This window comes from Goodfellowiella coeruleoviolacea, assembly GCF_024171785.1.
Taxonomy (GTDB): Bacteria; Actinomycetota; Actinomycetes; order Mycobacteriales; family Pseudonocardiaceae; genus Goodfellowiella; species Goodfellowiella coeruleoviolacea.
The window spans coordinates 56,054-113,724 of sequence record NZ_JAMTCK010000016.1 but is presented as its reverse complement, the minus strand read 5'-3'; the positions used below and the strand labels follow the sequence as shown (position 1 = coordinate 113,724).

48 protein-coding genes (2 of these 48 running past the window's edge) are annotated in these 57,671 nt (G+C 71.2%); 25 read left to right on the top strand and 23 right to left on the bottom strand.

From position 1 onward, the window contains the following. The 5 genes from LX83_RS29645 to dnaA all read right to left on the bottom strand — a co-directional run. Positions 1-5, bottom strand: partial view of a DUF721 domain-containing protein gene (locus LX83_RS29645; RefSeq protein ID WP_253777303.1) — the beginning only. It extends 523 nt beyond the left edge of the window; the window shows 5 of its 528 coding nt (coding positions 1-5); it begins with the start codon at positions 3-5; its stop codon lies off the left edge, out of view. A gap of 154 nt (positions 6-159) precedes the next feature. Continuing rightward, on the bottom strand, positions 160-1,314 hold the full coding sequence (recF, locus tag LX83_RS29640; RefSeq protein ID WP_253777302.1) for a DNA replication/repair protein RecF: 1,155 nt from the start codon (positions 1,312-1,314) through the stop codon (positions 160-162). 13 nt (positions 1,315-1,327) lie between these two features. After that, positions 1,328-2,365 (bottom strand): phosphogluconate dehydrogenase (NAD(+)-dependent, decarboxylating), encoded by a 1,038-nt coding sequence (gene gnd, locus LX83_RS29635; RefSeq protein ID WP_301329157.1) that lies wholly within the window; start codon positions 2,363-2,365, stop codon positions 1,328-1,330. Further along, positions 2,358-3,491, bottom strand: a complete 1,134-nt coding sequence (gene dnaN, locus LX83_RS29630) for a DNA polymerase III subunit beta (RefSeq protein WP_253777300.1) — start codon at positions 3,489-3,491, stop codon at positions 2,358-2,360. Before dnaN ends, gnd begins: the two co-directional genes overlap by 8 nt. A gap of 984 nt (positions 3,492-4,475) precedes the next feature. Beyond that, on the bottom strand, positions 4,476-6,209 hold the full coding sequence (dnaA, locus tag LX83_RS29625; RefSeq protein ID WP_253777297.1) for a chromosomal replication initiator protein DnaA: 1,734 nt from the start codon (positions 6,207-6,209) through the stop codon (positions 4,476-4,478). 498 nt (positions 6,210-6,707) lie between these two features. Here dnaA and rpmH point away from each other — a divergent pair, with 498 nt between their 5' ends. The 8 genes from rpmH to LX83_RS29585 all read left to right on the top strand — a co-directional run bounded on the left by rpmH (position 6,708) and on the right by LX83_RS29585 (position 13,729). Further along, positions 6,708-6,851 carry a 50S ribosomal protein L34 gene (rpmH, locus tag LX83_RS29620; RefSeq protein WP_253777295.1) on the top strand — a complete coding sequence of 48 codons (144 nt, stop codon included), beginning with the start codon at positions 6,708-6,710 and terminating at the stop codon, positions 6,849-6,851. 13 nt (positions 6,852-6,864) lie between these two features. Continuing rightward, complete coding sequence (gene rnpA / locus LX83_RS29615) at positions 6,865-7,326, top strand: ribonuclease P protein component (RefSeq protein WP_253777293.1); 462 nt, start codon at positions 6,865-6,867, stop codon at positions 7,324-7,326. After that, positions 7,323-7,637: a membrane protein insertion efficiency factor YidD gene (gene yidD, locus LX83_RS29610; protein ID WP_253777291.1), complete on the top strand. Its 315-nt coding sequence runs from the start codon at positions 7,323-7,325 to the stop codon at positions 7,635-7,637. Before rnpA ends, yidD begins: the two co-directional genes overlap by 4 nt. A 4-nt stretch (positions 7,638-7,641) precedes the next feature. After that, positions 7,642-8,772 carry a membrane protein insertase YidC gene (gene yidC / locus LX83_RS29605; protein WP_253777289.1) on the top strand — a complete coding sequence of 377 codons (1,131 nt, stop codon included), beginning with the start codon at positions 7,642-7,644 and terminating at the stop codon, positions 8,770-8,772. Between the two features lie 28 nt (positions 8,773-8,800). Next, on the top strand, positions 8,801-9,346 hold the full coding sequence (locus tag LX83_RS29600; RefSeq protein ID WP_253777287.1) for a Jag family protein: 546 nt from the start codon (positions 8,801-8,803) through the stop codon (positions 9,344-9,346). Between the two features lie 1,610 nt (positions 9,347-10,956). Continuing rightward, a complete protein-coding gene (rsmG, locus tag LX83_RS29595) occupies positions 10,957-11,667 on the top strand; it encodes a 16S rRNA (guanine(527)-N(7))-methyltransferase RsmG (RefSeq protein WP_253777285.1) in 711 nt (236 codons plus the stop codon). Beyond that, entirely contained in the window at positions 11,664-12,737 is a 1,074-nt protein-coding gene (locus tag LX83_RS29590; RefSeq protein WP_301329127.1) for a ParA family protein, read from the top strand. Before rsmG ends, LX83_RS29590 begins: the two co-directional genes overlap by 4 nt. Then, the gene (locus tag LX83_RS29585; RefSeq protein WP_253777283.1) at positions 12,734-13,729 is read left to right on the top strand and encodes a ParB/RepB/Spo0J family partition protein; all 996 of its coding nucleotides are present in this window, start codon (positions 12,734-12,736) and stop codon (positions 13,727-13,729) included. The genes LX83_RS29590 and LX83_RS29585 overlap by 4 nt, the downstream gene beginning before the upstream one ends. A 192-nt stretch (positions 13,730-13,921) precedes the next feature. Here the strand turns inward: LX83_RS29585 and LX83_RS29580 are convergent, their stop codons facing one another. Together LX83_RS29580 and LX83_RS29575 are read right to left on the bottom strand one after the other, a co-directional pair. Beyond that, a complete protein-coding gene (locus LX83_RS29580) occupies positions 13,922-14,872 on the bottom strand; it encodes a D-alanine--D-alanine ligase family protein (RefSeq protein ID WP_253777281.1) in 951 nt (316 codons plus the stop codon). Between the two features lie 202 nt (positions 14,873-15,074). Further along, positions 15,075-16,376: an aminotransferase-like domain-containing protein gene (locus LX83_RS29575; RefSeq protein WP_253777494.1), complete on the bottom strand. Its 1,302-nt coding sequence runs from the start codon at positions 16,374-16,376 to the stop codon at positions 15,075-15,077. Between the two features lie 609 nt (positions 16,377-16,985). On the opposite strand from LX83_RS29575, the gene LX83_RS29570 reads away from it, so the two are divergent. Continuing rightward, positions 16,986-17,615, top strand: coding sequence for a GNAT family N-acetyltransferase (locus LX83_RS29570; protein ID WP_253777279.1), 630 nt, complete (start codon positions 16,986-16,988; stop codon positions 17,613-17,615). Between the two features lie 273 nt (positions 17,616-17,888). Here LX83_RS29570 and LX83_RS29565 read toward each other — a convergent pair whose 3' ends face one another. From LX83_RS29565 to LX83_RS29525, 9 genes are all read right to left on the bottom strand, one after another. Then, positions 17,889-19,034 (bottom strand): N-acetylmuramoyl-L-alanine amidase, encoded by a 1,146-nt coding sequence (locus LX83_RS29565; protein WP_253777277.1) that lies wholly within the window; start codon positions 19,032-19,034, stop codon positions 17,889-17,891. A 259-nt stretch (positions 19,035-19,293) separates the two neighbouring features. Further along, positions 19,294-19,623 carry a thioredoxin gene (gene trxA / locus LX83_RS29560; protein WP_253777275.1) on the bottom strand — a complete coding sequence of 110 codons (330 nt, stop codon included), beginning with the start codon at positions 19,621-19,623 and terminating at the stop codon, positions 19,294-19,296. A gap of 116 nt (positions 19,624-19,739) precedes the next feature. Then, positions 19,740-20,753, bottom strand: coding sequence for a thioredoxin-disulfide reductase (trxB, locus tag LX83_RS29555; protein WP_407649693.1), 1,014 nt, complete (start codon positions 20,751-20,753; stop codon positions 19,740-19,742). Positions 20,754-20,924: 171 nt separating this feature from the next. Beyond that, positions 20,925-21,815: a hypothetical protein gene (locus LX83_RS29550; RefSeq protein WP_253777271.1), complete on the bottom strand. Its 891-nt coding sequence runs from the start codon at positions 21,813-21,815 to the stop codon at positions 20,925-20,927. Then, the gene (sigM, locus tag LX83_RS29545) at positions 21,812-22,435 is read right to left on the bottom strand and encodes an RNA polymerase sigma factor SigM (protein ID WP_253777269.1); all 624 of its coding nucleotides are present in this window, start codon (positions 22,433-22,435) and stop codon (positions 21,812-21,814) included. The genes LX83_RS29550 and sigM overlap by 4 nt, the downstream gene beginning before the upstream one ends. A 246-nt stretch (positions 22,436-22,681) precedes the next feature. Beyond that, complete coding sequence (locus LX83_RS29540) at positions 22,682-24,199, bottom strand: protein kinase family protein (RefSeq protein ID WP_253777268.1); 1,518 nt, start codon at positions 24,197-24,199, stop codon at positions 22,682-22,684. Positions 24,200-24,380: 181 nt separating this feature from the next. Then, complete coding sequence (gene murJ, locus LX83_RS29535) at positions 24,381-26,048, bottom strand: murein biosynthesis integral membrane protein MurJ (protein ID WP_253777266.1); 1,668 nt, start codon at positions 26,046-26,048, stop codon at positions 24,381-24,383. Further along, positions 26,045-28,675 (bottom strand): DUF6049 family protein, encoded by a 2,631-nt coding sequence (locus tag LX83_RS29530; protein ID WP_253777264.1) that lies wholly within the window; start codon positions 28,673-28,675, stop codon positions 26,045-26,047. The genes murJ and LX83_RS29530 overlap by 4 nt, the downstream gene beginning before the upstream one ends. Positions 28,676-28,677: 2 nt before the next feature. Beyond that, positions 28,678-29,280 carry an NUDIX hydrolase gene (locus tag LX83_RS29525; RefSeq protein ID WP_253777262.1) on the bottom strand — a complete coding sequence of 201 codons (603 nt, stop codon included), beginning with the start codon at positions 29,278-29,280 and terminating at the stop codon, positions 28,678-28,680. Between the two features lie 91 nt (positions 29,281-29,371). Here LX83_RS29525 and LX83_RS29520 point away from each other — a divergent pair, with 91 nt between their 5' ends. The 3 genes from LX83_RS29520 to LX83_RS29510 all read left to right on the top strand — a co-directional run bounded on the left by LX83_RS29520 (position 29,372) and on the right by LX83_RS29510 (position 32,178). Then, the gene (locus LX83_RS29520) at positions 29,372-30,829 is read left to right on the top strand and encodes a CCA tRNA nucleotidyltransferase (protein ID WP_253777260.1); all 1,458 of its coding nucleotides are present in this window, start codon (positions 29,372-29,374) and stop codon (positions 30,827-30,829) included. Positions 30,830-31,012: 183 nt separating this feature from the next. Continuing rightward, positions 31,013-31,276: a response regulator transcription factor gene (locus tag LX83_RS29515; protein ID WP_253777258.1), complete on the top strand. Its 264-nt coding sequence runs from the start codon at positions 31,013-31,015 to the stop codon at positions 31,274-31,276. Between the two features lie 320 nt (positions 31,277-31,596). Further along, positions 31,597-32,178 carry a YqgE/AlgH family protein gene (locus LX83_RS29510; protein WP_253777257.1) on the top strand — a complete coding sequence of 194 codons (582 nt, stop codon included), beginning with the start codon at positions 31,597-31,599 and terminating at the stop codon, positions 32,176-32,178. A 347-nt stretch (positions 32,179-32,525) separates the two neighbouring features. Here the strand turns inward: LX83_RS29510 and LX83_RS29505 are convergent, their stop codons facing one another. Further along, a complete protein-coding gene (locus tag LX83_RS29505; protein ID WP_253777255.1) occupies positions 32,526-32,996 on the bottom strand; it encodes an SdpI family protein in 471 nt (156 codons plus the stop codon). Between the two features lie 164 nt (positions 32,997-33,160). On the opposite strand from LX83_RS29505, the gene LX83_RS29500 reads away from it, so the two are divergent. Together LX83_RS29500 and leuS are read left to right on the top strand one after the other, a co-directional pair. Continuing rightward, a complete protein-coding gene (locus LX83_RS29500) occupies positions 33,161-34,777 on the top strand; it encodes an esterase-like activity of phytase family protein (RefSeq protein WP_253777253.1) in 1,617 nt (538 codons plus the stop codon). Positions 34,778-34,981: 204 nt separating this feature from the next. Continuing rightward, entirely contained in the window at positions 34,982-37,828 is a 2,847-nt protein-coding gene (gene leuS, locus LX83_RS29495; RefSeq protein WP_253777251.1) for a leucine--tRNA ligase, read from the top strand. A 307-nt stretch (positions 37,829-38,135) separates the two neighbouring features. Here the strand turns inward: leuS and LX83_RS29490 are convergent, their stop codons facing one another. Then, complete coding sequence (locus LX83_RS29490) at positions 38,136-38,873, bottom strand: TetR/AcrR family transcriptional regulator (protein ID WP_253777248.1); 738 nt, start codon at positions 38,871-38,873, stop codon at positions 38,136-38,138. A 142-nt stretch (positions 38,874-39,015) separates the two neighbouring features. Between LX83_RS29490 and LX83_RS29485 the strand changes: the two genes are divergently transcribed. From LX83_RS29485 to rbsD, 8 genes are all read left to right on the top strand, one after another. Further along, on the top strand, positions 39,016-41,199 hold the full coding sequence (locus LX83_RS29485; RefSeq protein ID WP_253777246.1) for an MMPL family transporter: 2,184 nt from the start codon (positions 39,016-39,018) through the stop codon (positions 41,197-41,199). 1,179 nt (positions 41,200-42,378) lie between these two features. Continuing rightward, on the top strand, positions 42,379-42,639 hold the full coding sequence (locus LX83_RS29480; RefSeq protein ID WP_253777244.1) for a lasso peptide biosynthesis PqqD family chaperone: 261 nt from the start codon (positions 42,379-42,381) through the stop codon (positions 42,637-42,639). Positions 42,640-43,360: 721 nt separating this feature from the next. Next, entirely contained in the window at positions 43,361-44,365 is a 1,005-nt protein-coding gene (locus tag LX83_RS29475; protein WP_253777242.1) for a LacI family DNA-binding transcriptional regulator, read from the top strand. Beyond that, entirely contained in the window at positions 44,362-45,957 is a 1,596-nt protein-coding gene (locus LX83_RS29470) for a sugar ABC transporter ATP-binding protein (protein WP_253777240.1), read from the top strand. The genes LX83_RS29475 and LX83_RS29470 overlap by 4 nt, the downstream gene beginning before the upstream one ends. Before the next feature lie 125 nt (positions 45,958-46,082). Continuing rightward, positions 46,083-47,060 (top strand): ABC transporter permease, encoded by a 978-nt coding sequence (locus tag LX83_RS29465; RefSeq protein ID WP_253777238.1) that lies wholly within the window; start codon positions 46,083-46,085, stop codon positions 47,058-47,060. A gap of 59 nt (positions 47,061-47,119) precedes the next feature. Continuing rightward, the gene (locus tag LX83_RS29460; protein ID WP_253777236.1) at positions 47,120-48,061 is read left to right on the top strand and encodes a substrate-binding domain-containing protein; all 942 of its coding nucleotides are present in this window, start codon (positions 47,120-47,122) and stop codon (positions 48,059-48,061) included. Next, positions 48,058-49,011 carry a ribokinase gene (locus tag LX83_RS29455; protein WP_253777234.1) on the top strand — a complete coding sequence of 318 codons (954 nt, stop codon included), beginning with the start codon at positions 48,058-48,060 and terminating at the stop codon, positions 49,009-49,011. Before LX83_RS29460 ends, LX83_RS29455 begins: the two co-directional genes overlap by 4 nt. Then, positions 49,008-49,397 carry a D-ribose pyranase gene (gene rbsD / locus LX83_RS29450; protein ID WP_253777232.1) on the top strand — a complete coding sequence of 130 codons (390 nt, stop codon included), beginning with the start codon at positions 49,008-49,010 and terminating at the stop codon, positions 49,395-49,397. Before LX83_RS29455 ends, rbsD begins: the two co-directional genes overlap by 4 nt. A gap of 104 nt (positions 49,398-49,501) precedes the next feature. Here the strand turns inward: rbsD and LX83_RS29445 are convergent, their stop codons facing one another. Next, a complete protein-coding gene (locus LX83_RS29445) occupies positions 49,502-50,494 on the bottom strand; it encodes a hypothetical protein (RefSeq protein WP_253777230.1) in 993 nt (330 codons plus the stop codon). 202 nt (positions 50,495-50,696) lie between these two features. Here LX83_RS29445 and ptsP point away from each other — a divergent pair, with 202 nt between their 5' ends. After that, positions 50,697-52,337, top strand: a complete 1,641-nt coding sequence (ptsP, locus tag LX83_RS29440; protein ID WP_253777228.1) for a phosphoenolpyruvate--protein phosphotransferase — start codon at positions 50,697-50,699, stop codon at positions 52,335-52,337. Between the two features lie 78 nt (positions 52,338-52,415). Here ptsP and LX83_RS29435 read toward each other — a convergent pair whose 3' ends face one another. Both LX83_RS29435 and LX83_RS29430 read right to left on the bottom strand, forming a co-directional pair. Next, complete coding sequence (locus LX83_RS29435) at positions 52,416-53,117, bottom strand: DUF1707 SHOCT-like domain-containing protein (protein WP_253777227.1); 702 nt, start codon at positions 53,115-53,117, stop codon at positions 52,416-52,418. Positions 53,118-53,675: 558 nt separating this feature from the next. After that, entirely contained in the window at positions 53,676-54,554 is an 879-nt protein-coding gene (locus LX83_RS29430) for a LysR family transcriptional regulator (RefSeq protein ID WP_456356014.1), read from the bottom strand. Between the two features lie 400 nt (positions 54,555-54,954). Here LX83_RS29430 and LX83_RS29425 point away from each other — a divergent pair, with 400 nt between their 5' ends. Continuing rightward, positions 54,955-55,470 carry a hypothetical protein gene (locus LX83_RS29425; protein ID WP_253777226.1) on the top strand — a complete coding sequence of 172 codons (516 nt, stop codon included), beginning with the start codon at positions 54,955-54,957 and terminating at the stop codon, positions 55,468-55,470. A 123-nt stretch (positions 55,471-55,593) separates the two neighbouring features. Here the strand turns inward: LX83_RS29425 and LX83_RS29420 are convergent, their stop codons facing one another. Both LX83_RS29420 and macS read right to left on the bottom strand, forming a co-directional pair. Beyond that, positions 55,594-56,232 carry a response regulator gene (locus LX83_RS29420; protein ID WP_253777490.1) on the bottom strand — a complete coding sequence of 213 codons (639 nt, stop codon included), beginning with the start codon at positions 56,230-56,232 and terminating at the stop codon, positions 55,594-55,596. Between the two features lie 56 nt (positions 56,233-56,288). Then, complete coding sequence (gene macS, locus LX83_RS29415) at positions 56,289-57,446, bottom strand: MacS family sensor histidine kinase (protein ID WP_253777225.1); 1,158 nt, start codon at positions 57,444-57,446, stop codon at positions 56,289-56,291. Between the two features lie 173 nt (positions 57,447-57,619). On the opposite strand from macS, the gene LX83_RS29410 reads away from it, so the two are divergent. Further along, positions 57,620-57,671: the 5' portion of a sensor domain-containing diguanylate cyclase gene (locus LX83_RS29410; RefSeq protein WP_253777224.1), read on the top strand. The gene runs 1,142 nt beyond the window's last position; the window shows 52 of its 1,194 coding nt (coding positions 1-52); its start codon is at positions 57,620-57,622; its stop codon lies beyond the right edge, outside the window.

Here is a 57,671-nt window from a genome sequence, read left to right as displayed (position 1 = left end):
TCCACGCCGTCGCGAACCGACTGGTCGGTATGTTTCGCCGGCTGTCGTTCCCCTGACCGGGAAACAGTGGGCCTTATGGCTGCTTTGCCCGTTTTCTCCTGCGGAGAAGTGACGAAGTTATCCACACAATCCACAGGGTTATCCCCAGGCCACGCCGAACTAGCGGACACGGCGCACCTCACCCTCGTGCACGTCGTAGCGGGCACCGGCGAGTTCCTCGGGCACGTCCTCGGCGACCGCCGCGGTGACCAGCACCTGCTCGGCGTCGGCCGCCACCTTGGCCAGCCGCTGCCGACGCCGCCGGTCCAGCTCGGCGAACACGTCGTCGAGCACCAGCACCGGCTCGGTCCCGTCCGCGCGCAGCAACTGGTAGGCGGCCAGGCGCAGGGCCAGCGCGAACGACCAGGACTCACCGTGGCTGGCATACCCCTTGGCCGGGGCCTCACCCAGCACCAGGTCCACGTCGTCGCGGTGCGGCCCCACCAGGCAGACACCCCGCTCGATCTCCTGGGCACGCACCCGGGCCAGCTCGCCCAGCAGCGCCGCCTCCAGCAGCCCCACGTCGGCGCGGGCCCCGCCCGGCTGGCCCAGCCCCGGCGGTAACGCCTCGCCCAGACTGGACCGGTAGCCGATGCGCACCGGCCGGGACTCCGGCGCGACCTCGGCATAGGCGCTGGCCACGTGCGGGGCCAGGTCGGTGACCAGGTCCAGCCGGGCCGCCAGCAGCTCGGCGCCGTGCCTGGCCAGGTGCCCGTCCCACACGTCCAGCGTGCGGATGTCCCCGCTGCCGCCGGCCCGCCGCGCCGCGCCGGCCGTCTTCAGCAGGGCACTGCGCTGCTTGAGCACCCGGTCGTAGTCGGCGCGCACCCCGGCGAACCGCGGCGCGCGCAGCACCAGCAGCTCGTCCACGAACCGCCGCCGCTCCCCCGGGTCGCCCCGGACCAGGGCCAGGTCCTCGGGGGCGAACAGCACGGTGCGCAGGATGCCCAGCACGTCACGCGGCCGAGGCACCGGGCCCCGGTTGATCCGGGCCCGGTTGGCCCGGCCCGGGGTGATCTCCAACTCGACCAGCAGCTCGCGCCCCTCGTTGACCACGGCGGTGCGCACCACGGCCCGCTCGGCGCCGTGCCGCACCAGGGGAGCGTCCGTGGCCACCCGGTGCGAACCGAGGGTGGCCACGTACCCGATCGCCTCAACCAGGTTGGTCTTGCCCTGACCGTTCGCGCCGACCAGCACGCTCGCGCCCGGCTCGAACGCCACGTCCGCGTGCGGCCACGAGCGGAAGTCGCTGACCTGGAGATGCCTGACGAACACCGGGTACCGCGGGTCAGCCGGCCTGGGTGGAGCCGGCCCCGGAACTCGGCCCGGCCTGGTGCACGCCGTGTCCGCCGAACTGGTTGCGCAGCGCGGCGACCGCGCGCATGGCCGGCGAGTCCTCCTGGCGGGAGGCGAACCGGGCGAACAGCGCCGCCGAGATCACCGGCGCCGGCACCGCGTGGTTGACCGCCTCCTCCACGGTCCACCGCCCCTCGCCGGAGTCCTCCACGTAGCCGCGCAGGTCGTCCAGCTCCGGGTCGGACTCCAGCGCCCGCACCAGCAGGTCGAGCAGCCAGGACCGGACCACCGTGCCCCGCTGCCACGCCCGGATCACCGCGGGCACGTCGGTCACCAGGTCGGCGGCGTCGAGCAGCTCGAACCCCTCGGCGTAGGCCTGCATCAGGCCGTACTCGATGCCGTTGTGCACCATCTTGGCGAAGTGGCCGGCGCCGGCGGGGCCGGCGTGGGCGAAGCCCTCCTCGCGCGGGCCCTCCGGCCGCAGCGCGTCAAAGATCGGCATGGCCCGCTCGACCAGCTCGGCGTCACCGCCGACCATCAGCCCGTAGCCGTTCTCCAGGCCCCACACCCCACCGGACACCCCGCAGTCGAGGTAGCCGATCCGCCGGCCGCCCAGCAGCTCCGAGTTGATCTTGTCGTCGGTGTAGCGGGAGTTGCCGCCATCGATCACCAGGTCGCCGGGCGCCAGCAGGTCGGCGAGTTCGGCGATGGTCTGCCGGGTCGGCTCGCCGGCGGGAACCATCACCCACACCGTGCGCGGTGCCGCGAGCTTGTCGACCAGGTCCTGAAGCGAGGCCGCGTCGGTGACCTCGGGATTGCGGTCGTAACCGATCACCTCATGGCCGGCCCGGCGCAACCGCTCCCGCATGTTGAAGCCCATTTTGCCGAGGCCGACGAGTCCAAGCTGCACGTCGCTGTCCTCTCCGTTCGTGCGTGACCCACGTCCTCCCGTGGGTCGGTCGGCGGCCCACCGCTCTGCCGGTGCGCCGGTGGTCCCCGCACGGACCTGCCGCTGAGTCGGCTCAGCCAGGCAGGCGAACCGGCATCAGCAGGTACAGGTACCCGGGGGCCACACCGCCATCCTCGTCCACCGGCTTGAGCAGTGCCGGCCGACTGGGTGTGGTGAACGACAAGTGGGCCCGGTCGGTGCGCAGCGCGCCCAGCCCGTCGAGCAGGTAGCTCGGGTTGAACGCGATGGTCACCGGCTCGCCGGTGTACTCGACCTGCAGCTCCTCCTCGGCGCTGCCCTCGTCGTCACCGCCGGCGGACAGCCGCAGCACCGAGTCCACGAACTCCAGCCGGACCTGGGTGCCGCGCTCGGCCACCAGGGAGACGCGCTTGATCGCCTCGACCATGGGCGCGACGTCGATCACGGCTGCCCCGCTGTGCTCGCTGGGCAGCAGCTGGCGGTACTTGGGGAAGTCGGCGTCGAGCAGCCGGCTGGTGGTGCGCCGGCCGGAGCCGGCCAGGCCGAGCAGCCCGTCGCCCTCGGCCAGGGACAGCTCCACCCGGCTCCCGGACGTGCCCAGCGTCTTGGCCGCCTCGGCCAGGGTGCGCGCCGGCACCAGCACGGCCGTGTCGCCCACCTCGCCAGACGGCTCCCACGGGAACTCCCGCATGGCCAGCCGGAACCGGTCGGTGGCCACCAGGGTGAGCTTGCCCTCACCGATCTCCAGCCGGACACCGGTCAGCATCGGCAGCGTGTCGTCCTTGCCCGCGGCCACCGCGACCTGGCCCACGGCCGAGGCGAACACCTCACCGGGCAGCTCGCCGGCGAACTGCGGCATGGCGGGCAGCTGCGGGTAGTCCTCCACCGGCATGGTGGGCAGGCTGAACCGGGCGCTGCCGCAGGTGATGGCCATCCGGGCGCCCTCGACCGAGATCTCCACCGGGTGGTTGGGCAGCGCCTTGGTGATGTCGGCGAGCAGCCGACCGGACACCAGGGTCCGCCCGCCGTCGGCGATGGCCGCCGGCACGTCGACCGTGGCGGAGACCTCGTAGTCGAACCCGGACACGGTCAGCGCGTCGGTGGGTTCACCGGAACCGGCATCGAGCAGCACCCCACCGAGAACCGGAACCGGCGGCCGGGACGGCAGGCTGCGCGCGACCCAGGCGACGGCGTCGGCGAGACCGTCGCGCTCGACGCGGATCTTCATGGGGCGTCCTTTCCAGGGTCGACACGACCCACGAGAGGAGGTCGGCTTGGCGCGATGTGTGTGGTGCGGCTTACGCGTCGGCGGTGCGGTGCGGGAGGGCCTGGAGTGGCCGTGCGAACGACCGGCGCTCGAACGCGGCCGTTCCACCGTAGAGCGTCCGCCGGGACAGCGTCACCCCGGGGCCCGTGCTCCGGCCTGTCGACGCGACCGCCGGCCGGCGCGGTTGTCCCCAACTTCGGCCGCCCCCTGTTTTTGTTCTTTTCATCCCCTTGAAGAGAAAGGCAGTCGTAGTAGTAGGGGCTGTGGATTGTGGGGATAACTCGCGTTCGCGCTGCTCACACCGGTTGATCACCTGTGGACCACCTGGGGGTGGATCCGGTGGATAAGTGGATGGGGCTGTGGAGAAGTAGCGGGCTGCTCCGTTTGGTCCACAGGTTCGCCCAGTTGTCCACAGCGCGATCCCCAGGTGTGGGCCGGGTTGTCCCCAAGTCATCCCCACCGGATCGGCTGACTTTTCTCAGCACAGGGCAGGGCTGTGGATAACGGCCCGCCAGAAAAGTTGACGGTCGGAGCGGGAGTTTCTGCCGCCGCGCGCGTCCCGGGGTGAGCCGTGTCGTGGGGCGGTCCGGCCCGAGATGCGGGGGCGGGACGGCCTGGGCGCGGGCCGAGCGCCCGCTCGGGGCGGGGCGGACCCGGCCGGCGGGCGGTGGGATCGGTCGGCGCCGGGCACCGGGCGGACGGGTTTTGCCGGGGCGGGCCGGGACCGGGCGGGGGTGTCAGAAAAGGCCGGCGCGCGCCCGGGAAGTTTCTCAGCGTCGGCGGCGTGCCGGGCGCGCGGGTCGGAGAGAAAGCATCCCGCGATTCCGGGCGGGTGGGAAGCCCCCGGGCCGGCGACCGGTCGGGGTGGCGAACGGCCGGCCAGGACGTGTCCTGACCGGCCGTGGCAGCGGGGTGGCGGCTGGGCGCTTCAGCGCCGGGGGTGCGTCAGAGCATGGCGCGGGCGCGCTGCTTTATCCGCGAGGTCAGCTCCTGCACCTGGTCGTATATCCGGCGGCGCTCCGCCATCTCCTTGCGGATCTTCTTGTCCGCGTACATCACCGTGGTGTGGTCCCGGCCGCCGAAGGTCTGCCCGATCTTGGGCAGCGACAGGTCGGTCAGCTCCCGGCACAGGTACATGGAGATCTGCCTGGCCTGGGCGAGCGCCTTGGTCTTGCCGGGGCCGCACAGGTCGTCGATGGTCACCTGGAAGAACTCCGCGGTCACCGCCATGATCGTCGGCGCGGTGATCTCCGGCGCGTGCGAGTCCGGGATCAGGTCCCGCAGCACGATCTCGGCCAGCTGCACGTCCACCGGCTGCCGGTTCAGCGACGCGAACGCGGTCACCCGGATCAGCGCGCCCTCCAGCTCGCGGATGTTGCGCTCGATGCGGGCGGCGATGAACTCCAGCACCTCGGCCGGCGCGGCCAGCCGGTCCTGCGCGGCCTTCTTGCGCAGGATGGCGATCCGGGTCTCCAGCTCGGGCGGCTGGATGTCGGTGATCAGGCCCCACTCGAACCGGGTGCGCAGCCGGTCCTCCAGGGTCTCCAGCCGCTTGGGCGGCCGGTCCGAGGACACCACGATCTGCTTGTTCGAGTTGTGCAGGGTGTTGAAGGTGTGGAAGAACTCCTCCTGGGTGCCTTCCTTGCCCTCCAGGAACTGGATGTCGTCGACGAGCAGCACGTCGATGTCCCGGTAGCGGCGCTGGAAGGCCACCTTGCGGTCGTCCCGCAGGGAGTTGATGAAGTCGTTGGTGAACTCCTCGGTGGACACGTACCGCACCCGCATGCCCGGGAACAGCCGCTGCGCGTAGTGCCCGACCGCGTGCAGCAGGTGCGTCTTGCCCAGCCCGGACTCGCCCCAGATGAACAGCGGGTTGTAGGCGCGGGCCGGTGCCTCGGCCACCGCGACCGCGGCGGCGTGCGCGAACCGGTTGGACGCGCCGATCACGAACGTGTCGAAGTTGTACTTCTCGTTCAGCCGGGTCTGCGCGGTCGGCGGGTTGGCCGGCCGGGTGAACGGCGTGTCTCCGGGGGGCGAGGAGGCACCGCCGCCGGGTGGCGGCGCGGCACCGCCCGTGCTGCGACCGAAGGTGGGCCATATCTCGTTGACGGTGGCCATCACCTCGTGGTCCTCGTCCACCTCGTCCTCGGTCTCGGCACCGCCGTCGGCCACCGGCAGGGTGGCGGGCGTGGTGGGGACGTCGAGGCCGGGCGGCAGCGGGATGGCCGGGTGGGTCGGCGGGTCCTCCGCGCGCATCGCCGGGTGGGCCGGGCGCTGCGGATAACCGGGATGGGGTGGTGGCGGGTGGCCGCCGGGCGCGCCCACCATGCCCGGGCCGCCGAAGCGCATCGGCATGCCGGACGCGGGGCCGGGACCAGGACCGGGGTTCGCCGGCGCGGCCGGGCTGACCGGCGGCTCCATCGAGTCGACCTTCACGGCCAGCGAGACCGGCCGGCCGAGTCGGCGGGACAGGGCAGCGGTGATGGGATCGCGCAGGGACCGCTCGATGGCTTCCTTGGCGAAGTCGTTCGGCGCGGCGAGTAGGGCGATGTCGTTGAGCAGGCCGATCGGGCGGGTGAGCCCCATCCATCCCCGTTGCTGCGGGGACAGTTTGCCAGCGGCCAGCTCCTGTACAACCTGATCCCACACGAGACCCAGATCGGTCTGGTGGTCGGACACCTCTGCGTTCCCCTCCCCTCGTCGCACTTGGTCCACGGTTGCGTGGCCGAGTCGTGGCGTCCATGATCGCCGACAACTCGGTGACGTGGACACCGAACGGTAGAGGTATCCACAGAGTTGTCCACAACTGTGCACGAAGGTACGCCAAGGCAGCGGGGAGCCCCCCGTGGGCCTGACGTACCCAGCCCCGGGTCCGCCCCTCCCCCGGGGTGAGGACCGTGGAGGCAGCACGCTAACAAGGGCTGGCGCTTGTCACAAGACGACCCAGGCCAACCATCGGGTGGAACACCACGTTCGGTCGGGTGGTGGCGGGGAACACCGTGGGTGGTGGGGACCCCGATTTGAATCGCACACCGGACGCTGCGTACCCTCGAACGGTCTCCCGCTGGCTGCGGGCCCGTTTGGCGTGCCCTGCGGCGTTCGTTCTGCCTCGTGCTGAATGCTGGTTGGGGACAAAACCATAGACCTGCTTGGTAGTGAGCACCGGGAGAGCCGACCGTGAGCAAGGGCAAGCGCACCTTCCAACCGAACAACCGCCGTCGCGCCAAGACCCACGGGTTCCGGCTGCGCATGCGGACCCGTGCCGGACGGGCCATCCTGGCGGCTCGTCGGCGCAAGGGCCGCGAGTCCCTGTCGGCCTGATCGCCTCACCGCCGTGCTTCCCGCGGCTGCCCGGCTCACCCGCAGCCAGGACTTCGACCTGGTGGTTCGCAAGGGCCGCCGTGCTGGACGGCCTCGGCTCGTGGTCCACGCGCTGACCGCCCCGGCTGTGCCGGGGACCGAGGCGGCTGGGCCAGGCACGGCGGACGGGACGAGACCGCACGACACGCGACGCGACGACACGCCCACCCTGGACGGTCCATCGACCAGGGTGGGCTTCGTCGTGAGCAAGGCCGTGGGCAACGCCGTGATCCGGCACCGAGTGGCCAGGAAACTGCGTCACCTGATGCGGGACCGGCTCGACGCACTGCCGCCGGGCACCCGCCTGGTGGTGCGGGCGCTGCCGGCCGCGGCCACATCAACCAGCGCCGAACTCGGCGCCGACCTGGACGGGGTGTTCCGCCGGCTGCGGCTGCTCGCCCCGCCAGCACAGATCGAACAGGGCGGTGCGAGGTGAGCGAGACAGGCAGTGACGCACGTCCCCGGCCAGGGCCGGCGGCGTGGTTATTGCTGCTGCCGGTGCGCGTGTACCGCCGGCTGATCTCGCCGCTGCTGCCCCCCACCTGTCGTTTCCACCCCAGCTGCAGCGCGTATGCGGTGGAGGCGTTGACCGTGCACGGGGCGCTGCGCGGGAGCTGGCTGACCGTGCGCCGGCTGGCCCGCTGCGGCCCCTGGCACCCTGGAGGCCTGGACCCCGTTCCCCCGAGGCGTACGCGCGACGACTCCGGGACGCCGGACAGTTTCCCCCGCACCTCTGCCGAGGAGTAGTTACGTGCTCGATTTCATCTACTACCCGGTGTCCTTCATCCTCTGGTGTTGGCACTGGGTGTTCGGACACATCTTCGGCGATTCCAGTGGTATCGCCTGGGCGTTGTCCGTGATCTTCCTGGTCTTCACGCTGCGCGCCCTGCTGTTCAAGCCGTTCGTCGGCCAGGTCCGGTCGATGCGGAAGATGCAGGAGTTCCAGCCGGAGATCAAGAAGCTCCAGAAGAAGTACGCGAACGACCGGCAGAAGCTCGCGCAGGAGATGCAGAAGCTGCAGGCGCAGCACGGGGTCAACCCGTTGGGCGGCTGCCTGCCGATGCTGGTGCAGATCCCGGTGTTCATCGGTCTGTTCCACGTGCTGCGGTCGTTCCGGCCCGGCTGGGGTGAGGTCTACTTCTTCGACGCGCAGGGCGTGGAGTCGTTCGTCAACGCCAAGCTGTTCGGCGCGAACCTCTCGACCTACATCGGCATGAACGCGGAGGACCTGGCGAAGTTCGGCACCGATCGGCTGGACGTCGTCCTGGTGTCCATCCCGCTGATGATCGTGGCCAGCATCGCGACGCACTTCACCGCGCGGCACTCGGTGGCCAGGCAGACCGAGGCGGCCGCGGGCAACCCGCAGACCGCGATCATGAACAAGCTGACCATGTACATCTTCCCGCTGGGTGTGCTGGTCGGTGGCGCGTTCTTCCCCGTCGCGATCCTGCTCTACTGGCTGAGCAACAACGGGTGGACGCTGTTCCAGCAGCGCGTGGTGTACAGCCGGATCGACCGCGAGGAAGACGCCAAGAAGCAGGCGGTCGTGACCCAGCGCCAGGCGCTCGCGCCCAAGCCCGGTCAGAAGCCGGTGCAGACCAGGACCAAGAAGCCGACGTCCGGTGGATCTACTTCGGCGACCTCGGCGCCCGCGTCCCCGACCGCCGAGACCGGGACCGGTGCGGCGGGCAAGCGCGCCGGGGGCCAGGCCCAGAAGCCCGCGGACAAGGCTGGTGCGTCCGACAACGCGTCGAGCGGCGACGCGGCCAAGCAGCCCAAGGGATCGGCCGGTGGGCAGACCGGCAAGACATCAGGTCAGATTGCCGGCCCGCAGGGGGCCCGTCCCCAGAGCAAGAAACAGGGCGACAAGAAGCGCCGCTGACACGGCGCCTCGACCCTGGAGAGGAGACATGGTGTCGGAGACGTTGCAGACGACCGGCGCGGAACCGAAGGACCAAGAAGTGGCGGCGGGCTCGGGCGAGGGCACTTCCGAGGACCTTCTGGTCCGGGAGGGCGACATTGCCGGGGACTACCTGGAGCGGCTGCTCGACCTGCTCGACTACGACGGCGACATCGACCTCGACGTGGAAGCCGGCCGTGCGGTGGTCAGCATCGACGGTGGCGACGACCTGGAGAAGTTGGTCGGCCAGCGCGGGGTCGTGCTGGAGTCGCTGCAGGAGTTGACCCGGCTGGCGGTGCAGCAGGAGACCGGTTCGCGCAGCCGGTTGATGCTGGACATCGCGCAGTGGCGGGCGAGCCGTCGCGCCGAACTCGCTGAGTTGGGCAAGCGGACGGCGGAGAAGGTGCTGGCGTCGGGTGAGCGGGTTCGCCTGCACCCGATGACGCCGTTCGAGCGCAAGGTGGTGCACGACGCCGTGGCGAGCGTCAAGGGCGTGCACAGCGAGAGCGAGGGCGAGGAACCGCAGCGGCGGGTTGTGGTCTTCCCGCAGCCGTGACCGCTGGCGCAGCGCGCCGGGGGCCTGTTTCACGTGAAACAGGCCCCCCTTTTTTGTGCCCTGACCAGCCCCGCCGGCCGAGGCGGCACCACGCCCGCCTCACCACGTTCCGCTCCCGTCCTGACCGCGCCACCGCACGCGCACTCCCAACCTCCTGATGCACCGCGTGGTGATAGCCCGCAGTGGCAGTACCGGAGCCTCCGATCCGCCGGCCGCATCCCGTGCTCCCACCCGCTGCTCCTGGCCGCGCTGAACCACCCGCTGCCCGTGGCCCAGCACACTGGCCGGTCGCGCCCGTCCCGATGACCTTGTCCCCGTCTCTCCCCGTCTCTCCCCGCCTTTCTCTGCCGCTCTTCGCCGCTCTCCCCCGCTCTCCGGCCGGGGTCACGCACGCCGCGCTCAGCTCGCCGATCCGATATCCCCACGATCACGCGAGCACCGCACGGGCGACTCTGGGCCGACGTCAGCGCGCGCCGACCGTACCGTCGGCCACCTGAGCAACGGCACGGGCGACCCTGTTGACCCGCTGCTCCCGGCAACCGGCACCAACCCGCGGTGGGCGGCCAGCAGCAGGCTCCCCGGCCGCGCCGTCCGCGCTCCCCCGACACAGGGCACCCAGCTCGTGCGGCACGGCCGTTCACCGCCAAGATCCTGCTCCGCGGCCCGCGCTCACTCCGGGCGCGGTGGGGTTTGGCGCCGGTCGCCAGTTGTCCACAGGCAGCCCGAGTTATCCACAGCCATGCTGTGCGCAGGTGTGTAGCACGGGAGTGCTGAGCCGGTCACGGCTCCGGGCGGCACGGACCACGCTGTTCATCCGGGTGCCCGCTCGCCGACACACATCAGCTCGGCCCGCCCGCGCCGATCCGTCCGCACCGGTGAGGTTTCACGTGAAACGAACTGGTGAGCGGCTGGTGTCTGACTCCCGGTTCCACCGCCCGCTCCGGCGAACCGCCGAGCAACGCGGCCCGCCGGGAGAACTGCGGATTCGGCCGCGTGACCTGGGGTTTGTCCGATCACCACCCGGCAATCGGTCGGCCGATGCGGAACCCCACGGCTCCCGCTTTCCTGTCCCCACAGGGGACGAACCTCCGAGTCCGACCGCGATGACACCGGCGCAAAAACAGCGGGCGGCCGACCCAGTACCGTGCCGCGGCTGGCGTCCCCCGAGCAGCCGCGCACCCGTCGTCCTGCCCCGTGGGGGGACCCCCAAGATCTACGTTACTGGGAATTGTGGACGCGATCGACAGTGTGGAAGACACCTGTGGATAACCCGGCCCCCTGTGGATAACTGCGGCTCGATCGGGTGACCCTGCAGGAGGAGAGCGGACCACGTCCGCCATGATGTAGTCGATCGTGGATTGCGCGGCGAACCGCCGCTCGAAGGCTGGGGGCCCACCGCGAGGACGCCGACAGGTGCATCGTCCCCACTGCGATCCCCCGGTCGACGCATCCCATTCCACGTCGCCGCCAGGTGCGCGACGGACTGGGGGCGGCGTCGGGACGATCGACCAGCACGTGGTTTCACGTGAAACCGCCCCTCGCGTCCAGCGGGGGCGAACAGCTCGGCAAGGAACTCACGTGGTTTCACGTGGAACATGAGGACGGAGAACATGACCGACTCAGGCGAAGTGGACCACCCGCTGGCCGTGCCCCCGGCGCCGGCGGCGGCTAGCGCCATTTTCGGGAATCAGCTCGACGGCGCGATCGCCTTTGCTCAACTCCTTGCCGAGCATGGGGTTGCCCGTGGTCTGATTGGGCCACGCGAGGTTGACCGGCTCTGGGACCGCCATCTACTCAATTCGGCTGTTATTGCCGAGTTGCTACCCCGGAACTGCCGGGTGGTGGACGTAGGCTCTGGAGCCGGACTGCCGGGAATCCCCTTGGCGCTCGCTCGGCCAGACTTGGAACTCACGCTCCTGGAGCCGATGGCTCGGCGGATCGCCTGGCTGAACGAGGTCGTGGCGGCACTCAACCTCAACGTGACAGTGCTCCGGGGACGTGCGGAGGAGGCCGATGTGCGTGAGCGGCTCAGTGGCAGTGATGTGGTGACCGCCCGCGCTGTCGCGCCGCTCGAACGCCTTGCCTCGTGGTGCCTTCCGCTACTCCGGCCCGGTGGTCTGTTGGTGGCACTCAAGGGAGCCAGTGCGGCAGAGGAGTTGGCCCGTGATGCTCCGGCACTCACACGGGCCGGTGGCGTCCGCCAGCAGGTCGTGACGTGTGGCAGTGAAGTGCTCGATCAGCCGACCACGGTCGTCCTGGTCGAGCGCGGCGAGTCGACCGAGCGTCGTGACGGCAGGCGGAGAAAGAGGAAGGATCGATGAGCGTGTACTCGGATCCGGCACACTCCGCAGGCGACTACACAACGAGCACAATCCCCGACGCGACCCGTGTTTCACGTGAAACAGCACCCCTCGACGCGGCGCCCGCCGGTGCTGTCGGTGCCGGCGAGGTGCTTCGCCCCATTAACCCGACAACCGACATAGTCACGGTAGACGCAGTGACGGCAGGAGACAGAGCCGTGTGGACCCCGATTGCCGAAGAGGCTGCACGCGCCACCCGCGTGTTGCACCCCGAATCCCTCCAGCTTCCCCGCCCTCGACACCGCCGCGTGATCACCGTGGCCAATCAGAAGGGGGGTGTTGGCAAGACGACAAGCACCGTGAACCTCGCCGCCGCGCTCGCCCTGCACGGGCTCAGGGTTCTGGTGATCGACCTGGACCCGCAGGGCAACGCCAGCACCGCGCTTGGCGTCGAGCACCGCTCGGGCACCCCTTCGGTCTACGAGGTGTTGATCGGTGAGCTGTCGCTGGCGGATGCCGCTGCCGTGTCCAGCCAGAGTGACAAGCTGTACTGCGTGCCGGCCACCATCGACCTGGCCGGTGCCGAGATCGAGCTGGTGTCCATGGTCGCCCGGGAGTCCCGGCTGAAGGAGGCGCTGAGTTCCGAGGCGCTGGACGAGATTCAGCCCGACTACGTCTTCATCGACTGCCCGCCCTCGCTGGGGCTGCTCACCGTGAACGCGATGGTGGCGGCCAAGGAGGTCCTGATCCCCATCCAGTGCGAGTACTACGCCCTGGAGGGGCTGGGGCAGTTGCTCCGCAACATCGAGCTGGTGCAGGCCCACCTGAACCCCACACTCAGCGTGTCCACCATCCTGCTCACAATGTATGACGGACGGACCAAACTCGCCGACCAGGTGACCAGCGAGGTGCGCGGCCACTTCGGCGACACGGTTCTCCGGACCGTGATCCCGCGGAGCGTCAAGGTTTCCGAGGCTCCCGGCTACGGACAGACCGTGTTGGCCTACGACCCAGGTTCACGCGGAGCCATGAGCTATCTCGACGCCGCTCGGGAAATCGCCGAATACGGTGCTGAGAAGGGGACAGAATGAATGGTCGCAGAGGGGGCCTCGGCCGAGGCATCGCCGCACTGATTCCCAGTGGTCCAACGCTGCCCACACCGGGTGGTGCGGTATCAGCCGCCGGTGCTGCTGGTGCTGCCGCGTCGGCCATCCAGAGTGTGGATGACGCTGGTCAGGTCGAGAACGGCGGCCAGATCGCTGGCGCCGTGTACCGGGAAATACCGATCACGTCGATCAGGCCGAACCCGAAGCAGCCCAGGGAGCACTTCGACGAGGAGGCTCTGGCCGAGCTGGAGCACTCGATCCGCGAGTTCGGTCTGATGCAGCCGATCGTGGTGCGCGAGGTGGATGCCGGCCGCTACGAACTCGTCATGGGCGAACGCCGCTGGCGGGCGTGCCAGCGGGCTCGGCTCGACGTGATCCCGGCGATCGTTCGACAGACCGACGACGACGCCATGCTTCGGGACGCCCTGTTGGAGAACATCCACCGGGTGCAGCTCAACCCACTCGAAGAAGCCGCCGCATACCAGCAGCTGCTCGACGAGTTCGGCGTCACGCACGAGGAGCTGGCCGCCCGGATCGGCCGCAGCCGTCCGGTGATCACCAACACCATCCGACTGCTCAAGCTCCCCCACCCGGTGCAGAACCGGGTGGCCACGGGCGTGTTGTCCGCCGGCCATGCCCGGGCACTGCTCGGGCTGGACGACCCGGGCATGCAGGAGGACCTGGCGACGCGCATCGTCGCTGAGGGACTCTCGGTCCGCTCGACCGAGGAAGCGGTCATCCTGGCCAAGTCAGCGGAACCGGCCAAGCCCAAGGCGGCACCCCGCAAGCCCATCCAGGCGCCCGGCCTTGACGACCTTGCGGAGCGGTTGTCCGATGCCTTTGACACGCGGGTCAAGGTGGAGCTGGGCCGACGCAAGGGCCGCATGGTGATCGAGTTCGGATCGGTGGACGATCTGGAACGCATCGTTCACCTGATGGCACCGGAAGCGGCAAATCGGACGCCGCACGGCGAGTAGTCCGCTATCGAGCCACTTACGTCACGGTGACAATCTCACTGGCATGACCGGTCGGGGCGGGTGCGCGCACAACATGCGGCGCCCGCCCCAACCATGTGGCCTCAGCACCGAGCCACGCCGAAAACGCCGGTCAGCCTTTGGCCGATTCCCGGTGATCCGTCCGCGGGCATGGGCCGGCACGGGTGGCCACGGTCAGATCGACCGGGCCACCGCACGATCGACAAGGCCGGCGTAGATCTCCCCGAGCGACCGACCGGACGCCTCCACCGCCATCGGCAGCAGCGAGGTCTCGGTCAGTCCGGGCGAGACGTTCACTTCCAGGAAGTGCACGGTGCCGTCCGGGGCGATCACCGCGTCAGTGCGGGAGACGTCCCGCAGCCCGAGCAGCCGGTGCGCTGACACGGCCAACTCGCTGACCGCCGCCGCCGTGGCCCGGTCCAGTCGAGCCGGGGCGTGGAAGTCGGTGAGCCCAGCCGTGTAACGGGCGGTGTAGTCGTACACACCGCTCTCCGGTCGGATCTCCACCGCGGGCAGCACCTCTGGCCCCTCCGGCCCGTCGATGACGGTGACCGCCACCTCGACACCCTCGATGAACCGCTCAGCCAACACGGTCTCGCCGTAGGCCAGGCATGCCACCATCGCCGCGGGCAGGGCCGCCGCGTCCCGAACCACCTGGGCGCCCAGCGCTGACCCGCCCTGGTCCGGCTTGAGCATCAACGGCAGCCCCAGGCTCTCCACCATGGCGTCGAGCACCGCCTGGGCCCCGAGTTCCCGGAACGTGGCATGGGGCAGGACCACCCAGTCGGGCGTGGCCAGGCCGGCTCGCGCCAACTCCGCCTTGGCCGTGGGCTTGTCCCAGGCGCGTCGACACGCCCGCGGATCGGTTCCGACGTACGGCACGCCGAGCATCTCCAGAACCGACTGGACCGAACCGTTCTCCCCGGCACCCCCGTGCAGCGCGATCACCACCGCGTCCGGCCGGTGTTCCCGCAGCCGGGTGAGGAGATTGGCGTCAGCGTCCCACTCGTCCACGGTCATCCCGACCCCGCGCAGGGCCGCGGACAACCGGCGACCGGACCGCAGGGACACCTCGCGTTCGTGCGACAACCCGCCCGCAAGCACCGCGACCCACTGATCCGACACCGTCACTCCTCACCATCGCCCGACTCGCCGTCACCGACGTCGTTGGCCCGACCCACTGTCACCCGGCGACCAACCGGGACCACAGCCTGTCAGAACGACAAGGCAACATAGCGACCGGCCGACAGGTCGACAAACAGCCAGCACCCAGCCGGGCCTCACCCGGACTGCCGGGACAACGCGAGAAGATCCGCGGGCGGCTGGATCACGCGGTGTTCGGTGACGGGGACTCCGGCCCGGAGACCTCCCGGCCGGCCATCGAGCCGAACGTGTTGTACAGCTCCAGTTCGTCGCCGAGCACGTTCGCCAGCCGACGGACACCTTCCCGGATGCGTTCCGGCGTGGGGTAGCAGTACGACAGGCGCATCTGCCGACTGCCCAGCCTGTCCGCGTAGAACCCGGTGCCGGACGCGTAGGCGACCCGTTGCGTCACCGCCCTCGGCAGCATCGCCTTGGTGTTCACGCCCTCGGGCACGGTCACCCAGACGTAGAAGCCGCCGTCCGGCTTGGTCCACGTGCACCCGGCCGGCATGTACTGGTCCAACGCGCTGAGCATGGCGTCCCGGCGTTCGCGGTACGCCTCGCGGTAGGTCTTGATCTGGCCCTTCCAGTCATGGGTGGCCAGATAGCGGGAGACCATCAGCTGGTTCATGGTCGGCGGGCACAGCGTGGCCGACTCGGCGGCCAGCACCAGCTTCTCGCGCACGGCATGCGGAGCCAGCACCCAGCCGACCCGCAGGCCGGACGCGAAGGTCTTCGAGAACGAGCCCAGGTAGACCACGTTGTCCGCGTCGAGTGAGCGCAGCGCCGGATAGATCTGGCCGTCAAACCCGAGCAGCCCGTACGGGTTGTCCTCCACGACCAACACGCCGTGCTGGGCGCAGATCTCCAGCACCTCGGCGCGCCGTTCGACCGCGAGGGTTACCCCGGCGGGGTTCTGGAAGTTGGGGATCGTGTACAGGAACTTGACCCGCCGGCCACTGGCCGCGACCGACGCCAGCGCTTCGCGCAGGGCCGACGGCACAAGTCCGTGCTCGTCCATGGTCACGTGCACAACCTGCGCCTGGTAGGCGGCGAACGAACCGAGAGCGCCGACATAGGACGGCCCCTCGGCGAGCACCACGTCACCGGGATCGCAGAAGATCCTGGTCACCATGTCCAGGGCCATCTGGGAACCGACGGTGACCACCACGTCGTCGGGGTGCGCGCTGATGCCCTCCAACGCCATGATCTCGCAGATCTGCTCGCGCAGCTCGGGGATGCCCTGGGCGGAGCCGTACTGCAGCGCGACCAGCCCGTCCTCGGCGATCAGCTGGCCGACCTCGGCGGACAGCGAGTCCAACGGCAGAGCGGCCAGGTAGGGCATGCCGCCGGCCAGGGACACCACCTCGGGACGGCTGGCCACGGAGAACAGCGCGCGGATCTCGGACGCGGTCATCCCGGCGGTGCGCTGGGCGTAGCGCCGCACGTGCGGGTCGAGGTTCTTGGCAGCCGGCTGGGCTGGCAGCGGCGCGGCAGTGTACCCCGGAACCTGAGCATCAGGACGGTCTTCACCCTGCTGAGGGGCCAGTTGTCCACAGGCCCCCGAGTTGTCCACAACTTCCGATCGAGTCCGGTTTTCCACCCCCGCCACCGATAGGCTGGACCCGGGGTCGCCCCCCAGGGAAGGGTGGGGGCTGGGCTCGTGGGGGTGCGGGGTAGCGGCGGAGTCAGGGGTGGCGGCTGCTGCGGGCGGGACGGGCGATGCGGAGGTCGCGTGGTCCGAGTGACCGGGTCGCGAACGATCAAGGCCGGGTGTCCCGCTAGGCATGGCGCACTCCGAGGAAGCAGTGGATCCGGTGCTACCGGCTGGAATCCCGAACGAGTGTAACCGTCGTCCCGATCGGGGCTGTGTCCTTCCAGTGCCGGCCGAGCCAGCTTATGCTTCGATGGGGATGCGTTCCCGGGCGGGAAAGTGGGCTGTCAAGAAGTCACGGCCGAGCCAGCAGTGGTCGCGGCCAGCAGTGGTCGAGGTCTGAGCGGTCAACCGCTGGAACGCCGAGACAGCACGACGGACACCACGCCCAGGACGACAGGTCCGGAAGCCAACGGCTGACAACTGTGCCGGGAGGTCGAGGTGTCGCGGCGCGTCGTGGGAGTCACACTCGACAACCTGCCACACCTGTCCAAGCACTGTCGGACGTGTGTGTACTGGGAACTCGCCCCCCACCTCAAACAGCAGGCCGAGGAGTTCGGCGACACCGAGTTCGAAAAGGAAGCCTGGGTGTCCAGCGTCCTGCTGGAATGGGGTTCCTGTGGTCGGATCATCTACAGCGACAGCATTCCGGCCGGCTCCGCCTTCTACGCTCCCCCGGCCGCGGTACCCCGCTCACTGGCCTTCCCCACCTCGCCGGTCAGCCCGGACGCGGTGCTGATGACCTCCGTCGAGGTGTTGCCCGAGTTCCGCGGTGGCGGACTGGGGCGGGTCCTGGTCCAGTCCGTCGCCAAGGACCTCACCCGGCGCGGGGTCAAAGCCGTGGAGGCGTTCGGCAACGCCAAGCCCGACGACCAGGCCGCCTGCGTCCTGCCGGTCGACTTCCTGCTCAGCGTGGGCTTCAAAACCGTGCGGCCGCACCCCCGCTGGCCTCGGCTCCGCCTGGAACTGCGCAGCGCCCTGTCCTGGAAGGAAGACGTCGAAGCCGCGCTGGAACGGCTGCTCGGCTCGGTGACCGTGAGCAGCACCGAACCCACCTTCCACCCGGCGTGACCGGCGCACCCGCACACCACGCGGGTCGGGTGGCACCCACGCACCGGGTTGACGCGCGAGCGGCGGCAGCGTGACGGGTCACTCGTCAGCGCGTGCCGCCACCCGGGCAAACCAGTGGGCGCGAAACGCGGATGGGTGAAGATCCATCTGGAAGGGAGCGCCTGCCGGCGGTCCGTCCGATGGGGACGACCGCGGCAGCGGGGCGACAACGGTGTGGTGCCCGGCAGCGCCGGCAGGAAGCCGTGGAACGCCGGGCAGGACGCCACCCGCTGGTTACTCGGCCTTGGCCAGTTCGTGGCGCAGCAGGTCGTCAAAGGTGAACGTGCCCGTGGGCTGGTCGTTCTTGCCCAGCAGGTAGAGCCGCTTCACCGCGACCAGGATGCCTTCGGCGACCACGTCGCGGAACGCCGGATCGGCCAGGCGCCGGCGGTCCTCCGGATTGGTCAGGTAGCCGACCTCCACCCGCACCGCCGTGCACCGGGTCAACCGCAGCGAATCCCACGTCTTCGGGTGGCTGCGGCAGTCGAGCAGCCCGGTGCGGGCCACCAGCTCCCGCTGGATGAACCCGGCCAGGGCCTCCCCCACGGTCGAACTGGTGCCATTGCCGGTGCCGAAGTGGAAACTCGCCACCCCGTGCGCCAACGGCGACGGATTGGCGTCCACGTGCAGCGACAGGAACAGGTCAGCGCCGGCCTCGTTGGCGAACGCGGCCCGCTCGGACTCGTCCGGGCAGTTGTCCGGGCCCCGGCTGAGCAGCGCCTCCATGCCGGTGGCCACCATCCGGCCCTCCAGCCGCCTGGCCAGGTCCCACATCAGGTCGGCCTCGCACAGGCCGCCGGCCAGCACCCCCCGCTCCTGGCCACCGTGACCCGGGTCGATCACGATGCGCTTGCCGCGCAGCCTGGGCCCGGCCATCCGCACCCGCTCCTGCTCACGCAGGAACACCGGCCGACCGCCGCGCACCTTGGGCTGCAGCTGCCGCAGCGCGCGGAGCGTGTCCGGCCCGCACATGCCATCCGGGGTCAGGCCGTAGTCGCGCTGGAAGCTGCGCAGTGCCTGCTCGGTCTGCTGGCCGAACTCCCCGTTCGGGCGGCCAGCGTCGTAGCCCAGTTCGAGAAGCCGCTCCTGAAGGGTGAACACGTCGTCACCACTCATCGGATTGGCCACCAGGTATGCCAGCGGACGGTCCCCGAGGCGGAACGTCGCCGCCCGCAACGCGCGATACGTGGCCGGACCGACCACCCCGTCGGTGATGAGCCCGCGGCGCTGCTGGAACGCGCGCACCGCGTGTTCGACAGCCGGGTCGAACACGGCCGGATCGTGCCCCGGGGTGGTCGGGGCTAGCAAGCCCAACGCAGTGAGTGTCGCCCTGATCTCGGCAACGGCCGGTCCGACGTCACCGCGGCGGAGTAGCGGCATGCACCCCTCGCTCGGCTAGGGCGCCGGCTGTGGCCGGCGCGGTTCGTGACGCTTTATTGTGCCCTGCCTCGTGGTTGACCACCGGGAGGGCTACTCCTGGTCGTCAACCGGCCACGCACTCGAACGTGTCACGGTGTTCACCCGGTTGACTGAAATTCCTGCAGGCTGAGTCAGCGCATGATACGGCGATGGCCCGCCCATCCCTGAGTAGCGGACGGACGGGCCATGCCGATCAGTTGCCCAAAGTGAGAGCTAAGTCTCAGCTGAGGACGTCGGACAGGTCCGACAGCAGAGCGGCCTTGGGCTTGGCGCCCACGATCTGCTTCACCGGCTTGCCGCCCTGGAACAGCATCATGGTCGGCACGGACATGATCTGGTAGTCACGGGCGGTCGACGGGTTGGCGTCGATGTCCAGCTTGGCAATGGTGATCTTGTCGGCGTGCTCGCTGGCGATCTCCTCCAGCACCGGGGCCACCATCTTGCACGGGCCGCACCAGGTCGCCCAGAAGTCGACCAGGACCGGCTTGTCGCTGGCCAGCACCTCGTCATTGAACGTCTTGTCGGTCACGGTCACGGGCTTGCCGGCCATGTTCTCTCCTTGCACTCTGGGGTGGGTGATCCGTCGGCGGGCGGTCGCCGAACCAGGGGTGGGTCAACACCAGGGGCAGCGCACCTGGCAGCGCGCCGCGCCCGGGAGGGCGGGTGTCAGTTGGCGGACACCGGGTCAGCGGCCGCCGCGACCTCGGCGCCAACGCCGTAGCCGCCGCCGGCGTGCTCCGGCGTGACCGCCGCGTGCTCAGCGACCGGCGTGCCGGCCTCGGCGTGCTCGGCCAGCCACCGCTCGGCGTCGATGGCGGCCACGCATCCCGAGCCGGCCGCGGTCACGGCCTGCTGGTAGGTGTGGTCCACCAGGTCGCCGGCGGCGAACACGCCGTCCAGGTTCGTGTACGAGGTGGGGTGCTGCACCTTCACGTAGCCGTCGGCGTCCAGCTCGACCTGATCACGCACCAGGGCGCTGCGCGGGTCGTGCCCGATGGCCACGAACATGCCGCTGACCGGAAGCTCGGACTCCGCACCGGTGACCGTGTCGCGCAGCCGCAGCCCGCTCACCTTGCCGTTGTCGCCGAGCACCTCGGTGACGACCGCGTTGGTCCGCCACTTGATCTTGTCGTTGGCGCGGGCGCGCTCCAGCATGATCCGCGACGCCCGGAACTCCTCCCGGCGGTGGATGATCGTGACCGACCGGGCGAAGCGGGTCAGGAAGGTGGCTTCCTCCATGGCCGAGTCGCCCCCGCCGACCACCGCGATGTCCTGGTCCCGGAAGAAGAACCCGTCGCAGGTGGCGCAGGCGGACACACCGCGGCCGAGCAGCTCCTGCTCACCGGGCACGTACAGGTACCGGGCGGCCGCGCCCATGGCCAGCACCACGGTCCGGGCCGCGTAGCGCACGCCGTTCGCCGTGACGTACTTGATCGGGCCGGTCAGCTCCAGCGCCTCGACGTCCTCGGCCCGCAGCTCCGCGCCGAACCGTCCAGCCTGGGCACGCATCTGCTCCATCAGCTCCGGGCCCATGATGCCCTCGCCGAACCCCGGGTAGTTCTCCACCTCGGTGGTGGTCATCAGCGCCCCACCGTACTGGGACCCCTCGAACACCAGCGGGTTCAGCTGCGCGCGTGCCGCGTAGACCGCGGCGGTGTACCCGGCCGGCCCAGAACCCACGATGATCAGGTTCCGAACTTCCCCAGCATCCGCCACCGTGAACCTCCGTCTCAGGCGCTTCGCTCACCCCAGCCGGTTTGCTGAAGGGCGCGCACTACTGCTCAACGGATGGTAGGTGGCTGGAATTCCAGGCCTGCCCGTGCGTCGGGGTCCGTGCTGGTCAGCGGCTGCTCAGCGACCACCGATGAGCTGGTCGGACCGGACACCGGGGTGGTCGGGACCGCACGTGGGGTCCAGCACCAGCAGGCGGAACTGACCGGGGACGCCGGTGTTGCCCGGCAGCACCGCGACCAGCGACTCCTGGCCGTCCACCACGACCGGCTGGATGCCAACGGGCTCGCCGCCGGACTGCTTGCCGCTGGCCGTCAGGCAGGCGTTCAGGCCCGCCTGGTTGTTCAGCGACCCGTAGTCGGTGACGCCCATCAGCGCGGGCAGCTTGCTGGGCAGTTCCTCACTGCGCAGCGCCAGCGGCGGCTGCCCGGTCCCCGTGGTGCTGCTGGCCGGTGGCTGGGCCACCGGAGGTGGATTGCTGGACGAGTCCGTGCCGCCCGGCAGGGTGGCGACCAGCACACCCACGGCCACGGCCGCGGCGGCCAGCACTCCACCGCCCCACCCGAACACGCGGTTGCGGCGGCGCTGTCGGGCCTTGGCCAGGTCCAGCACGGGGGCGGCGGGCGCCTCGGTCGGTGGCTGCCCGGTCGACCGGGGCGCGTCCGTCGGCTGGGCAGCGGCGGGCGCCCTGGTGGGCAGCGGGCTGACCGTGGCCGCTGTCTCGTTCTCGGTGCGCGGCGCGGGCAGCAGCGCCCTGGCCTCGGCCGCCAGCGCGGCCTCGATCCGGGCCGCCACGTCGTCGGGCATGGTCAGCTCGGGCAGATCAGCCAGCTCGGCCTGGGTGGCCTCGAACGCGGCGATGATCGCGCTGGCCTCCGGGTCGGCCGTCACTCTCGGCCACAGCTCAGCCGCCAGGTCCGGGTCGATCGCCTCGGCATGCAAGTCGGCGAGGAGGTCGACGGACCACGGCGGCCCAGCCAGCGCCTCCCGACGCTGCTCGTTGCCGGTCATCGTCCCTCCCGTTGACGTTGCTGTTGCTGTTGCACATTCACATCGTCAACTGGGACGTTCGCACCTGCACTCGGGTTCCGCAGGTGCCCAAGAAGTTTGGCCAGCTTGGCCCGGCCCCGGGCACAGCGGCTCTTCACGGTGCCCTCCGCGATGTTCAGTACCTTCGCGGTCTCCGCCACCGAGTACCCCTCGATGTCGACCATGATGATCGGGACGCGCTGTTCCTCGGGCAGTTCGTCGAGCGCGTCCTGGACGACCAGCCGGGTCTCCCGTTCAGCCATGGCGTCCCTGGGCGCGACCGGTTCACCCGGCCCGGTCTCGGGCAGCGGACTGGTCGGCTTGGACTGCTTGCGCCTGACCCGGTCGAGGCAGGCGTTGACCACGATCCGGTGCAGCCAGGTGGTCACCTGGGATTCGGCACGGAAGGACGCCGCCGCGCGGAAGGCGGAGATGAACGCCTCCTGGAGCGCGTCAGCGGCTTCTTCGGGATCTCGGAGCGTGCGTAAGGCCACCGCCCACATCCGGTCGCGGTGCCGTCTGACCAGCTCCGTGAACGCATGCGGGTCACCTGCGGCATGCGCCGCTATGAGGTCGGCGTCCGAGCTGGCTGCAGCGGTCACGCGGAGGAGGATATCGGTAGCGATCAGTCCTCCCGCCACCCCGTCAGGTGACGACTCGGGCCGTTCCGTTCCGCCTCGGTCAAGGGACTCGGCACGGTTGTGGATGACTGGCGACCGCGAAAGGCGCCAGCAAACCGAGTTGTCCACAGCCCACCCCGCGAGCCTGTCCCCGCGCTCCTGGCGCGACTAGGCTGGCCAGGGGCGCGCCCCCCGAGGTGGGTGGGGGGGGGTGGGCTGTGGGGCTGGTCAACTGCCCAGGAAGGCGATTTCGCCGACCTCCGAGGAGTGCGACTTGTTGCCGCCGGCCAGGGCGGTGATCCAGACGAGCACGTGCTGGGTGGGCTGGTGCGGGTCCAGGGTGATCTTGGTTTCCCCGTCCTGCAGGGTGGCCTCGCCGATCTTGGTGGTGTCGGCCAGTTGGGGGTCAGCCGAGTCGGCCACCCGGATCTCCACCTTGGTACCCGGGCTGGGCGAGGTGATGGTGACCGAGGACAGCGTGGTCGGCTGGGCGAACGAGGACATCAGCCCGACGCCCGACTTCAGTGCGGGGAACTGCTGCCGGTAGACCTGGGTCTTCCAGGTGGTGGCCGGGTCGCCGTCGATCACCCGCCCGGCCCGGCCCGGGCTGTCCGGGTCGCCGGTCACGTTGAACACCGCCACCTCGGCCACGGTGACCGAGGCGCCGGGCGCGGTTGACGTGGCCGACCCGGACGGGGGCTGGCCGGCGGGCGCGCTGACCGAGGTGGACGGGCTCAGGTCGATGGTCGGGCCGGCCTGCTTGGTCGGTTCCTCCCGGAAGAAGCTCACGATCTGCAGGCTCAGCCAGACGATCACCCCGAGCGTGGCCAGTGCCAGCACCAGCACGCTCAGCGCGAGCTTGCGGCTGCGCTGCCGGTCGGCCACGGGCTTCTTGGTCGTCCACACCACGTCGTCGGTGTCGGCCGGGTTGCCGGCGGCCGCCGCGGCCTGCAACTGCGCGGCCTGCGCCTCACCGTCGGCGACCTGGTCGAGCACCTGCAGGATGGCGGCGCTGGTGCGGATGCCGCCGACGCTGGTGTCCTCCAGGCTGCGCACGGCCACCGACGACAGTGCGTGCGGCACCGCCGGGTGCAGCGTGTTCGGGGCGACCACGGTGCCGTCCGGCCCGGTCGGCGCGGCCGGCAGCACGTCAGGCCCGCCCGGCAGCGCCCACCGCCCGGTGAGCAGCAGGTACAGGATCGCGCCGAGGCCCTTCACGTCGTCGCGCGCGGTGGCCTCCGGCCGCGAGCCGGGGAAGGCCAGCCGCAGCTTGCCGTCGGAGGTCACCCGGATGCGCTGCGGGTGGTCCACGCCGAGCACCAGGCCGGCGTGGTGCGCGCCCTCCACCGCCGCGGCCAGTGGTTCGAGCAGCTTGGACGCGGTGCCCGGGGGCAGCGGGCCGTCCGAGACCAGGTCCACCAGGTCGGTGCCCTGGGTCCACTCGGCCACCACCATGCCCAGCAGGCCCTCCGCCGGCTTGATGCCGTTGCGCGGGCTGAGCACGTCGAGCACCCGGGAAACCCCGGGATGGGTGAAGCTGGCCGCGTGCATGGCCCGCTCCAGGGTGCGTCTGGCGCGGTTGGCGGCGGCGACGTCATCGGGCTGTCCCACGAACAGCGTCACCGCCACGTCCCGGTTGAGCTGGCCGTCCCTGGCCCGCCACAACTGGGCGCCGCTGCGCTGGTCCACCCCGGACTGGGCAAGCAGCCGGTAGCGACCGTCGCCGACGACCGTGCCAGGAACCAAGGTGACACGGCGGGGGTCAGGCTGGTCCTGACGCTGCCCGGTGTACTCCGTCGGCCTACTTGTCACGCGCACACTCCCGTCCCCGCGCTCTCCCCCCGAGGTCCGGTTCGCCGGCCCATCTCGCACGACGGATTGCTCCGGGACGAGGGTACGTGAAACCAACCACTGACGGTGGGATGAGTCAGCGGCGGCGCAACAGCCCGGAGATCTTGTTCACCGCTGGACGCAACTCGGGTGCACGGAACATAGCGAGTGCGCCGAAGCTCACCGCGAGCACCACCACCCCGTCGATGACCAACTGGATCCACGCCGCACCCACCGGGCTGTCCGCGGCGAACGCGTTCACCGCCAGCCGGGACAGCGTGGTGGCCACCAGGCAGCCGATCACCGAGGCGACGATGGACAGCGACAGCGTCCACAGGGTGCGCCCGGTGCCCAGCCGGCCCAGCCGGAACCGCAGCCACACCTGGCCGATCACCGCGCCGGCCACGAAGCTCAACGAGTTGGCGATGGCCACCCCCACCACCAGCTTCTCCGGCTCGTCGATGGAGACGGCGAGGAAGAAGTAGCTGGCCGCCACCTTCACCACCACCATCATCGCGTTGATGATGGTGGGCGTGCGGGAGTCCTTCATCGCGTAGAACACCCGCAGCTGCAGCATGGTCATGGCGTAGGGCACCAGCCCGAACGCGGACAGCCCCAGCGCGGTGCCCAGCTGCTGGGCGTCGGACACGCTGCTGTTGCCCAGCGAGAAGAACGCGATGGCGATCGCCGGACCGGCCACCGTCATCAGCGCGCTGACCGGCATCAGCAGCACCGCGGACATCCGGTTGCCCAGCGACAGGTCGGCCACCACCTCGGCGGTGTTGCCCTCGGCCGAGGCCCGGCTCATCCGGGGCAGCAGCGCGGTCAGCAGGGACACGCCCAGCACGCCGTAGGGCACCTGCAGCAGCAGCCACGCGTAGTTGTAGGTGATGATCGTGTTCTCGCTGCCCTGGCTGGCCACGTTGGTCACCATGACCACACCGACCTGGCCGACGATCACGTACAGCAGCACCCACACGGCCATGCCGCCGAACTCGGACAGCCGGCGGTCCCAGCCCCAGCGCCAGCGGAACCGGAACCCGGTGCGCAGCAGCGGCGGCAGCATCACCACGGCCTGCACCACGATGCCCAGGGCGGTGCCGATGCCCAGCACCAGCAGCTTGGGCTCGCCCATGCGCACCGGGTCCAGGCTGATCTCGCCCGGCGTCACCGTGTAGACCAGCAGCGTCAGGATCACCACGACGTTGTTGAGCACCGGTGCCCACTGCGGGGCGCCGAACACCTGCCTGGCGTTGAGCACCGCGCCCAGCAGCGCGGACAGCCCGTAGAACAGGATGCTGGGCAGGATCAGGTAGGCGAACGCGGTGGTCAGCTCCGGGCTGACCTTGGTGTCCGCGTCCAGCTGCAGCGAGGTGAGCAGCGGCGCGGCGATCACCGCGAGCACCGTGCCGATCACCAGCACCACCGTGGACATGGTGATCATCCACTGGGTGTAGGACTCGCCGCCGTCCGGGTCGTCCTTCTGCGAGCGCACCAGCAGCGGGACGGCGATGCTGGTCAGCACCCCGCCGAGGAGTAACTCGTTGACCATGGTCGGCAGGGTGTTGGCCACGGTGTAGGCGGAGCTGATCCCGCCCAGCGTGATCACCCACGCGATCATCATCTTGGCGAGCAGCCCGGTGATCCGGCTGACCAGCGTCGCGATCGCCATGGAGCCGCTGGCCTTGGCCAGTGACGGGCCCTTGGCGGGTTTCTTCGGCGGCACGGCCTGCTCGACCACGGTGGTTGTCTCGGGTCTGGTCAACTCTGGCTCGTTCTCTCCTGGCCGGCGGCCGGTGCGGGCTGCTGGTCGGCGGCCACGCTCGGCTCGGCGCGCGGCTGGTCCTGCTCGGGGGTGGGCTGCTGCTGGTCGGTGCTCACGGTGCTGCGGGTGGTGATGCTGTCGGTGCCGTTGGCCGTGGCGCTGGCACCCGGGGTGGTGTCGTGCGGTGCGCCCACGGGGGCGGTGTCACCGGTGGGTGCGGCTGGGCCGGCGGTGGCCGGCTGCTCTGCCTTCACCCGCCGCCGGATGCGTCGGGCCAGCAGCAGCACCAGCGCCGCCGCGGCCGTGCCCGTGACCACCAGGGTGATGGTGCCGTAGTTGGTCGAGGTCACCTCCAGCCGGGCGTACTGGCCCAGCGACACCCCGCCCGGCGTGGTGAGGTGCACGCTCAGGCTGAACTGGCCGGAGCGCATGGCCTCCAGCGGCACGAACACGTTGCGGCTGCTGCCCGCCGGCACCAGCTGTTCGGGCAGGTCCTGCGGCTGGATGCCGGGCACGTGGGCGAACACCAGCCGCACCTTGACCAGCACCGGCAGCTTGTTGGTCAGCGACACCGGGACCGGGCTGTCCCCGGACGCCCTGGTGATCGGGGTGGTCGGCGAGGTGATCGTGATGCTGCCCTGGATGGCCCCGATCTGGCTGGAACTGGTGTTCAGCGCCGCCTCCGCGGCCGGCTGGTTGCCCCGCCACGCCCCGGACGCCGCGCGCAGCAGCCCGTTGCGCAGCGGCCCGGTCAGCTGCTCCGGCTGCACGTCGGTGCTGTCGTCCTTGAACATGGCCTCGGCCAGTCCCCGCACCCGGTTCTCCTGCTCGGTGAGCGTGGCCGTGACCGAGCGGGGCAGCTCCGCGCTGGCCGCCCGCGCCGAGTAGGACACCGTGCTGGCCGGCCCGGACGCGGCGTCGGCGACCAGGTCGGCCAGGCCGGCGGGGCGGGCGAACTGCTCGTCGTAGAGGCCGGCCACCTCCTGTAGGAAGGTGGTCAGCTCGCTCTGCGGCGCGGTCCAGCGCAGCGGCGGCGCCACCACCAGGGGCTGGCCGGTGCCGCCGGCGAAGGCGGCCCGGAAGATCAGCGCGGCCAGGGCGTCCTGCACCGACACGGTGGCCACGTCCGCGGCCGGGTCGTCGGTGCCGGCCGGGACGCGCCGCACGGCCCCGCCTGCCAGCGCGTCCGAGATCAGCGGGTCGATGCGCACCGCGGTGACCGGGGCGGCGCCGCCCGAGGTGGCCAGCGGGGTCAACCCGGAGGCGGCGGGCGTGGCCAGGGAGTCCGGCCTGGTCAGCACCGCCCTGGTGCCGTGGTTGGCCAGCATGGTGAGGGTGTTCTCGTCCAGCGCGCCGTCGTTGGGCCAGACCACCCCGGTCAGCGGCCGGGCGGAGTCGAGCAGCGAGCTGACGATGGTGGCGTTGGCCCTGGCCTGGGGCTGGTCCGGACGCAGGTTGTCGGGCAGCACGCCGCCGGTCAGGGCGGTGTCGGCCAGGTCGGTCAGCCCGACCCGGGACAGCGCCACCAGGTCGGCGTCCGCGTACGGCAGGGGGAGCACGCAGTGCTGTGCGGTGAGCTGCTGCAACTGGCCGAGCCAGGCCTGGGCGACCTCCTGGCCGGTGCCGGCCACGGTCTGGCCGTCCCGCCGCACGCGGTAGCCCTTGGTCATGGCCTCGACGGTGAGCAGCAGGTCCGGGTCGACGGCCAGGCACACCGACGCGCCCATCGGGCCGGCGTTGGCCCTGCCGTAGGCCTGCAGCAGCGCGTGCAGCCGGCCGCCCGCCGCCAGTGAGGTGGCCAGTTCGTCGTCGCTGAGCAGGGCCGTGCCACTGCCGTCGTCCTGGCTGACCAGTCGGGGCTGGTCAGCCAGCGGCCACAGCAGGGTGATGCTGGGGGGCGTGGCCGGTCGGGTGGTGCTCTGCCCGCCGGGCAGCGACAGCACCGGCAGCAGGGTGCTCAGCGCGGCCAGCCGGGCGGCGCTGCCGTAGGCCGGCGTGCCGTTGACGTTGAGCAGTAACGGGTAGACCCCGGGCTGGGTGATCGCCAGCGAGTCCTGCGGTGCGCCGCGCAGCGGGATGGTGAGGTCGACCTGGGCGCTCTGCCCGGGGTCGAGGAAGTCCGCGACCTCGTGGAACGCCGGCCGCACCTGGTCGGCGCGGGCCGGCTCGCCGATCGCGCCCCGCAGATCGTCCTCGCTGGTCAGGGCGTTGCCCCGCTGCACGCGCATGCTGATGTCGTTGACCCGGCGGTCGCCGACGTTGGTGATCTGGCCGACCACCCGCATCTGGTCGCCGGTGCCCGCCCGGATCACCCGGGGTGTGAGTTGTGTCACATCCAGGCGGAGCAGGCTGGGTGCCTTGGCCTGGGGCTGAGCCTGGGTGAGCACGTCGGCGCGCGCCGGTCTGGCCGGCACCCCGCCCGCGACCAGCGCCGATCCCATGCCAGCCCCCAGCCCGGACACGGCCGCCGCGTCCAGCGGCGCGGCCTGCGCCGTGCTGGGCGGCTGGTCCGGCGGTATGCCGTTGCGCGGGTCGGCCTGGGCGGCGGGGGCGGGCGCGGTCGCACCCAGCGCACTGACGGCACCGACCATCGCCACGGCCGCGATCGCGGACAGCAGCCTTCTCACGCCTACTCCGCTCCGCCCCGGCGCCGGCCGGCGCCCCGGTTGCCCCGTCCCCGGCCAGCACCCGGTTCACCAGCTCCGGTGCTGGTCGGACCCTGGCTGGTCCGCGTGCTGGCCTGCCCGTTCAGCAGTTCCCCCGCCTGCCGGACCAGCCGTCGCTCGTCGGCGTAGGCGAGCAGTTTCTCCAGCTCACCAAGCGGCACCCACGCCACCTCGGTGACCTCCACGTCCTCGTCGGAAAGTTCTCCGCCATATGCTTCCAGTAGGAAGTGATGGACCGTTTTGTGCACCCGCCGGTCCTCGGCCACGAACCAGTAGTCGATGGAACCCAGCGGGCTGAGCACGGTGCTGTGGATGCCAGTCTCCTCCGCCACCTCGCGCACCGCGGTCTGTTCGGCGGTCTCCCCGGCCTCGATGTGCCCCTTGGGCAGCGACCACAACAGCCTGCCCTTGCGGTCCAGCCGACCGATCACCGCGGCCTTGGCGTGCTCGGCGTCGAGGACCAGGCCGCCGGCCGAGATCTCGTCGACGGTCTTCAACCGACGGCCCCGGCGTCTGCTCCGGCGGCCCGGTTTGGAACCACCGGAACGACCGGACGACGAGGGCATGTAAGCGATGGTAGTGCGGCTGGCCGGTGTCGGGCGGTGGCACGTGGAATACCCAGCGTCACCACTTCGGGGCCAGATACCCTGGCTCTTCGTGTCCCGACTCCTCGCCCGCACCGACCCCACACAGCTCGCCCAGCAGAATGCCGTGGTGGAACTCCTGCGTGTCTCTCCGGTAGCCGACGAACTGGCCAGGCGCTTCGCCCGCGCCGGCCACCGCCTGTACCTGGTCGGCGGCAGCGTGCGGGACGCCCTGCTCGGTCGGCTGGGCAACGACCTCGACTTCACCACCGACGCGCGCCCGCCCCAGGTGCTGAAGATCCTGAGCGGCTGGGCCGACGCGGTCTGGGACACCGGCATCGCCTTCGGCACCGTGGGCGCCAGCCGGGCCGGCGCCACCCTGGAGATCACCACCTTCCGCGCCGAGGTCTACGACCGCGTCACCCGCAACCCCGAGGTGAGCTTCGGCGACTCCATCGAGGGCGATCTGCTGCGCCGGGACTTCACCGTCAACGCCATGGCCGTTGACCTGGCCGAACAGCAGTTCGTGGACCCCCACGACGGCATGCGCGCCCTGGTCGACCGGGTGCTGGACACCCCGGCCGCCCCCGAGGAGTCCTTCGCCGACGACCCGCTGCGCATGCTGCGCGCGGCCCGGTTCGTCAGCCAGCTCGACTTCACGCCCGCGCCCCGGGTGGTGGCCGCGATCACCGAGATGGCCGGCGAACTGGCCAGGATCACCCCGGAACGGGTGCAGGCCGAGCTGTCCAAGCTGATGCTGGGCGCCCAGCCCAGGGCCGGCATCGAGCTGCTGGTGCGCACCGGCCTGGCCGAGCACGTGCTGCCCGAGGTGCCGGCCATGCGCCTGGAGATCGACGAGCACCACCAGCACAAGGACGTCTACCACCACTCACTGGTCGTGCTGGACCAGGCGATCGACCTGGAGGACGGCGAGCCCGACCTGGTGCTGCGGCTGGCCGCGCTCCTGCACGACGTGGGCAAGCCGGCCACCCGCCGGTTCGAGCCGGGCGGCGGGGTCAGCTTCCACCACCACGAAGTGGTCGGCGCCAAGCTGGTGCGCAAGCGGCTGCGCGCCTTGCGTTACTCCAAAGAGGTTGTTGAGGACGTCGCCCAGTTGGTCTATTTGCATTTGCGCTTCCACGGGTACGGGCGGGGCGAGTGGACCGACTCGGCCGTGCGCCGCTACGTCACCGACGCGGGGCCGCTGCTGCCCCGGCTGCACAAGCTGGTGCGGGCCGACTGCACCACCCGCAACCGCCGCAAGGCCACCGCGCTACAGCGCACCTACGACGAGCTGGAGGCGCGCATCGCCCGGCTCGCCGAGGAGGAGGACCTCCGCCGGGTACGCCCCGACCTGGACGGAAACGAGATCATGCGGCTGCTCGGACTGCCCCCGGGGCCGATGGTCGGCCAGGCGTGGAAGCACCTCAAGGAACTCCGGCTGGACCGGGGGCCGCTGCCCCACGACGACGCCGTGGCCGAGCTGCTGCGCTGGGCCCGCGAGCAGGGCATCACCCCGCCAGGGGACTGAGCGGGCTCGCCGGCGGGCGCCCCGATGCGGTGCGCCGCCCGAACTGAATACGCCACCTGGCTGAACCCATCGGTAACCCTCGGTGGGTATGGGGCGGCGCCGCGTTAGCGGGATGACAGTGCGTCGCGGCACGATGACCGTGCGCTTCGAGCACCGGGCTCGAAAGCAGCGGGGGTGAGTGCCATGACTTGGGGTCTCTCGGCACCGCGGCGTCAGGTGGACAACGGACTGTCCACACTGACCGAACGACAGCGGGCGGTGTTGCGATACGTCGCGCGCGGCCTGGCCGACCACGAGATCGCACTTGTACTGTCGTTGAGCCAGGAGAACGTGGCCACCGAGGTCGCGGCCATCCTGCGCACACTGAACCTGCGCGACCGGGTGCACGCCGTGGTGTTCGCGCACGAGACCGGCGTGATCAAGACACCGCTACCGGTGCCCCGCTGACGCGTCGAGCACCGCGTGGCCGGTCGAGGCCGACCAGGCCGGTCGTGGCGTGGGCGTGAGCCGGGCGGTTCAGCAGCACACCGCCCGGCGAGAAGGCTGGGTGTCGGGTGCCCGGTCGCCTCTCGGCGGTGTTGCGCGACGCGGCTCCAGCCGAACGGTATTCCGCGAAGGCGATTGTCTGTTGGGCCCGGGGGACTCGATGGCACCCGACACCAGGGTCAACGCGCCGGGTCGGCGGATTGTTCCTCAGCGCGGCTTCGCGGTTGCCCGGCACCAGCTGTCCACCTGTGCTGCGGGCGGTGTGGCGTCCGGATGAAATCATGTCCGGCGTGCGACCCGACGCCAATGTCGAGCCCGGGACCCTGCTGGTGGCCGCGCCCGGCCTGCTCGACAGCAACTTTCGCCGCACGGTGGTCTACATCATCGACCACCGGGGTGAGGGCACGCTTGGAGTGGTGCTCAACCGACCGAGCGAGGTGGCCGTGCACGACGTGCTGCCGGCATGGGCTCCGCACGTGACGCGACCGCAGGCCATCTACATCGGTGGTCCGGTCGAGCGCAAGACCGCGCTGTGCCTGGCGACCCTGCGCCCCGGTGAGGACGTCGACAAGCTCGACGGCGTGGTCGGGGTGCACGGTCCGGTCGCCCTGGTCGACCTGGACGCCGACCCGGACCAGTTGACGCCGAGCATGCGCGGCCTGCGGGTGTTCGCCGGCTACTCCGGCTGGGGCAGCGGCCAACTGGGCGAGGAGATCGACCGGGGCGACTGGATCGTGGTGCCCGGCCTGCCGGACGACGTGACCAGCCCGGCCAACGCGGACCTGTGGGGCCGGGTGCTGCGCAGGCAGGGCATGCCACTGGCGCTGCTGGCCACCCACCCGATCGACGTGTCGCGCAACTAGCGACCCCGGATACCACGCTGCGGCTGATCACCGGCACGAATCACCCGATCGTGTCGCGAGTTGTCCACAGCCCGGCAGGCTGTCCACAGGCCGACCCGAATCCGGTGGCGGCGCGGGGGTGCGTGGATAGGCTGGACCTGGGGTCGCCCCCCTGGGAGGGCGGGGGTGTCCGGGTGCCGGCGACATCCCGCCACAGGGCGTTGGTGCGTCGCGGGCTTGCGTGAGGCCGGCTGTCAGGGGTTGGTCGGACGGGCAGGGCGTGCGTGCCGCTCGGCGGTGCGGGCGCGTGGCCCCCGGCCGGCGGCGCTCAACCGCACCAGCGGGCGTTCGCGCGCCGGCCGGTCGTCTCAGTTGCCGCCGCTGAGCGCGGCCAGCGCACTGCACCCGCCGGCGCCACCGCAGGCGCAGCCGCCGCAGCCCTTGGGGGCCGCCGGCTCGGGCATGGCCGCGGCCGCCCGGTGCCCGAGCAGCCCACCCGCCAGCGACATGCCGATCATGCCCGCCACGCCGATCAGCACCGCGATCACCGTGCCGGTGCCCGAGGGCATGCCGAACGCGACCACCCCACCGACCACGCCGACCAGCCCGGCCACCAGCATCGGCAGCCCGCCCACCTGGTTGGCCAGCCGGAACGTCTCGTCGTCGCGCATGGTCGCCCTCGTGCGCACCCCGGCGAACGGGTTGCGGCGCAGCGCGCCGCGCCAACCGAGGAAACCAACCGTGCCGATCGCCAGCCCGGCCAGTGCGAGCACGATGAGCAGCAGCAGGCGCACCCAGAAGGGGGCAGCGGTCGTAGCGGCATCAGCGGCGAGGTTCACGAAGCGAGGGTAAGCACCGGCCGACCGAGCCTTTCCGGACACCCCGTCAGGTGTGGCCCACACCATGCCAACGGGCAGTTCGCCGACCAGAATCCGCAGAACCACCCGATCGTGCGGCGTTTGGCTCCCACCGATCGCGGGCGGAAGTGGGCAGGCTCACCCGCATGACACGTCGATCTTCGAGCGTGCTGGGTGGTCTGCTGATCGCGGGCCTACTCACACTGCTGGCGGCGACCCCGGCCGTGGCCCAGCAGTCCCTCGGCACGGCCCAGCAGCCAGCTGCGCCGGCCGACCCCTCCACGGCGCCGGTGGCCAACCCGTCTCCCGTGCCCCGCGCCGGCGCTGCCAACCAGTCGCCGTCACCCGGTCAGCCGGCCCTGCCCGCGCAGTCAACCCGACCGGGGCGGCCGGCGCCCGCTGCCGCCTCCGACTGGACCATCCCCGGTGAACAGATCGCCAGCCAGGTGCGGTTCCTCGGCGAGACGGTCATCCCCACCGGGCTGAGCGTTGCCGGCACCACCGTGGGCGGACTGTCCGGCATCGACCGCGACGCCGAGTCCGACCAGTACGTGTTGATCAGCGACGACCGGTCCGACCGGCAGGCCGCCCGGTTCTACCAGGCGCGGATCAACGTGGACGACTCCGGCCTGCACGGCATCGAGTTCACCGGCAGCCACCCGTTCCGCCGGGCGGACGGCAGCACCTACCCGACCAGTTCCGACCCGGACGGGGGTGCCGTGGACCCGGAGGACATCCGCGTCGACCCCTGGAGCGGGCACTACTGGTGGAGCCAGGAGGGCCACCGGCCGGACAACCCGGTCGGTGACACCACCCTCGCCGAGCCGTCGATCCGGGTGGCCGCACCGGACGGCGAGTTCGTGGGCGCGCTGCGGGTGCCGGCCAACTACGGTGTGACCACGCCGGGCCAGGGCACCAGGAACAACGAGTCGGTGGAGGCCATCACCTTTGCCCAGGCGGGATCGCTGCTGGTCAGTGCCTTGGAAGGACCGCTGCTCCAGGACGGCCCACCGGCCAGTTCCCAGGAGGGCGCCCTCTCCCGGATCACCGTGCAGACCAGGGCGGGGCAACTCCTGGCGCAGTACCCCTACCAACAGGAACCGCTGTTCACCGAGCCGGAACCAGACGGCCGGGCGGCCACCAGCACCGGGGTGACCGCGATCCTGGCCGCCGAGCCGGTGAACGCCAACCAGCACCTGGTGCTGGAGCGCACCTTCGTCGCCGGGTCCGGGTACAAGGTGCGGCTGTTCCTGATCGACACCGAGGGCGCGACCAACATCAAGGACCTGCCCAGCATGACCGGCAACCAGGTCACGCCGGTGCGCAAGCGGCTGCTGCTGGACTTCGACGACCTGCCGCTGTGCGGCACCGAAAACCCGGACCGGGTCGCGCGGCGAGCCCTGGAACGGGCCGAGGCCCGCGCTGCCGAACACGCCGCCGGCCAGGCGCTGGAGCGGGCCATGGCCCAACTCGTCGACCGGGACCGGACCGGGACCGACGCGGTGGCCAGGACCAGGGTGGAGACCCGGACCGAGCCCACCGCCGAGGTCGACGTGCGCGCCACCGCCGCCGCTGCTGAACAGGCCGGCAAGGCTGAGGCCAGGCCGTGCGAGGGTGGCCGGGCCGTGGACCCGGTGCAGAACTTCGAGGGGATGACCTGGGGACCGAGGCTGTCCTCGGGCGAGCGGGTGCTGCTGCTGGTCAGCGACGACGACTTCGCCCCCGACCACGCCAGCAAACTGGTCGCCCTGGCCGTCCGGTGACCGGCTCGTTCACCACAACGGTTGGGGAGGCGGGCCGACCACGCGCTATCCTGTGCGCTGTGAGTACGGCCCGCCTGCTCCTTATCGGGCCGCGCTGACCACCACGTCAGGTCGGCGCGGCAACCCCTCATGCCCGACAGGGCTGGGGGGTTTCGTCTTGTTAGCAGGAGATACCCGGACGGGCCCGATGGGGAGGAACCTCCGATGAGCGCGACCAGCACCAGCGCCGACGACGCCGCGACGCCGGCCTACCGCTACGGCAGCGAGCTGGCAGGGCGGATTGAACGGCGCTGGCAGGAGCACTGGGAGGAACACGGCACCTTCCACGCCCCCAACCCGGTCGGCCCGCTCGCCGCTGGCGAGGTGCCTGCGGACAAGCTGTTCGTGCAGGACATGTTCCCGTACCCGTCGGGCACGGGCCTGCACGTCGGCCACCCACTGGGGTACATCGGCACCGACGTGTTCGCCCGCTACCACCGGATGAACGGGCGCAACGTGCTGCACACCATGGGCTTCGACGCCTTCGGGCTGCCCGCGGAGCAGTACGCCGTGCAGACCGGCCAGCACCCGCGCAAGACCACCGAGGAGAACATCTCCCGCTACCTGTCCCAGGTCCGCCGGCTGGGCCTGGGCCACGACGAGCGGCGGCGCGTGGCCACCACGGACGTGTCGTTCTACCGCTGGACCCAGTGGATCTTCCTGCAGATCTTCAACTCCTGGTACGACGTGGACCAGCGCAAGGCCCGGCCGATTGCCGACCTGGAGGCCGAGTACGCGCAGGGCACCAGGGCCACCCCGGACGGCCGGCCCTGGCACGAGCTGACCCGGGTCGAGCAGCGCCGCATCATCGACCAGCAGCGCCTGGCGTACATCTCCGAGTCGCCGGTGAACTGGTGCCCCGGCCTGGGCACGGTGCTGGCCAACGAGGAGGTCACCGCCGACGGCCGCAGTGAGCGCGGCAACTTCCCGGTGTTCCGGCGCAACCTGCGCCAGTGGATGATGCGCATCACCGCCTACGCCGACCGGCTGGTGGACGACCTGGACCGGCTGGACTGGCCGGAGAAGATCAAGACCATGCAGCGGAACTGGATCGGCCGCTCGCACGGGGCCCGCGTCAGGTTCCCGGTGGCCGACCAGACCGTCGAGGTGTTCACCACCCGGCCGGACACCCTGTTCGGCGCGACCTACCTGGTGCTGGCCCCGGAACACCCGCTGGTCGACCAGTTGACCGCCCAGGCCTGGCCCGAGGGCGTTGACCAGCGGTGGACCAGTGGCGCCGGCACCCCGGCCGAGGCCGTGGCCGCCTACCGGCTGGCCGCCTCGCAGAAGTCCGAACTGGACCGGCAGGAGAACAAGGAGAAGACCGGCGTCTTCCTGGGCGTGCACGCCACCAACCCGGTCAACGGCGCGTCCATCCCGGTGTTCATCGCCGACTACGTGCTGATGGGCTACGGCACCGGCGCGATCATGGCCGTGCCCGGCCAGGACCAGCGCGACTGGGACTTCGCCGAGCGTTTCGGCCTGCCCGTCATCCGCACCGTGCAGCCCAGCGAGGGCTTTGCCGGCAAGGCGTACACCGGTGAGGGCGTGGCCATCAACTCGGGTTTCCTGGACGGGCTCGGGGTGGACGAGGCCAAGAAGGCGATCATCGCCTGGCTGGAGGAGCACGGCGCTGGCGCCGGCACCGTCCAGTACAAGCTGCGCGACTGGCTGTTCGCCCGTCAGCGCTACTGGGGTGAGCCGTTCCCCATCGTCTACGACGAGGACGGCCTGCCCGTGGCGCTGCCCGAGGACCAGCTGCCGGTCGAACTGCCCGACGTGGCCGACTACTCGCCGATGACGTTCGACCCGAACGACGCGGCGAGCGAGCCGACCCCGCCGCTGGCCAAGGCCGAGGAGTGGATGACCGTCGAGCTGGACCTGGGCGACGGGCCCAAGGTCTACCGGCGCGACGCCAACGTGATGCCGCAGTGGGCCGGCTCGTGCTGGTACCAGCTGCGCTACGTGGACCCCACCAACGACGAGGCGTTCTGCGACCCGGCCAACGAGCGGTACTGGATGGGTCCGCGCACCGAGACGCACGGACCGGACGACCCGGGCGGCCTGGACCTGTACGTGGGTGGGGTGGAGCACGCGGTGCTGCACCTGCTGTACTCCCGGTTCTGGCACAAGGTCCTGTACGACCTGGGGCACGTCAGCTCGGAGGAGCCCTACCGCAAGCTGTTCAACCAGGGCTACATCGAGGCGTACGCCTACACCGACGCGCGCGGCGTGTACGTGCCGGCCGAGGAAGTCGAGGAGCGCGACGGCAAGTACTTCTGGCAGGGCCAGGAGGTCAACCGCGAGTACGGGAAGATGGGCAAGAGCCTGAAGAACTCCGTCTCCCCGGACGAGATGTGCGACACCTACGGCGCGGACACGCTGCGGCTGTACGAGATGTCCATGGGCCCGCTGGACGTGTCCCGGCCGTGGGCGACCAAGGACGTGGTGGGCGCGCACCGGTTCCTGCAGCGGCTGTGGCGCAACCTGGTCGACGAGAGCACCGGCGAGCTGCGGGTGGTTGACGAGCAGCCGGACGTGCCCACCCTGCGGCTGCTGCACAAGACCGTCGCCGCGGTGCGCGAGGACTACGCGGGCATGCGCTACAACACGGCCGCGGCCAAGCTGATCGAGCTGAACAACCACGTCACCAAGGCGTACGGCGCGGCAAGTGGCACCCCCCGGGTGGTGGCCGAGAGCATGGTGCTGATGCTGGCCCCGCTGTGCCCGCACGTGGCCGAGGAGCTGTGGAGCAGGCTGGGCCACGAGCAGTCGCTGGCGCACGGACCGTTCCCGGTGCCGGACGAGCAGTACCTGGTGGAGGACACCGTCGAGTACCCGATCCAGGTGAACGGCAAGGTGCGGTCCCGGGTGGTGGTGCCGGCGTCGGCCACCGTGGACGAGGTGAAGCAGGCCGCGCTGGCCGACGAGAAGATCGTGGCCGCGCTGGAGGGCCGGGAGCCGCGCAAGGTCATCACCGTGCCCGGTCGACTGGTCAACGTGGTGGTCTGACCACTGGCTGAGCGCTGAACAGCGGCCGATCTGGTGCCGGTTCCCGCGGGCCGCCACCAGATCGGCCGTCGCGTCTCACCTGACCACTCGAATGGCGTAGCGCGCCGCCCGAGTTGTCCACAGCCGCGGCGAGTTGTCCACAGGTTCTGGTGATTTTTCCGCGACGCCCTTCTGGCGGGCTGGTGTCGGTAGGCTGGACCTGGGGTCGCCCCCTGGGAGGGCGGGGGCTGGGGTGAGGTGGGCGAACCGCCGCCCCGCCGCCCCGCCGGTGTTGTGGTGGGGTGTTGGCGGTGCTGGCTGGCGGGCGTCAGGTGAGCAGGCCGACCTCCGTGGCCAGTTCGCGCAGCATCAACTCGAACATCGGCTCCAGGCTCGCGGTGGTCAGCGGGCTGCGGCCGAAGACCTCCAGCGCGACCTGGCCGTAGAGCCGGATCCAGAAGCGCAGCATGAAGTACACGGTCCCGAGGTCCAGCACCTCGGTGGACACGGCGATGCCGTTGCTGGCCAGCGTCTCCAGCAGGGCGTCGCGAAAGACCAGCAGGTCGTCGTGGAGTTCCTTGGGCACGTCCTGCTCGGCCGGGGTCGCCAGCTTGTGCGTGCTCAGCACCCGACCGGCCACCGTCATGAAGATGTTGCCGAACTGGTCGCGGATGGGCGGCACGGCGTCGCACGGGTTGAAGCCCAGCGCCGGCTTGGGTGAGGCGAACACCAGGGCGAACTCCTCGGGATGTGCCAGTGCCCAGCGGCGGAAACCCCGGCAGACGGCGAACACCCGCCCCAGCGTGTCCTCCTCGGGAAGCTGGCTGAGGTCCTTGGCCAGTCCCTCGGCCATGTCCGCGCAGATGTCGTCGCAGACCTGACGCAGCAGGTGCTCGCGCGAGTCGTAGTAGCGGTACAGCGCGGGCGCGGTGATGCCCAGCTCCCGCGCGATCGCCCGCAGGGTGACCGCTTCTCGCCCGTGCTCGATCAGCAGGGCGCGGGCGCGCTGCCGGATCTCGCGTTCCGTCTCGGCCCGCAGTCGTTCACGGCGCGTGATGTCCGCCATAGACCCACTCCGTCAGGTTGTAAACACCGTTCACTCGCCCTAGCGTCACCATCAGCTGGGTAAACGGTGTTTACTAATGTTGACACCGTTCACTGAACAGTAACTCTCCGGCGTAAGTGTTTACCAGCCAGATCAGGAGGGCATGACCGTGTTCGCGTCCTGGGGCGCCCTGGCGCATCGACGCAGATGGGTGGTGTTGATCGCCGTCGTTGTCCTGGCCGTGCTCGGCGGCGCGTGGGGTCTTGGCGTGTTCGACAAGCTGAGCCAGGGCGGATACGAAGCTCCCGACAGCGAGGCCGCGCGCGCCAAGACCGTTGTCGAGCAGGCCCTGGGTCGGCAGGGCGGTGACGTGGTCGTCGTCTACACCACGCCGGACGGCACCACCGTCGACGACCAGGCGATCGCCGAGAAGATCACCACGGCCCTGCACGGACTGCCCAGCGACAGCGTCAAGACCGTGTTGTCCTACTGGGACACCCGCCAGCTGCAGTTCGCCGACCAGGCCAAGCAGCGCGGACTCGCCGTCATCACGCTGACCGCCACCGATTCCAACACCCAGATCAAGCAGTACGAGCAGATCAGGGACCAGTTGAACGTCGAAGGCGTGCGCGCGCAGATCGGCGGACTGGTGCCCACCCAGACCGAGATCAGCGACCTGACCGCCTCGGATCTGACCCGGGCCGAGGCCGTGTCCATGCCCGTGGTGCTGATCCTGCTGGTGATCCTGTTCGGCAGCCTGGTCGCCGCCCTGCTGCCGGTGCTGGTCGGCGGGTTGACCATCCTCGCCTCACTCGGTGTGCTGCACGCCATCTCCCTGGGCACCGACGTGAACTCGTTCGCGGTCAACGTGGCCAGCCTGCTCGGCCTCGGCCTGGCCATCGACTACGGGCTGTTCACCGTTGGCCGGTTCCGCGAGGAGCTGGCCAACGGCCGCAGCACCGCCGAGGCCGTGCGCAGGACCGTTTCCACCGCTGGCCGCACCGTCGCCTTCTCCGCCACCCTGCTGGTGGTCGCCCTGGCCGGCCTGCTGCTGTTCCCCCAGGGCTTCCTCAAGTCGCTCAGCTACGGCGGCATGTCCGCGGTCGCCCTGGCCGCGATCATCTCGCTGACCCTGCTGCCCGCGATGCTGGCCATCCTCGGGCCGCGGGTGGACAAGCTGTCCCTGCCCTGGCGCCGCCGCGCCGCCGCCAGCACCGCCGGGCCGGTCGAGGAGGGCGCTGGCTGGCGCCGGCTCGGCGAGCGGGTGATGCGCCGCCCGGTGCTGTTCGCCCTGCCCATCGTGGTGGTCCTGGTGGCGCTCGGCTCGCCGTTCCTCAACGTGCGGTTCGGCGAGGTCGACCAGAAGGTGCTGCCCGAGGGCAACCCGGCCCGCCAGGCCATCGAGGTGATCAACGCCGAGTTCCCGGCCCTGTCCGGCAACGGGCTCAACGTGGTGGTGCACGGCGAGCACGGGGCCGCCCCGGACCAGGCCGCGGTCCAGCAGTTCGCCGCCCAGGTCGGCACGGTGCCGGGCATCAACCAGGTGCAGGTCAGCGGCGCTGGCGGCGATGTGGTCACGCTGTCCGCCGGCCTGTCCGTCGACGCCCTGTCCGACGAGGCCGACCAGGCCATGCGACAGGTGCGCGAGCTGACCCCGCCCAGTGGCACCGAGGTCCTGGTCGGCGGGATCACCGCGCAGGTCAACGACAGCCTCGACGAGATCGCGAACCGGCTGCCCTGGATGGCCGTGCTGCTGGTCGGGGCCACCCTGGTGCTGATGTTCCTCGCGTTCGGGTCGGTGCTGCTGCCGGTCAAGGCCGTGGTGATGAGCGCGCTCAGCCTGTCCGCGACCTTCGGCGTGCTGGTGTGGGTCTTCCAGGACGGTCACGGCGCGTCCCTGCTCAACGTGACGCCAGCGCCACTGGAGGCGGGCGTGGTCGTGCTGATGGCGGCCGTGGTGTTCGGGCTGTCCACCGACTACGAGGTGTTCCTGCTGTCCCGCATGGTCGAGGCGCGCAACCGGGGCGAGTCCACGCCGGCGGCGGTGGCCACCGGGCTGGCCAAGACCGGACGGGTGATCACCGCGGCCGCGATCCTGCTCATCGTGGTCACCGGCGCGTTCGCCTTCTCCCAGGTCGCGATCATGCGCTTCGTCGGCGTCGGCATGATCCTGGCGCTCGCCCTGGACGCCACCGTGGTGCGGATGCTGCTGGTGCCGGCGGTGTTGCGGCTGCTCGGCAACGCGTCCTGGTGGGCGCCGGGACCGCTGCGCCGGTTGCAGCAGCGGGTCGGCATGCACGAGGGCGAGCCCGACGAGGCGGACGCCCGCGAACTGGAACGGGTCTGATGCCCACGGGTGACGTGCGGTCCGGTCACTGAACAGCGTGAGGGGCGCGGTGGTTCACGGGGAACCGCCGCGCCCCTCCCCCTTCGTGCGCACCCCCGTGCGCCCGTTCCCCGGCGCGGGTTCCTGGTCGTTCCGGACACCCGTGCCGCCCGGTTGCGCCGTCCCGGAATTCGGTGCTCGATCCCCGGGACGAACGCGACCAGGAGTCCCCTGCCAGGGGGATCCCCTGATCAATCACGTTACCGGCGACCCCTGACAGTTTTGCGGTGTGCGACGGCCGCCTGTGGATAACTCGGCGGTGGGCGCCAGGGCATTCACCACCGGGGTCGACAATTCGCCCGGGTGTTACCGGGTGGCACGCCAGACCCGGCTCGTTGTGCGACGCGGTGGCCGTGCCGAGTTCCCGGTCTCGACCAGGAGGAATTCCTGATCGGGCCAAAGACGGTGAGCCGTCCCCGCAAGATGAGCACGTACGGCACGCCCGCTGGGCCGGCGCGGCGAACACGAGGCTGAACAGCGTGAGGGGCGCGGTGGTCCACGGGGAACCGCCGCGCCCCTCCCCCTTCGCGCGCACCCCCGTGCGCCCGCTGTCCCCTGGCACAACTCCCGGCGGTGGTGGTTGATTCCCACCGCGCTCCTGCGCAGACCACGCGCTGCCGGTCATCTCTCGGCTGCCGGTCTCGGTTGCCGGGTTTCTCCTGGCTCCGGGGTTCTTCTTGGCTCCGGGTTTCCTCTCGGCTTCGGGCAGCAGTCGGCAGCCGTCAGCAGGAGTCCCCTGCCAGGGGGGACCCCCGGTTTCTCACGTTACTGGTGACCCCTGACAGTTTCCGGGCCGTCAACGGGCGGCGGGGCCATGTTCGCAGGCAGACCCGGGTACGTCGGCGGCGGCCGGACGAGCAGGAGGTGGCGGTGGCGTGGGTGGTGCGCGGCGTGGCGGACCGGTCGGGAATGGGCGGCGGTGTTGTGCCGTCTGGCGTTGTGCCGTCTGGCGTTGTGCCGTCTGGCGTTGTGCCGTCTAGTGGGTGAAGTGCATCGCCTGATCGTGGGCTCATTGTGGCGAGAGGTTCCGCTGGCCGTCGTAACTGGTTTCGATTCCCCTTGCGCGTGGGGCGGGATGCCCCGGCCAGACAACCTGGACAGCGCTTTCCCCACTCGGCGTCACCAGGAAGGAGAAGCCGCGTGATCCTGCGGCTGCACCCTGAAGTGTCTACTGTGGACACGGAGGAGGCCATGGTGCTGGTGGACCAGCGCAGTGGCCGCTCCTGGCAGCTCAACCGCACCGGGGCGGTCCTGCTGCGGACCATGCTCGCCGGTCACTCCACCGAAGAGGTCGCCAACCAGCTCAGCCACTGGTGCGCGGTGCCCAGGGACCAGGCCGTCGCCGACGTTGACGAGCTGATCAACCGGCTGCGGGTGGCCGGACTGCTGACACGGGCCTGAACACGGGGCGGGCTGGTCGCGGGACCGGCACCGGCGGCCCCGCCCGGCTCGCCGCGCCACACCCCCACCCGTCGCGGACGAGGAACCGCCGCCCCGGTGCGGACCGGTGGGCGGAAGTGGTGGCGAAAACCCGGGTTGTGGTGCTGGAAGGGGCGATCACGGGATGGTAAAGCCCCCGGCGCCGATCGCTCGGGGGGCTACGCGACCGACGCCGGGTCCAAGGCTGATTCGACTCGGTTGCGCGTTTCCGGTCGAATCCGCCCAGGTTGTGCCGGTGTCCTGGCGGGGCCAGGGGCACCGAAGTCAATCCCCGCGCTTGGCCACGCACGCGCTACCGCGTCCGTGGCTTTCCACAAGCCTGGCGTATCCATCCTGGTTTCGAATAGATTTGCCGACTTATCCACCCGAATTTGTCGATTAAGCACCAATCGTGCGTACGGACCGTCAACCTTGGGTGACGCTGGCAACCGCGGTCGTGACCCCGAACACCCTCGTTGGAGCGGGTCAGTCGCTTCGCGGGCGCACCTGGGCGCGAGCGCGCGCATCTAACACTCCTCACCCAACGGTGGCAATGCTACCGCACTGTGGTGTTCATCCGGTCGCACTGTGTGCGGAGCTACTTGACTTCTCCCCCTGTGTATTCGATTAACTAGCCGCCACCAAGCTGTTTAATCGTTCACAGAGCCGCAGGTTGTCAGGGTTGTCCAAGGAGGGGCCGCGCATGGCGACGATGAAGGACGTTGCGCTGCGCGCCGGTGTCTCCACGGCGACGGTCTCGCGGGTGCTCAACGGGCACACCGCTCCCACGCCGGAGACCCGGGACCGGGTGCTCGCCGCCGTGGACGAACTCGGCTACCGCCCCAACGCGCTGGCCAGGTCGCTGCGGATGCACCGCACCAAGACGCTCGGCCTCGTGGTCAGCGACCTGCTCAACCCGTTCTTCGCCGAGATCGCGCGCGCGGTGGAGGACGAGGCCAGGGCCCACGGCTACTGCGTGGTCTTCGGCAACGCCGACGAGAACGACGAGCAGCAGGCCACCTACGTGCGCACGCTGCTGGACCGCCAGGTGGACGGCCTGCTGGTCTGCCCGGCCACCGACGACGGCAGCTGGGTGGCCGAGGTCGCCCAGCGCGGCGTCCCACTGGTGCTGCTGGACCGCACGGTCACCGGCGCCACCGTGCCGGTGGTGCGCGCGGACGGCTCGGACGCGCTGCGCGAACTCGCCGGCCGGCTGGTGGCGGTGGGCCACCGGCGGATCGGCGTGATCGCCGGGCCCGAGGACACCAGCACCGGTCGGGAGCGGCTGCACGCCTTCGCGGCCGCGCTCGCCGCGCTCGGCCAGCCGCTGGCCGACGACCACGTCCGGCACGGGGACTTCCGGCGGGCCAGTGGTGCGGCCGCGGCCGCGGCCCTGCTGGCCCTGCCCGAGCCGCCCACGGTGCTGGTCGCCATGGACAACCTGATGGGCCTCGGCGCGCTGGAGGAACTGCGCCGCGCCAACCTGTCGGTGCCCGGTGACGTGGGCCTGGCCGTGTACGACGACCAGCTCTGGTTCCCCCTGCTCGACCAGCCCATCACCGTGATCGCCCAGCCCACCGTGGAGATGGGCAGCGCCGCGGTGCGCAGCCTGCTCGCGCTGATCAGCGGCGAGCAGCCAACCGACGTCCGGCTGACCGCTCGGCTGATCGCCCGAGGGTCGTGTGGAGAAGGAGTGCCACGGCCATGACCGAACTGCCAGCCGAGCAGCGGCGCGGGCCAGGTGGAGACGCGGGTGCCGGCCAGGCGGCCGGGGAACTGCTGCGCGTCGAGGGCATCACCAAGCGGTTCACCGGGGCGCTGGCCCTGGACGGCGTGGACTTCCAGGTGCGCGCCGGCGAGGTGCACGTGCTGCTCGGGGAGAACGGCGCGGGCAAGTCCACGCTGGTCAAGGTGCTCGCCGGGGTGCACAACCCGGACCGGGGCACGGTGCACGTCGACGGCAAGCCGGTGCGCATCACCTCGCCGCAGCACGCCCGCGCGCTCGGCATCGCCGTGATCTACCAGGAACTCACCCTGGTGCCCGAGCTGACCGTGGCCGAGAACCTGTTCCTTGGCCGGCAGCCGCGCCGGTTCGGGCTGGTGGACAAGGCCAGGGTGCGCCGGGACTCGGTGGCCCTGCTGGAGCGGGTGGGCCTGCGCGTGGACCCGGCCACCCCGGTCAAGCAGTTGGGCATCGCCCAGCAGCAGATGGTGGAGATCGCCAGGGCACTGGACCTGAACGCCAGGGTGCTGGTGCTGGACGAGCCGACCGCGGTGCTCACCGACACCGAGACCGAGCGGCTGCTGACGATCATGGGTGAGCTGCGCGACCAGGGCGTCGGCCTGGTGTTCATCACCCACCACCTGGAGGAGATCCGCCGCATCGCCGACCGGATCACCGTGCTGCGGGACGGCCGCAGCGTGGGTGTGCTGCCGGCCGGCTCCAGCGTCGAGGCCATGATCGAGCTGATGGTCGGCCGCGCCATCGAGGACCAGTACCCGCGCAGGGCGGGGGAGCCGGGCGAGGTGCTGCTCAGCATTGACGGGCTGACCCGCAAGGGCGTGTTCAGCGACGTGTCCCTGCGGGTGCGGGCCGGCGAGGTGGTGGGGATCGCCGGGCTGGTCGGGGCGGGGCGCACCGAGGTGGTGCGGGCCGCGTTCGGCGTGGACCACTACGACTCGGGCACGGTCACCGTGGCCGGCGAGCGCCTGCCGGGTGGGGACGTGCGGGCCGCCATGCGCGCCGGCCTGGGCCTGGTGCCGGAGGACCGCAAGGGGCAGGGGCTGGTGCTGTCCTCCAGCGTGGGGGAGAACCTCGGGCTGGTGACCATGCGCGCGGCCACCAGGGCCGGGTTCGTGGACCGGGCCGGGCAGCGGCGGCGGGCCGAGGAGATGGCCGCCGCGCTGCGGGTGAAGACCTCCGGGCTCAACCAGACCGTGCGCGAGCTGTCCGGCGGCAACCAGCAGAAGCTGGTCATCGGCAAGTGGCTGCTGGCCGACCCCAAGGTGCTGGTGCTCGACGAGCCCACCCGCGGGGTCGACGTCGGCGCCAAGGTCGAGATCTACGAGCTGGTCAACCGGATGACCGCCAGCGGCCGGGGTGTGCTGCTGGTGTCCAGTGACCTGCCCGAGGTGATCGGGATGAGCGACCGGGTGGTGGTGATGGCGCACGGCCGGGTGGCCGGTGAGCTGTCCACCGAGGGGCTGACCCAGGACCAGGTGATGGCCCTTGCCGTGCAGGAACCCCAGCAGCAGGCAGCCGAGCGAGAGCAACCCCAGCAACAGGCGGCGGGTGACTGAGCCGGGCAGCCCCACCAGGGGCGCTGGCCGACCGATCACCCGCCCGATCACATCCGCGTGCCGTCCGGTGGTGGCGCCGCACGCCCGACCGGACACCCCGTGAGAGCACCAATGGAGATTCAGCCATGACCTCCCCCGCGACTTCGACCCGGACCAGCCGGGGCCCCGGGTTCGCCCTGGGCCGGTTCCTGTCCAACAACGGCGCGCTCGCCGGGCTGGTGGTCCTGGCCGTCGCCCTGTCCATCCTCTCGCCGAGTTTCCTGTCCACCCGCAACCTGCTCAACGTCGGTGTGCAGGCCGCGGTGGTCGCGGTGTTGGCCTTCGGCGTGACGTTCGTGATCGTGGCCGGCGGCATCGACCTGTCGGTGGGCAGCGTGGCCGCGCTGTCCGGCATGGTCGGGGCGTGGCTGGCCACCACGGCCGGGCTGCCCGGTGTGGTGGCGCTCCTGCTCGGCCTGGCCACCGGCGCGGCCGCCGGCCTGGTCAACGGGCTGCTGGTGAGCTTCGGCAGGCTGCCGGCGTTCATCGCGACGCTGGCCATGCTCAGCATCGCGCGCGGACTCACCCTGGTCGTCTCGCAGGGCTCGCCGGTGGCCACCCCGGACGTGATCAGCGCGCTCGGCGCCAACCTCGGCCCGTACCTGCCGGTGCCGCTGCTGGTGATGCTGCTGTTCTTCGTCATCGCCTCGGTGGTGCTCAACCGCACCTACACCGGTCGCGCCATGTACGCGATCGGCGGCAACGAGGAGGCGGCCCGGCTGTCCGGGATCAACGTGCGCGGGCAGCAGCTGGCGATCTACGCGCTGTCCGGGTTGTTCGCCGCGGTCGCCGGCATGCTGCTGGCCGGCCGGCTGTCCTCGGCCGGGCCGCAGGCGGCCAACGGCTACGAGCTGGACGCCATCGCCGCGGTGGTGATCGGCGGGGCGTCGCTGTCCGGCGGTGTCGGCCGGGCCTCGGGCACCCTGATCGGCGCGCTGGTGCTGGCCGTGCTGCGCAACGGCCTGAACCTGCTCGGGGTGTCCCCGTTCTGGCAGCAGGTGGTGATCGGCGTGGTGATCGCGCTGGCCGTCCTGCTGGACACGCTTCGGCGACGCGGTCGCTGAAGAACCTTTCCTCCATCCCCATCCCCACACCCCATCCCTGAGGAAGGAAACCCCGCGAGATGAAGCTCAACCGCAGAGCCGCGTTCGCCGCGCTGTCCGCGACAACCCTGGCCCTGGCCGCGGCGTGCGGCTCGGCCGGCTCGGGTGACGGCGGCGGCAGCAGCAGTGGCGGCCTCACCATCGGCCTTGCCCTGTCCACTCTGGACAACCCGTTCTTCGTGCAGCTCAAGGAGGGCGCCGAGGAGCAGGCCAAGGCCATGGGCGTCACGCTGAACGTGCAGGACGCCAGGGACGACGCCACCAACCAGGTCAACCAGGTGCAGACGTTCACCACCCAGAACGTCAACGCCATCATCATCAACCCGGTCGACTCCGACCAGGCCACGCCCGCGGCCAAGGCCGCGGAGACCGCCAGCATCCCGGTGGTCAGCGTGGACCGCGTGATCAACAACGCCAAGGTGGCCTCGGAGGTCGCCTCGGACAACGTGGACGGCGGCAGCCTGGCCGCGGTGCAGCTGGGCAAGGTCACCAGCGGCGGCGTGGTGCAGCTGCAGGGCACGGTCGGCGCGTCGGCCAGCAAGGACCGCGGTGAGGGCTTCGCCCAGGGGCTGAACATCGCCGGCAACATCAACGTCATCGACAAGCAGTCGGCCGACTTCAACCGGGCCAGGGGCCTGGACGTGATGACCAACCTGCTGCAGGCCCACCCCGACCTGAAGGGCGTGTTCGCCGAGAACGACGAGATGGCGCTCGGCGCGATCCAGGCGCTCGGCGACCGGGCCGGCAAGGACGTCATGGTGGTCGGCTTCGACGCCACCCCGGAGGGCCTGACCGCGGTCGAGCAGGGGAAGATGGCCGCCACCATCGCCCAGCAGCCCAAGGAGATGGGCAAGAAGGCCGTGGAACAGGCCGTCAAGGCCGCCAAGGGCGAACAGGTCCAGCAGGTCATCGACGTGGAAGTGAAGGTCGTGACCAAGGAGAACGTCGCGGAGTTCAAGTGACAACAGGCAGTGAGCTGACCGTCCTCGTGCTCGGTTCGGCCAACGCGGACCTCGTGGTCGCGGTGGAGCGCAGACCGGCTGGCGGGGAGACCGTGCTCGGTGGCGACACCGTGGTGATGCCCGGCGGCAAGGGCGCCAACACCGCGGTCGCCGCCGGCAAGCTGGGGGCGCGCGTCGCCCTGCTCGGCGCGGTCGGTGAGGACGGCTACGGCTCGGTGCTGCGGACGTCGCTGGAATCGGCCGGGGTGCGCACGGATCTGCTGCGCACCTCGGCCCGCCCGACCGGGATCGCCTACATCACGGTGACCCCGGACGGGGAGAACTCCATCGTGGTCGCGCCGGGCGCCAACTCCGATGTCAGCCCGGCCGACGTGGACGCGTCCTCGGCCGCGCTGCGCTCGGCCGCGGTGCTGGTGTGCTCCCTGGAGACGCCACTGTCCACTGTGGAGCACGCGGTGGCGGTGGCGGCGCGGGCCGGGGTCCGGCCGCTGCTCAACCTGTCCCCGGTGGCCCAGCTGTCGTCGGAGACCCTGGCCCAGCTGGATCCGCTGGTGGTCAACGAGCACGAGGCGGCCTGGCTGCTGGGTGAGCCGACCGCTGAGGTCAACGGCGCTGAGGACGGCGCTGAGGTGGATGGCGCCGAGGTGGATGGCGCCGACCTGGCCCGGCGGCTGCTGGCGCTGGGCCCGCGCTCGGTCGTGGTCACCCTCGGCGCCCGGGGCGCGGTGGTGGCCACGCCACAGGGCGTGCACCAGATCGCCGCGCCCACCGTCCACGCGGTGGACACCACCGGGGCCGGTGACGCGTTCGCCGGCGCGCTGGCCACCCGACTGGGCGAGGGCGACGACCTGGTTCCGGCCGCCGAGTACGCGGCCAGGGTCGCGGCCATCTCGGTGACCCGCAGTGGCGCGCAGCCGTCCTACCCCACCGCCGAGGAGGTGGACGGGTGAAGGCGCGCGGCATCCTGCACTCCGGCCTGTCCGGTGCGCTGGCCCGGCTCGGGCACACCGACGGCGTGGTGGTCGCCGACTGCGGGTTACCGGTTCCGCCCGGCCCTGACGTGATCGACCTGGCGTTCTCGTTCGGCGTGCCCAGCCTGGCGCAGGTGCTGGACGGACTGCTGGGGGAGATCGTGGTGGAGGCGGCGACCGTGGCCACCGAGGTGGACACGGCCAACCCGGCCTGCGCCGCGCTGTTCGACGAACGAGTGCCCGGTGCCCGCCGGGTGTCGCACGAGGAGTTCAAACGCCTGGTGGCCGGGGCGAAGCTGGTGGTGCGCACCGGCGAGGCCACGCCGTACGCCAACGTGCTGCTGCGCTGCGGCGTGCCGTTCTAGCCGCCCGCGCGGGCGCACCCCGGTGGGAAACCGCGGTGTCTGGCCAGGGACCGGGTCCCCTGGCCAGAACGCGGACCGGGCGCGGGCGGCCAGCACCGGTCAGGTCAGAAGCCCAGGCCGCCCGACACCCGCCAGCCGTCCGCCTCGCGGACCAGGCTCAACTCGGTGGACCGGTAGGGCACCGCGGCCGAGTCCTCGCCGCGCATCTCCACCTGGTCCTCGGTCAGCCGGTCGATCTCCCTGGCGGCCTCGTCCAGGATGTCCGGGGGCAGCCGCACGGACATGTCGGTCAGCACCTCCACGCAGTCGCCCTGCTGTTCGATCTCGGCGAGCGCGTCCGCGCTGAGCAGCTCGCACAGCCGGGGCGCGTCGTCGTTGAGGTTGGCGTGCAGGAAGTCCTTGGCCGTGGCCAGCGCGCCGGCCGCGCCCGGTCTGCTGGTGGCCTGGTCGTTCCCGCTGGCCTGGCTGATCACCACGGTGCCGACCGCGATGACCGCGACCGCGCCGAGGATGCCGAGGGCGAGCGCGTTGCCGCGCCGGGTCGGCGCGGGGGAACCGGAGCCCACCGGCAGCTGGCTCAGCGTGCCCGGCCGCGGGTACCCGGCGTGGACGCCGACGGGGTAGCCGCCGGAGTCGGGGGCACCGGTCGCGCCGACGGGCGTGAGCGGCACCGGCGCCAGCGGGCTCACCGCGGGCGGGAACACCGCCGGCTGGACGGGTACCGCCGGCTGCTGGACGGGTGTCGCCGGCTGCTGGTCGGCGAGCCGGCTGCCACTGCCCACCCAGTGCGCCGCGGGATGCGCCGCGGCAGCGGTCTGCACGGCGGCCGACAGCACGGACGCGAACACCGGGTCCTGGCCGGCCGCGTCGGTCAACGCCCGGACCGCCAACTCCTGCCGGCCGGGCTCGGTGGGCTGGCGTTCCAGTTCCGCGAACACGTGCGCGCCCAGGTGGGTCCGCGCCAGCCGGCCGGCCACCAGGGCGCACAGCTGGTCGATCGCACTGCCCGGCTGGTGGCGGACCAGGCCGCCGCTCACGTCGTGCAGGTAGCCGCAGATGAGGTGGGTGGCCTGGGCGGCGACCACAGCACTGTCCACGAGAACTCCTCTGGCCACGGGCTACCCGTTCTGTCTGGACCGCTCGCGCCGGGTTCGCGCGCTGGGGGTGTCCTCGAATTTACCGGTATTCCCCCGGTGGTTTCCCGGATTCGCCAGCGGCTCGGTCCTGTGCCGCGTGGACTCCCGCGCCGAGGTACCTACCATGGGGGTAGGCGCCCGCAGGAGAGGTATGGTCTAGACCATGTTGAGCACGCGTCTCACCGGCGTCGGCGTGAGCCCCGGCCACGCCGCCGGCCCCGTGGTTCGAGTCGCCGAGCCACTGCCCGAACCAGCGGCCACCCCGGCGCCGGCCGACCCGGCGGCCGAAGCGGCGCGCATCCGCCCCGCGGCCGAAGCCGTGGCCGCTGAGCTGCTGGACCGTGCCAAGGCCGTGTCCGGTGAGGCCAGTGCGGTGCTGGAGACCACCGCCGCCATGGCCGCCGACCCCGCCCTGATCGGCCAGGCCGAACAGCTGGTCGTCAACAGCTCGCTGCCCGCGGCGCGCGCCGTGCACCAGGCCGCGCTCGGCTTCGCCGACGCACTGCGCGCGGCCGGCGGGTACCTGGCCGAGCGGGCCAGGGACGTGCTCGACGTCCGCGACCGCGTGGTGGCCGCGCTGCTCGGCGCCGAACCCCCCGGGGTGCCCGAGCTGACCCGGCCGAGCGTGCTGCTGGCCAGGGACCTGGCCCCGGCCGACACCGCCGGGCTGGACCCGGCCAAGGTGCTCGCCCTGGTCACCGAGGAGGGCGGCCCGACCAGCCACACCGCGATCCTGGCCCGGTCCCTGGGCATTCCCGCGGTGGTGGCGTGCCGGGGCGTGCTCGCGACCGACCCGGCCGGCCTGGTGGTGGACGGGGACACCGGCGTGGTCGAGACCGCCGGCGCCGACGTCGAGGTGCGCGCCGCCGAGACCCGTGCCAGCCAGGAGTGGAACGGCGTCGGCAGCACCCGCGACGGGCACCGGGTCAAGGTGCTGGCCAACGTGGGCGCCGCCGAGGACGCCACCGCCGCCAGCGCCGCGGGCGCGGAGGGCGTCGGCCTGTTCCGCACCGAGTTCTGCTACCTGTCGGCGACCGAGGAACCCGACGTGGCCGCGCAGCAGGCCGCCTACGCCGCGGTGCTCGCGCCGTTCTCCGGCAAGCCGGTCGTGGTCCGCACCCTGGACGCGGGCGCGGACAAGCCGCTGGGCTTCCTCAACCAGGAGCCGGAACCCAACCCGGCGCTGGGCGTGCGCGGGCTGCGGGTGGCCATGGACCGGGTGGACGTGCTTGACCGGCAGTTGAGCGCGATCGCCGGGGCGGCCGAGCAGACCGGCGCGCAGGTGTCGGTGATGGCGCCGATGGTGGCCACCGCCGAGGAGGCGGCCTGGTTCGTGGGGCGGGCGCGGACCGCCGGCATCGAGCGGGCCGGGGTGATGATCGAGATCCCGGCCGCCGCGTTGACCGCGCACGAGATCTTCGCCGAGGTGGACTTCGTCAGCCTGGGCACCAACGACCTGGCGCAGTACGTGTTCGCGGCCGACCGCCAGGTGGGTGCGGTGGCGGCGCTCAACGACCCCTGGCAGCCCGCGCTGCTGCGGCTGGTCGCCCTGGTCGGCGAGGCGGCCGGGGCGGCGGGCAAACCGGCCGGCGTGTGCGGTGAGGCCGCCGCCGACCCGGTGCTGGCCGCCGTGCTGGTCGGTCTCGGCGTGTCCAGCCTGTCGATGAACACCGCCGCGTTGACCGGTGTGGGCGCCAAACTCGCCTCGGTCACCCGGGACCAGTGCGTCCAGGCCGCCCAGGCCGCGCTCGCCGCCGCGGACCCGGCCGGTGCCAGGACCGCGGCGCGCGCCGTCCTGGCCTGAGCCGTCCTGGACTGGGCCGCCCTGGCCTGGACCATCCTGGACTGGGCCGCCCTGGGGGCCGCCCGGAGTGCGCGGCCCTCAGCGGGGCTGATCTCCTCGCCGGTCGCGGTTGCCCAGCAGCGGAGCGCGCGAACGCCGGGAGCGCGGCCAGCGGATGACGACCGAGCCGAGCCGGACCGAACCGATCAGCACGACGTGGGGCACGCCGGTCGCGGCAGCGGGGTGCTCGCCCCGGTGCCGCACCCCGCCCATGACCAGGTCCAGGCCGTCGACGTCCACGGTGGCGCCGACCGGGACGCACAGCTGCACCCTGCCGACGGCCACGTCCAGTTCGACCGACACCACCGGGTGGCGGATCTCCGCCTGGGTGAGATCCAGGACGACCCGGCCCAGCCGGCTGTAGACCATCAGCTCGCGCGGCACCGACCACCGGCCGGAGCGCACGACCGAGGACAGGCTGGCGGTCAGCTCGGCCCGGTCGTTGCCGGGTGGGGGCGGGTCGCCGGCCAGGGGCTGGGCGTGCTGCTGGCCGGGCGTGGCGTCGAGCCCTGCCCCGATGCCCCGGTTGACCAGCCCGGGAAGGTCGATGAGCACGCCGTTGAGTTCGGCCCGGGTGCGGGCGTGCCGCGCCCGGTCCGCCCGGGTGTCGAACTCGTCCGGTGACAGCAGGCCCTGGTTGGTGGCCTTGCGCAACACCCGGACAACGTGTTCCCGCTCCGCGACTGAGACCCGGAGTTGCTTGGGATCGACCGAGCTGGGCGGTGCCGCCTCTTCAGACACGCGTCCACGGTAGGGCAGCCCGCGTTGCCCACGGGCGCGTTTTGTCAACGTGCACCAGTGGCGTTCGGGCGAGCCGGTTGTCGGCCCGGGTGGGCAGCCCGCCGGCCCGGGCGCGGCGCACCAGCGGCAGTGGGGGAACCACCAGCGGCAGGGCGAAGGGACTGGTCCCCGGTTGCTGGCCGGAACGGCGTTCCTGGGGAGCGCGGCGTCTCCGGCCGGAACGGTGTGGGGTCGGTGGATGGCGCCATGAGCGCCGCGGCCGGCCACCCCAGCATTCAGCAGCGCGTTGTCACGTCACTCGATCGTCGTATTTTCCGCGCGCCGGTCACCCCAGTTATCCACAGGCACCCCAGTTGTCCACAGATTGCGCCGACGGGGCGATTCCGGGGGTGACCACGGATAGGATGGTCCAGGGGACGCCCCCCGATGGGAGGGTGGGGGACGGGAATCGGCGGGAACGAAAGCACAGACCCGCACGTCACCCCGCACATCGCCGGTGTCGGCGGCACCGCGGGGAAATCGAATCGATCGATCGATCGGCCGGGCAGGCCGGACGTGTCAGCCGAGTTTTCTCCGGCGGGCGCCGTCCTCGACAAGGGCGTTCCACAGCAGGTTGAGTGGGTGGTTGGGCGCGAACGACGCGCGTTCCCCACGTCGGGTGAACGCCCCGACCAGCACCTCCAGTCGGGGCTCGCCGTCGTTGACCAGCTCCAGCGACCGCAGCCCCTGGGCACCGGGCAGCCGGCCGTCGCCAGCGGCCTCGCCAACCCCCCTGGTCACCAGCATGCAGCCGCGCAGCAGGCCGGAACGCAGCAGCTCCAGCCCGTAGTGCACGGCGTCGATCTCCGCGGCGATGTCCAGCTTGTCCCGGTACTCCGGCCCGAACCAGCCGCGCAGGAACCGGTCGATCAGCCCGCTGGCCGGCACCACCAGCGGCAGCGACGGCAGCTCGCGCGTGCCCACGGTCGGGCCGGGCAGCCGCCGAGGCGACAGGTTGGTCAGCACGGTCAGGCCGCTGCGCCGCCACTCCATCACCTCGATGTCGCCCAGCTCGGAGCGGTCCGACTGGGCCACCACACTGCCGCAGACCAGGTCCACCTCCTTGGCGCGCAGCTTGCCGAACAGGTCCCTGGTCCGCACGTGCACCACCTTGAGTTCGATGCCGCGCCGCTCGAACTCCCCGGCCACGTACTCCGCGGCGTCGGTCAGGTAGCCCAGGGTGAACCGGGTGGTGCCCACGGTCAGGGTCGCGCCGAGCCGGCGGCGGCACTCGTGGATGCCGTCCAGCCAGTCACCCAGGGTGTCGCGGGCCAGCTCGACCAGTGCCAGCCCGGTGCCGGTGAACAGCACGTCCTTGCCCCGCCCCTGCTTGAGCACCAGCGGCTCGCCGCACAGCGCGCGGAAGTTCCGGTTCAGGGTGTCAAGTTGTTTTTGCACGCTGGACTGTTCCCGGCCGAGTAACCGGGCCGCACCCAATGCTGTGCCGGCTTCGTGCACAACGATTAGTGTGCGGAGTTGGTCCATAGTGGTGTCCAGCAGGGCCGCCGGACTCTGCACCACGCGACTTCGCGCGTTCCCGGACAGTGGCTCCGCGTCATTGTCGGTGGACACTATGTGATCCTCCTTAAGCCTCTGACCTGCCCGAATAATCTCCGGTTCAGTTGGACTGAACCTGATAACAGTTTGTCCTGAAATTATCTCCGGGCATTGTTGCAGAAAGACTCGACATGTCTCGTCGAGGTGTAGCAGACTCTGCCGCGCCCAAGTGGCCGACAGAGAGTGACTTGGCCGCAATTGTCGGTCACGCGTTTCTTCTGAACGAGGAGTTGGCAAAGAAGTGAGTTCGATCGACACCGCCGCGCGCCCTCGGCCGGGTGTGCTGTCGGCGGCGGCGTGGTCAGCGGTGCTCGTGGCCGTGCTCGCCGTGGCCTACGCCGTGGTCACGTTCACCGCGGGCCGGGACATGGTGCGCTCGCTGGCGACGGACTACCTGGACCAGGAGGTCGGTGAGCTGGCCGGCAGCGACCTGTTCTCCGGCGAGGAACTGGCCGACATCGCGGCCGCGGCCGGTTACGGCGTCCTCCAGTTCACCAGCGTCGTCTGGATCGTCGTGGGCATCGCGGCCCTGCTGGTCGGCCTCGGCCTGCTCGCCGGCAGGGGCTGGGTCCGGTTCGTCCTGCCGCTGTTCCTGCTGGTCGGCCTGGGCCTGGCCCTGCGCGACCTGGCCGACCTGACACCCGGGGTGCTGCAGGGCATCGCCGCCGTCGCCGCGTTGGCGCTGCTGGTGACCACGGTCCTGCAGTGGCTGCCGGCGAGCAACGCCCACCTCCGGCAGCGCCGGACGGCGGGCTGAGCACAGACAGATCTGGGGATCTGGTTCCACAGGGGTTCACGGGGTGCTGCGGGGCTGGCCGGGCAGGGTTGCCGGCCAGCCCCGGTGGCGTGCTCGGCCCGCGTCGGGCGACGCGGCGCCGGCTCAGGCGTCCGGGTCGCGGTCCAGACCGTGCTCGATGGCGTACCTGGCCAGCTCCACCCGGTTGTGCAGTTGCAGTTTGCGCAGCGTGGACTGCACGTGGTTCTCCACCGTGCGGTGGGAGATCACCAGTCGCGACGCGATCTGCCTGGCCGTCAGCCCCTTGGCCACCAGCCGCAGCACCTCGGTCTCCCGCTCGGTGAGCCTGGGCAGCTGGTCGTCGTCCGGGGTGGCCGCCATCCGCCGGTACTCGCCGAGCACCAGGCCGGCCAGTCCCGGCGTGAACACCGCGTCACCGGCGGCGGTGCGGATGACCGCCTCGACCAGTTCCGCGACCGAGGCGGACTTCACCAGGTAGCCCGACGCGCCGGCCTTGACCGCCTCCAGCACGTCCCCGTGCTCACCGCTGGCCGACAGCACCAGCACCCGGGTGTTGGGCAGCTCCCCGGTGATCCGCAGGGTCGCGTCCACCCCGGTGGACTCGCCCAGGTTGAGGTCCATCAGGACCACGTCCGGCCGGACCGCCCTGGCGATGCGCACGGCCGACTCGGCGTCCGCCGCGGTCGCCCGCACGTCAAAACCGCGCTCGGTCAGATCCCTGGCCACGCCGTCGCGCCACATCGGGTGGTCGTCGACCACCATCACCGACACCTGCTGATCGTTCACGGACCAATCCCCCTCACTCACGGGTCCCCTCCTCAGTCGCGGCTGGGCGCGCGGGGAACCCGCACCTCCCACTCGGTGCCCTCGCCGGGCCCGGTCTGCAGGTCGAGCCGACCCCCCAGGGCGACGACCCGGCCGCGCATGGACTTGGCCACACCCATCCGGCCCTCGGCCTCGGCCACAGCCAACCTGCCCGACGGGATTCCCGGGCCGTCGTCCCGGATGCTGAGCACCACCTCGTCGCCCAGATCCTCCAACAGCACCCAGGCGCGCGCGTCCGGCCCCGCATGCTTGTCCACATTGGACAGTGCTTCTCTGGCGATCGCGGTCAGCTCGGTCGCGGTCCTGGCCGCCACCATCACCCGGGTGGCCGGCGCCGCCACCTGCACCCGGTGCGTGGCCAGCAACTGCAACTCCGGCCGCAGGTCCACCTCACCGTCTACTGTGGACTCGGCAGGGGCGGCCGAGACCAGCGCGCGCAACGCCATCTCCTGCTCGCCGGCCAGCGCGGCCAGTTCGGCGGCCTCGCCGCCCAGCTCGGCGCCCCGGCGCTGCACCCTGGCCAGCACCTGGAGCACCCCGTCGTGGATCGACCTGGCCAGCCGCTCCCGCTCGGCCGTGGCCGCCTCGGTGCGCAGCGCCCGCGCCAACTGCTCGGCCGACTGCCTGGCGACCTGCGCGGCCAGCCCGACCACGAACCCGGCGCCCATCAGCAGGGCCGCGTCCCGCAGCACGTCCACGTCCAGCCGCCCCAGGCTCAGGTAGGTGCACAGCGCGACCACGCCGCCGGCGACCATGCCGGCGTAGCGCCCGGCCAGCGTGCCGGCCGCCACCGGCGGTTCAGCCGCCCAGATCGTGGTGATCAGCGGGGTGCGCCAGGCGTACTGGGTGTCCGACAGGATCAGCGGTGACAGTCCCATCAGCGCGCAGGTCACCACCACGTCGGCGACCACCACCCACGGGCGCCGGCCGAACCCCTGGCTGTACGCCCACACCGTGAAGGCCGTCCAACCACCCATCGCGGTGACGGTCACCCAGGCCAGCCACGGACGGGTGTACCCGGTGTGATTCACCCAGGTGACGCCAACCGCGAACAGGAAAGTCACTATGCGTAGTACGCCAGTCCCCCGCCACAACGGAGTCGTGGGATCCTGGACCCGGTCGTTCCCCGGAACGGTGAAGCGTTGCTGCACGTTGCGCTCCCTTCGGGATCATCCTGCCGTGTTCGAGTGGCCTGGCTAACCCCCAGGTGGCGGTCTTCTGCCCGACGACGATCTGTGCAAGGCTCACCGACGTTCGGTGACCAGATCCGGGGGACGACCATGTGCGTCACCGAGATTCGGCACTCCCGCACGGGGAGGGCGGTGTGCGCGACTGGCCCATGTGGACCCTGCGTCGATCGGCGCTGCTGTACTGGC

Excerpts from the sequence above, each read along its gene's own strand:
- dnaN (WP_253777300.1), bottom strand. The coding sequence starts at position 3,491 with ATGAAGATCCGCGTCGAGCGCGACGGTCTCGCCGACGCCGTCGCCTGG.
- LX83_RS29600 (WP_253777287.1), top strand. The coding sequence starts at position 8,801 with ATGGTGTCGGAGACGTTGCAGACGACCGGCGCGGAACCGAAGGACCAA.
- rsmG (WP_253777285.1), top strand. The coding sequence starts at position 10,957 with ATGACCGACTCAGGCGAAGTGGACCACCCGCTGGCCGTGCCCCCGGCG.
- LX83_RS29590 (WP_301329127.1), top strand. The coding sequence starts at position 11,664 with ATGAGCGTGTACTCGGATCCGGCACACTCCGCAGGCGACTACACAACG.
- LX83_RS29585 (WP_253777283.1), top strand. The coding sequence starts at position 12,734 with ATGAATGGTCGCAGAGGGGGCCTCGGCCGAGGCATCGCCGCACTGATT.
- LX83_RS29565 (WP_253777277.1), bottom strand. The coding sequence starts at position 19,034 with ATGCCGCTACTCCGCCGCGGTGACGTCGGACCGGCCGTTGCCGAGATC.
- trxA (WP_253777275.1), bottom strand. The coding sequence starts at position 19,623 with ATGGCCGGCAAGCCCGTGACCGTGACCGACAAGACGTTCAATGACGAG.
- LX83_RS29550 (WP_253777271.1), bottom strand. The coding sequence starts at position 21,815 with ATGACCGGCAACGAGCAGCGTCGGGAGGCGCTGGCTGGGCCGCCGTGG.
- LX83_RS29525 (WP_253777262.1), bottom strand. The coding sequence starts at position 29,280 with ATGCCCTCGTCGTCCGGTCGTTCCGGTGGTTCCAAACCGGGCCGCCGG.
- LX83_RS29515 (WP_253777258.1), top strand. The coding sequence starts at position 31,013 with ATGACTTGGGGTCTCTCGGCACCGCGGCGTCAGGTGGACAACGGACTG.
- LX83_RS29510 (WP_253777257.1), top strand. The coding sequence starts at position 31,597 with ATGTCCGGCGTGCGACCCGACGCCAATGTCGAGCCCGGGACCCTGCTG.
- LX83_RS29500 (WP_253777253.1), top strand. The coding sequence starts at position 33,161 with ATGACACGTCGATCTTCGAGCGTGCTGGGTGGTCTGCTGATCGCGGGC.
- leuS (WP_253777251.1), top strand. The coding sequence starts at position 34,982 with ATGAGCGCGACCAGCACCAGCGCCGACGACGCCGCGACGCCGGCCTAC.
- LX83_RS29490 (WP_253777248.1), bottom strand. The coding sequence starts at position 38,873 with ATGGCGGACATCACGCGCCGTGAACGACTGCGGGCCGAGACGGAACGC.
- LX83_RS29485 (WP_253777246.1), top strand. The coding sequence starts at position 39,016 with ATGACCGTGTTCGCGTCCTGGGGCGCCCTGGCGCATCGACGCAGATGG.
- LX83_RS29475 (WP_253777242.1), top strand. The coding sequence starts at position 43,361 with ATGGCGACGATGAAGGACGTTGCGCTGCGCGCCGGTGTCTCCACGGCG.
- LX83_RS29470 (WP_253777240.1), top strand. The coding sequence starts at position 44,362 with ATGACCGAACTGCCAGCCGAGCAGCGGCGCGGGCCAGGTGGAGACGCG.
- LX83_RS29465 (WP_253777238.1), top strand. The coding sequence starts at position 46,083 with ATGACCTCCCCCGCGACTTCGACCCGGACCAGCCGGGGCCCCGGGTTC.
- LX83_RS29460 (WP_253777236.1), top strand. The coding sequence starts at position 47,120 with ATGAAGCTCAACCGCAGAGCCGCGTTCGCCGCGCTGTCCGCGACAACC.
- ptsP (WP_253777228.1), top strand. The coding sequence starts at position 50,697 with ATGTTGAGCACGCGTCTCACCGGCGTCGGCGTGAGCCCCGGCCACGCC.
- LX83_RS29420 (WP_253777490.1), bottom strand. The coding sequence starts at position 56,232 with ATGGTGGTCGACGACCACCCGATGTGGCGCGACGGCGTGGCCAGGGAT.